Annotated in this window: 56 protein-coding genes (1 of these 56 only partly in view); 44 read left to right on the top strand and 12 right to left on the bottom strand. The window is 67.1% G+C overall.

What is annotated here, in order from left to right; genetic code table 11:
- Window positions 1–40: 40 nt before the first annotated feature.
- The 11 genes from AVW09_RS03200 (at window position 41) to AVW09_RS03150 (ending at window position 14,224) form a co-directional block, all read left to right on the top strand.
- The gene (locus AVW09_RS03200) at window positions 41–1,006 is read left to right on the top strand and encodes an AAA family ATPase (RefSeq protein WP_022878289.1); all 966 of its coding nucleotides are present in this window, start codon (window positions 41–43) and stop codon (window positions 1,004–1,006) included.
- A 44-nt stretch (window positions 1,007–1,050) separates the two neighbouring features.
- A complete protein-coding gene (locus tag AVW09_RS03195) occupies window positions 1,051–2,427 on the top strand; it encodes a DUF58 domain-containing protein (protein ID WP_231901754.1) in 1,377 nt (458 codons plus the stop codon).
- Window positions 2,424–4,928, top strand: coding sequence for a transglutaminase domain-containing protein (locus tag AVW09_RS03190; RefSeq protein ID WP_231901753.1), 2,505 nt, complete (start codon window positions 2,424–2,426; stop codon window positions 4,926–4,928). The genes AVW09_RS03195 and AVW09_RS03190 overlap by 4 nt, the downstream gene beginning before the upstream one ends.
- Entirely contained in the window at window positions 4,925–6,388 is a 1,464-nt protein-coding gene (locus tag AVW09_RS03185) for a DUF5684 domain-containing protein (RefSeq protein WP_063256628.1), read from the top strand. The genes AVW09_RS03190 and AVW09_RS03185 overlap by 4 nt, the downstream gene beginning before the upstream one ends.
- Window positions 6,385–7,143, top strand: coding sequence for a hypothetical protein (locus tag AVW09_RS03180; RefSeq protein ID WP_063256627.1), 759 nt, complete (start codon window positions 6,385–6,387; stop codon window positions 7,141–7,143). Before AVW09_RS03185 ends, AVW09_RS03180 begins: the two co-directional genes overlap by 4 nt.
- Before the next feature lie 294 nt (window positions 7,144–7,437).
- Window positions 7,438–7,806, top strand: a complete 369-nt coding sequence (gene rpsL, locus AVW09_RS03175) for a 30S ribosomal protein S12 (protein WP_013584051.1) — start codon at window positions 7,438–7,440, stop codon at window positions 7,804–7,806.
- A gap of 5 nt (window positions 7,807–7,811) precedes the next feature.
- Window positions 7,812–8,282 (top strand): 30S ribosomal protein S7, encoded by a 471-nt coding sequence (gene rpsG / locus AVW09_RS03170; RefSeq protein ID WP_022878284.1) that lies wholly within the window; start codon window positions 7,812–7,814, stop codon window positions 8,280–8,282.
- A gap of 87 nt (window positions 8,283–8,369) precedes the next feature.
- Window positions 8,370–10,484: an elongation factor G gene (fusA, locus tag AVW09_RS03165; protein ID WP_063256626.1), complete on the top strand. Its 2,115-nt coding sequence runs from the start codon at window positions 8,370–8,372 to the stop codon at window positions 10,482–10,484.
- Window positions 10,485–10,643: 159 nt separating this feature from the next.
- A complete protein-coding gene (gene tuf, locus AVW09_RS03160; RefSeq protein WP_022878282.1) occupies window positions 10,644–11,837 on the top strand; it encodes an elongation factor Tu in 1,194 nt (397 codons plus the stop codon).
- Window positions 11,838–11,943: 106 nt separating this feature from the next.
- Window positions 11,944–12,228, top strand: a complete 285-nt coding sequence (locus AVW09_RS03155) for a hypothetical protein (RefSeq protein WP_063256625.1) — start codon at window positions 11,944–11,946, stop codon at window positions 12,226–12,228.
- 76 nt (window positions 12,229–12,304) lie between these two features.
- Window positions 12,305–14,224: a DUF4012 domain-containing protein gene (locus AVW09_RS03150; protein ID WP_063256624.1), complete on the top strand. Its 1,920-nt coding sequence runs from the start codon at window positions 12,305–12,307 to the stop codon at window positions 14,222–14,224.
- 30 nt (window positions 14,225–14,254) lie between these two features.
- On the opposite strand, the gene lepB is transcribed toward AVW09_RS03150, so the two are convergent.
- Window positions 14,255–14,974, bottom strand: a complete 720-nt coding sequence (gene lepB, locus AVW09_RS03145; RefSeq protein WP_063256623.1) for a signal peptidase I — start codon at window positions 14,972–14,974, stop codon at window positions 14,255–14,257.
- A complete protein-coding gene (locus AVW09_RS03140) occupies window positions 14,971–15,888 on the bottom strand; it encodes a hypothetical protein (protein ID WP_156495945.1) in 918 nt (305 codons plus the stop codon). The genes lepB and AVW09_RS03140 overlap by 4 nt, the downstream gene beginning before the upstream one ends.
- A 495-nt stretch (window positions 15,889–16,383) precedes the next feature.
- On the opposite strand from AVW09_RS03140, the gene AVW09_RS03135 reads away from it, so the two are divergent.
- From AVW09_RS03135 to AVW09_RS18315, 4 genes are all read left to right on the top strand, one after another.
- Complete coding sequence (locus AVW09_RS03135) at window positions 16,384–21,024, top strand: CBM96 family carbohydrate-binding protein (RefSeq protein ID WP_082822792.1); 4,641 nt, start codon at window positions 16,384–16,386, stop codon at window positions 21,022–21,024.
- Between the two features lie 186 nt (window positions 21,025–21,210).
- Complete coding sequence (locus AVW09_RS03130) at window positions 21,211–21,642, top strand: hypothetical protein (protein WP_063256620.1); 432 nt, start codon at window positions 21,211–21,213, stop codon at window positions 21,640–21,642.
- Window positions 21,639–22,550 (top strand): hypothetical protein, encoded by a 912-nt coding sequence (locus AVW09_RS18175; RefSeq protein WP_063256619.1) that lies wholly within the window; start codon window positions 21,639–21,641, stop codon window positions 22,548–22,550. The genes AVW09_RS03130 and AVW09_RS18175 overlap by 4 nt, the downstream gene beginning before the upstream one ends.
- Window positions 22,547–23,980, top strand: a complete 1,434-nt coding sequence (locus AVW09_RS18315) for a phytoene desaturase family protein (RefSeq protein ID WP_063256618.1) — start codon at window positions 22,547–22,549, stop codon at window positions 23,978–23,980. The genes AVW09_RS18175 and AVW09_RS18315 overlap by 4 nt, the downstream gene beginning before the upstream one ends.
- A gap of 9 nt (window positions 23,981–23,989) precedes the next feature.
- Here AVW09_RS18315 and AVW09_RS03115 read toward each other — a convergent pair whose 3' ends face one another.
- The 9 genes from AVW09_RS03115 to AVW09_RS03075 all read right to left on the bottom strand — a co-directional run bounded on the left by AVW09_RS03115 (window position 23,990) and on the right by AVW09_RS03075 (window position 33,957).
- Window positions 23,990–24,871 carry a glycosyltransferase family 2 protein gene (locus tag AVW09_RS03115; RefSeq protein ID WP_063256617.1) on the bottom strand — a complete coding sequence of 294 codons (882 nt, stop codon included), beginning with the start codon at window positions 24,869–24,871 and terminating at the stop codon, window positions 23,990–23,992.
- Entirely contained in the window at window positions 24,868–25,776 is a 909-nt protein-coding gene (locus AVW09_RS03110; RefSeq protein WP_082822789.1) for a glycosyltransferase family 2 protein, read from the bottom strand. Before AVW09_RS03110 ends, AVW09_RS03115 begins: the two co-directional genes overlap by 4 nt.
- Entirely contained in the window at window positions 25,766–26,851 is a 1,086-nt protein-coding gene (locus tag AVW09_RS17140; RefSeq protein ID WP_197462546.1) for a polysaccharide pyruvyl transferase family protein, read from the bottom strand. The genes AVW09_RS03110 and AVW09_RS17140 overlap by 11 nt, the downstream gene beginning before the upstream one ends.
- A 38-nt stretch (window positions 26,852–26,889) precedes the next feature.
- The gene (locus tag AVW09_RS03100) at window positions 26,890–28,359 is read right to left on the bottom strand and encodes a lipopolysaccharide biosynthesis protein (RefSeq protein ID WP_082822787.1); all 1,470 of its coding nucleotides are present in this window, start codon (window positions 28,357–28,359) and stop codon (window positions 26,890–26,892) included.
- Between the two features lie 60 nt (window positions 28,360–28,419).
- On the bottom strand, window positions 28,420–29,217 hold the full coding sequence (locus AVW09_RS03095; RefSeq protein ID WP_063256613.1) for a WecB/TagA/CpsF family glycosyltransferase: 798 nt from the start codon (window positions 29,215–29,217) through the stop codon (window positions 28,420–28,422).
- Entirely contained in the window at window positions 29,214–30,410 is a 1,197-nt protein-coding gene (locus tag AVW09_RS03090; protein WP_269454545.1) for a glycosyltransferase, read from the bottom strand. Before AVW09_RS03090 ends, AVW09_RS03095 begins: the two co-directional genes overlap by 4 nt.
- 102 nt (window positions 30,411–30,512) lie before the next feature.
- Window positions 30,513–31,655: an O-antigen ligase family protein gene (locus AVW09_RS03085; protein WP_197462545.1), complete on the bottom strand. Its 1,143-nt coding sequence runs from the start codon at window positions 31,653–31,655 to the stop codon at window positions 30,513–30,515.
- A gap of 266 nt (window positions 31,656–31,921) precedes the next feature.
- The gene (locus AVW09_RS03080) at window positions 31,922–32,521 is read right to left on the bottom strand and encodes an arsenate reductase/protein-tyrosine-phosphatase family protein (RefSeq protein ID WP_063256610.1); all 600 of its coding nucleotides are present in this window, start codon (window positions 32,519–32,521) and stop codon (window positions 31,922–31,924) included.
- Window positions 32,518–33,957: a polysaccharide biosynthesis tyrosine autokinase gene (locus AVW09_RS03075; protein WP_063256609.1), complete on the bottom strand. Its 1,440-nt coding sequence runs from the start codon at window positions 33,955–33,957 to the stop codon at window positions 32,518–32,520. The genes AVW09_RS03080 and AVW09_RS03075 overlap by 4 nt, the downstream gene beginning before the upstream one ends.
- A gap of 595 nt (window positions 33,958–34,552) precedes the next feature.
- On the opposite strand from AVW09_RS03075, the gene AVW09_RS03070 reads away from it, so the two are divergent.
- A complete protein-coding gene (locus AVW09_RS03070) occupies window positions 34,553–35,473 on the top strand; it encodes a hypothetical protein (RefSeq protein WP_063256608.1) in 921 nt (306 codons plus the stop codon).
- Between the two features lie 36 nt (window positions 35,474–35,509).
- Here AVW09_RS03070 and AVW09_RS03065 read toward each other — a convergent pair whose 3' ends face one another.
- Window positions 35,510–37,093, bottom strand: coding sequence for a right-handed parallel beta-helix repeat-containing protein (locus AVW09_RS03065; RefSeq protein WP_063256607.1), 1,584 nt, complete (start codon window positions 37,091–37,093; stop codon window positions 35,510–35,512).
- 585 nt (window positions 37,094–37,678) lie between these two features.
- Here AVW09_RS03065 and AVW09_RS03060 point away from each other — a divergent pair.
- The 28 genes from AVW09_RS03060 to rpsM all read left to right on the top strand — a co-directional run.
- Window positions 37,679–37,894 carry an Rv0909 family putative TA system antitoxin gene (locus AVW09_RS03060; protein ID WP_063256636.1) on the top strand — a complete coding sequence of 72 codons (216 nt, stop codon included), beginning with the start codon at window positions 37,679–37,681 and terminating at the stop codon, window positions 37,892–37,894.
- Between the two features lie 440 nt (window positions 37,895–38,334).
- On the top strand, window positions 38,335–38,643 hold the full coding sequence (rpsJ, locus tag AVW09_RS03055) for a 30S ribosomal protein S10 (RefSeq protein ID WP_013584016.1): 309 nt from the start codon (window positions 38,335–38,337) through the stop codon (window positions 38,641–38,643).
- 8 nt (window positions 38,644–38,651) lie between these two features.
- A complete protein-coding gene (gene rplC, locus AVW09_RS03050; protein ID WP_022878261.1) occupies window positions 38,652–39,311 on the top strand; it encodes a 50S ribosomal protein L3 in 660 nt (219 codons plus the stop codon).
- 4 nt (window positions 39,312–39,315) lie between these two features.
- The gene (gene rplD, locus AVW09_RS03045; RefSeq protein WP_063256606.1) at window positions 39,316–39,978 is read left to right on the top strand and encodes a 50S ribosomal protein L4; all 663 of its coding nucleotides are present in this window, start codon (window positions 39,316–39,318) and stop codon (window positions 39,976–39,978) included.
- Window positions 39,975–40,274 carry a 50S ribosomal protein L23 gene (gene rplW, locus AVW09_RS03040; protein ID WP_022878259.1) on the top strand — a complete coding sequence of 100 codons (300 nt, stop codon included), beginning with the start codon at window positions 39,975–39,977 and terminating at the stop codon, window positions 40,272–40,274. Before rplD ends, rplW begins: the two co-directional genes overlap by 4 nt.
- Before the next feature lie 24 nt (window positions 40,275–40,298).
- Window positions 40,299–41,138 carry a 50S ribosomal protein L2 gene (rplB, locus tag AVW09_RS03035; protein ID WP_063256605.1) on the top strand — a complete coding sequence of 280 codons (840 nt, stop codon included), beginning with the start codon at window positions 40,299–40,301 and terminating at the stop codon, window positions 41,136–41,138.
- 12 nt (window positions 41,139–41,150) lie between these two features.
- A complete protein-coding gene (rpsS, locus tag AVW09_RS03030) occupies window positions 41,151–41,432 on the top strand; it encodes a 30S ribosomal protein S19 (RefSeq protein ID WP_022878257.1) in 282 nt (93 codons plus the stop codon).
- A gap of 25 nt (window positions 41,433–41,457) precedes the next feature.
- The gene (gene rplV / locus AVW09_RS03025; RefSeq protein WP_063256604.1) at window positions 41,458–41,856 is read left to right on the top strand and encodes a 50S ribosomal protein L22; all 399 of its coding nucleotides are present in this window, start codon (window positions 41,458–41,460) and stop codon (window positions 41,854–41,856) included.
- Window positions 41,856–42,614: a 30S ribosomal protein S3 gene (gene rpsC / locus AVW09_RS03020; protein WP_058230882.1), complete on the top strand. Its 759-nt coding sequence runs from the start codon at window positions 41,856–41,858 to the stop codon at window positions 42,612–42,614. Before rplV ends, rpsC begins: the two co-directional genes overlap by 1 nt.
- Window positions 42,614–43,033, top strand: a complete 420-nt coding sequence (rplP, locus tag AVW09_RS03015) for a 50S ribosomal protein L16 (RefSeq protein WP_022877836.1) — start codon at window positions 42,614–42,616, stop codon at window positions 43,031–43,033. The genes rpsC and rplP overlap by 1 nt, the downstream gene beginning before the upstream one ends.
- Complete coding sequence (rpmC, locus tag AVW09_RS18310) at window positions 43,033–43,344, top strand: 50S ribosomal protein L29 (protein ID WP_013584007.1); 312 nt, start codon at window positions 43,033–43,035, stop codon at window positions 43,342–43,344. The genes rplP and rpmC overlap by 1 nt, the downstream gene beginning before the upstream one ends.
- A complete protein-coding gene (rpsQ, locus tag AVW09_RS03005; protein WP_022877835.1) occupies window positions 43,344–43,676 on the top strand; it encodes a 30S ribosomal protein S17 in 333 nt (110 codons plus the stop codon). The genes rpmC and rpsQ overlap by 1 nt, the downstream gene beginning before the upstream one ends.
- A 34-nt stretch (window positions 43,677–43,710) precedes the next feature.
- Window positions 43,711–44,079 (top strand): 50S ribosomal protein L14, encoded by a 369-nt coding sequence (gene rplN / locus AVW09_RS03000; RefSeq protein ID WP_013584005.1) that lies wholly within the window; start codon window positions 43,711–43,713, stop codon window positions 44,077–44,079.
- Window positions 44,080–44,081: 2 nt separating this feature from the next.
- Complete coding sequence (gene rplX / locus AVW09_RS02995; RefSeq protein WP_063256603.1) at window positions 44,082–44,441, top strand: 50S ribosomal protein L24; 360 nt, start codon at window positions 44,082–44,084, stop codon at window positions 44,439–44,441.
- A gap of 2 nt (window positions 44,442–44,443) precedes the next feature.
- The gene (gene rplE, locus AVW09_RS02990; RefSeq protein WP_063256602.1) at window positions 44,444–45,034 is read left to right on the top strand and encodes a 50S ribosomal protein L5; all 591 of its coding nucleotides are present in this window, start codon (window positions 44,444–44,446) and stop codon (window positions 45,032–45,034) included.
- 100 nt (window positions 45,035–45,134) lie between these two features.
- A complete protein-coding gene (gene rpsH, locus AVW09_RS02985; protein WP_022877832.1) occupies window positions 45,135–45,533 on the top strand; it encodes a 30S ribosomal protein S8 in 399 nt (132 codons plus the stop codon).
- A 6-nt stretch (window positions 45,534–45,539) separates the two neighbouring features.
- The gene (gene rplF, locus AVW09_RS02980; RefSeq protein ID WP_063256601.1) at window positions 45,540–46,076 is read left to right on the top strand and encodes a 50S ribosomal protein L6; all 537 of its coding nucleotides are present in this window, start codon (window positions 45,540–45,542) and stop codon (window positions 46,074–46,076) included.
- Window positions 46,077–46,078: 2 nt separating this feature from the next.
- Entirely contained in the window at window positions 46,079–46,438 is a 360-nt protein-coding gene (gene rplR, locus AVW09_RS02975; RefSeq protein WP_022877830.1) for a 50S ribosomal protein L18, read from the top strand.
- Window positions 46,435–47,115, top strand: a complete 681-nt coding sequence (gene rpsE / locus AVW09_RS02970; RefSeq protein WP_022877829.1) for a 30S ribosomal protein S5 — start codon at window positions 46,435–46,437, stop codon at window positions 47,113–47,115. Before rplR ends, rpsE begins: the two co-directional genes overlap by 4 nt.
- Window positions 47,115–47,300, top strand: coding sequence for a 50S ribosomal protein L30 (rpmD, locus tag AVW09_RS02965; RefSeq protein ID WP_013583998.1), 186 nt, complete (start codon window positions 47,115–47,117; stop codon window positions 47,298–47,300). Before rpsE ends, rpmD begins: the two co-directional genes overlap by 1 nt.
- Entirely contained in the window at window positions 47,300–47,836 is a 537-nt protein-coding gene (gene rplO, locus AVW09_RS02960) for a 50S ribosomal protein L15 (protein ID WP_022877828.1), read from the top strand. The genes rpmD and rplO overlap by 1 nt, the downstream gene beginning before the upstream one ends.
- Before the next feature lie 109 nt (window positions 47,837–47,945).
- Window positions 47,946–49,268, top strand: coding sequence for a preprotein translocase subunit SecY (gene secY, locus AVW09_RS02955; RefSeq protein ID WP_063256600.1), 1,323 nt, complete (start codon window positions 47,946–47,948; stop codon window positions 49,266–49,268).
- Window positions 49,265–49,855 carry an adenylate kinase gene (locus tag AVW09_RS02950; RefSeq protein WP_063256599.1) on the top strand — a complete coding sequence of 197 codons (591 nt, stop codon included), beginning with the start codon at window positions 49,265–49,267 and terminating at the stop codon, window positions 49,853–49,855. Before secY ends, AVW09_RS02950 begins: the two co-directional genes overlap by 4 nt.
- 1 nt (window position 49,856) lies before the next feature.
- On the top strand, window positions 49,857–50,699 hold the full coding sequence (map, locus tag AVW09_RS02945) for a type I methionyl aminopeptidase (RefSeq protein WP_063256598.1): 843 nt from the start codon (window positions 49,857–49,859) through the stop codon (window positions 50,697–50,699).
- Window positions 50,696–51,397 carry a DsbA family protein gene (locus AVW09_RS02940; protein ID WP_156495944.1) on the top strand — a complete coding sequence of 234 codons (702 nt, stop codon included), beginning with the start codon at window positions 50,696–50,698 and terminating at the stop codon, window positions 51,395–51,397. Before map ends, AVW09_RS02940 begins: the two co-directional genes overlap by 4 nt.
- A 138-nt stretch (window positions 51,398–51,535) precedes the next feature.
- Complete coding sequence (gene infA / locus AVW09_RS02935) at window positions 51,536–51,757, top strand: translation initiation factor IF-1 (protein ID WP_013583992.1); 222 nt, start codon at window positions 51,536–51,538, stop codon at window positions 51,755–51,757.
- Between the two features lie 64 nt (window positions 51,758–51,821).
- A complete protein-coding gene (gene rpmJ / locus AVW09_RS02930; protein WP_005050492.1) occupies window positions 51,822–51,938 on the top strand; it encodes a 50S ribosomal protein L36 in 117 nt (38 codons plus the stop codon).
- 154 nt (window positions 51,939–52,092) lie between these two features.
- Window positions 52,093–52,194, top strand: partial view of a 30S ribosomal protein S13 gene (gene rpsM / locus AVW09_RS02925; RefSeq protein WP_063256596.1) — the start only. The gene runs 273 nt beyond the window's last position; 102 of the gene's 375 nt are visible here — the first part of the coding sequence; it begins with the start codon at window positions 52,093–52,095; its stop codon lies off the right edge, out of view.

The raw sequence follows: 52,194 nt of genomic DNA, 5'->3' as shown, positions 1-52,194 counted from the left end.
CCCTGACCCCCCCATCCCCCCGATAGGAAGACCCACCGCCATGACGATCACCCAGGAACAGGCGACCTGGTACGCCCAGACCTTCGCGCAGATCGCCGACAACGTCGAGCGCGCCGTGCTCGGCAAGCGGCACGTCGTGGAGCTCGTCCTGACCGCGATGCTCAGCGACGGGCACGTGCTCCTCGAGGACGTCCCGGGCACCGGCAAGACGTCGCTCGCCCGGGCGATCGCGCAGTCGGTGCAGGGCACGAACACCCGCATCCAGTTCACCCCCGACCTGCTCCCCGGCGACATCACGGGCATCACGGTGTACGACCAGAAGACCGGGACGTTCGAGTTCCACGCGGGGCCGATCTTCGCCAACATCGTCCTCGCCGACGAGATCAACCGCGCGAGCCCGAAGACGCAGTCGGCACTCCTCGAAGTCATGGAGGAGGGCCGCGTCACCATCGACGGCGTCTCCCGCGAGGTCGGCGTGCCGTTCCTGGTCCTCGCAACGCAGAACCCCGTGGAGCAGGCCGGCACCTACCGACTCCCCGAGGCGCAGCTCGACCGCTTCCTCCTGCGCACCTCGCTCGGCTACCCCGATCACGCCGCCACGGTCCGCATCCTCGACGGTGCCGCCGTATCCACCGCGGACCTCCGTCCGATCATCACGCCCCAGGCACTCGTGGGCATGGCCGACCTCGCCGCGACGGTGTACGTCGACGCGCTCGTCCTCGACTACATCGCCCGGATCGTGGATGCCACCCGCTCGGCCGACGAGGTCCGTCTCGGCGTCAGCATCCGCGGTGCGCTCGCGCTCACCCGGGCGACCCGGGCCCGCGCGGCGGCCCAGGGGCGGACGTATGCCACCCCCGACGACGTGAAGGCGCTCGCCGTGCCCGTGCTGTCGCACCGCCTCATCCTGCATCCCGAGGCCGAGTTCGACGGCGTGACGCAGGAGGCCGTCGTCGGGCAGGTGCTGCTCGACACCGTACCGCCCACGCAGCGCGAGAGCGCCTGAACCATGCGCGTCCCCCCGGTCCTCCCCGCGCGAAGGGTGCCGCCGTGCCCGACGTGAACATCACCGAGTCGCGGCTGACCCGCACGTCCGCCGGCACGATGGGCACGGGCTCGCGCACGTCGATCACCTCGACGTCGACGCGGCGCACCCGCCGGCTGGTGCGCGCCGCGGTGCGCGCGTCCGAGGTGTGGCGGACGATCGGGGATGCCGGCGAGACGACGGTCCGCTGGGCCGGGCGCACGATCCGACCGGCGGGAGCGGTCGTGGCCGTCGCCGCGACGGCGGGACTGGCGCTGGGGCTCGTCTTCGGGTGGGTCGAGTGGATGGTCGCGGGTGCGGTGGCGCTGCTGCTGCTGATCATGAGCATCCCGTTCCTCTTCGGCGCCCGTGCGTACGACGTCGACCTAACGCTCACCCACGAACGCGTGGTCGCCGGCCACGGTGTGACGGGTGAGATCGCGGTCCGCAACGACAGCGGCCGGCCCGTCCTCCCCGGTCGCCTCGACATCCCCGTCGGTCAGGGTCTCGTGGAGTTCGGCGTCCCCCTGCTGCGCCCCGGCCACGGCGTCACCGAGCCGCTCGAGATCCCGCCGCTGCCGCGGGGTGTCGTGCGGATCGGTCCCGTGACGACGGTGCGCAGCGACCCGGTCGGTCTGCTGCGTCGCGAGCACGCGTTCGACGACGTCCACGACCTGTACGTGCACCCGCGCACGGTCGCTCTCCCGTCGACGAGCGCGGGACTCATCCGCGACCTCGAGGGCAACGCCACGCGGCGTCTCGTCGACGCGGACATGTCGTTCCACGCGATCCGCGAGTACGTGCCGGGCGACTCGCGCCGGCAGGTGCACTGGAAGTCGACCGCGAAGACGGGCCGACTGATGGTGCGGCAGTACGAGGAGTCGCGGCGCTCGCGCATGGCCGTGGTGCTCGCGGCGGCGACGCAGGAGTACGCGGATGCCGACGAGTACGAGCTTGCCGTCTCGGCCGCCGCGTCACTGGGCCTTCGCGCCGTCCGCGACGCCCGCGACATCGACGTCGTGACCGGTTCGGAGATCCCGCGCGTCGTGAAGGGCCGTCTCCGCGCGATCCGGCACGTCCCGGCCGTGACCCCGCGCGCGATGCTCGACGGCTTCTCCGCGCTCGCGAACCACGAGAACACCATGCCGGTCGAGGACGTCTGCCGGCTGGCGTCCGAGGCGAACGAGAGGCTGTCGATCGCGTTCGTCGTCGTCGGCTCGGTCGTCTCGATCGGCCGCCTGCGCCAGGCGGCGCTCGCGTTCGACGCGGACACGGCCGTCGCCGCGGTGGTGTGCGACGAGCGCGCCCACCCGCGCATGCAGAGCGTCGCGGGCCTCACGGTCCTCACGATCGGCACGCTCGACGACCTCGCCGGGCTCCTGGTGCGGGGAGCGACCTCGTGAGCGCCCCGGCCTCGACCCGGCCCCGGCGGGCGGCCGACCCCGCCCTGCGTTCGCGCGCGATCGCGGCCGGGCTGTACACGGGCGTGAGCGCACTGCTCGCCGCGGTCGCGGCCTGGCCCGTGTACGCGTCGCCGGCGTTCGTCGCGCTCGTGGCCGTCGCGGTGCCGGTGGCGGCGGGTGCGGTGGTGCTGGCGCGATGGCGCCGGTGGGGTGGATGGATCACGGCCGCCGTCGTGGCCGGGGCCTTCACGGTGCTCGCGGTGCCGCTCGCCGTGCCCTCGCGTTCGGGCGCGCCCCTGGACATCCTGCGGGGTCTGGGGGAGGCGTTCTCCGGGGTCCTCCTCGCCTGGAAGGACCTGGTCACCGTCGACCTCCCGGTCGGCGACTACCGCAATCTCCTCGTCCCGGCCCTCCTGGTCTTCCTGATCGGGACAGCGGTCACCCTCGCGCTGGCGCTGCGGGCGGACCGGTGGGCGCCCGCCGCGGTCGTCAGCGGTCTGGCGATGAGCGGTTTCGGACTGTTCTTCGGCCGCACATCGACGAGCGCTCCCTGGACGCTGGGTCCGCTGTCGCTCGCAGCCCCCGTCGAGACGGCGATCGGCACCGCCGCGGTGCTCTCCGCGGTGCTGTGGCTGGCGTGGCGCACGAGGGACGAACGCACTCGGGCCCTGCGGCGCGCGAGCGAGAGCGGCGCCGTCGCCCTTCCGCGTCGCCGCTCCCGGACCGACCGACGGCGCACCGCCCTCGGCGCGGGCATGGTCGTGGTGGCCGTGGTCGCGGCGGTGGCGGTCGTGCCGTGGGCGACGAAGGATGCCGACCGGCGCGTGCTGCGGTCGGCCGCGGGGCCCGAACGGCAGATCGCCGAGGCCGTGAGCCCGCTGTCCGAGTACCGGGCGATGTTCTCCGACGCGCGCGCGGAGGACGTGCTGTTCCGCGTCGACGCGGGCGCCGCGGCCCCTGAGCGCATCCGCGTCGCGACCCTCGACACCTACGACGGCGAGGTGTTCCGGTCCTCCGGTTCGCGCCGGGGCACCTTCGTGCGCGTGCCGTCGACCCTCCCCGCGGTCGAGGGGCGCGAAGTGCGGGCCGACATCCGCATCGGCGACCTCGGCGGGATCTGGATGCCGACCGCCGGGCGCCTCGTCTCGGCGACGTTCGAAGGCGACCGGCAGAACGCCCTGGCCGACAGCTTCTACTACAGCACCGACGGCGAGGCCGGGGTGCAGATCGCCGGGGGCGGCCTGGCCCCCGGCGACGGCTACGAACTCACGGCGATCGAGCCGGTCGAGGACGACCCCGCGACCCTGACCGCTCCCGGGGACGACGGAGGCCTCTCCGGTGGGGACAGTCTCCGCCGGTGGGTGGACGAGCACGCGACCGGTACCTCGGGGGCGGATCTCGTCGCCCTCATCCGGCTGCTGCGCGAGCGCGGCTACCTCAGCCACGGGCTCGCCCCGGCGACGGGGGCCGCGGCGCCGGCGTGGACGAAGGATCTCCCGGGCTACCAGCTCCAGCCGAGCGCCTCGGGGCATTCCCTCGCGCGCATCGACACGATGTTCCAGCGCCTGCTCGAGCGCGAGGACGATCCGCGCGCCCAGACGACGAACAACTACGTCGCGGCGGTGGGCGACGACGAGCAGTTCGCGGTCGCCGCCGCCCTCGTCGCCCACCAGCTCGGCTATCCCGCCCGGGTAGTGGTCGGCACGCGACTCCGATCCAGTGATCCCGGCGTCGCCACGTGCCAGGCGGGGGAGTGCCGCGCGCGCGACCTCAGCGCGTGGACCGAGGTGCAGGGCTCCGACGGTCGGTGGACGGCGATCGACGTCACCCCGCAGTGGGAGCTCTCGCCGAGCCTCGAGGTCACGCAGCAGCGCGACCCCGAGAACGTCACCGAAGTGCGGCCCGACACCGTGGACGAGGTGGTTCCGCCCGACCCGGTGCAGGAGGACAACGCCCTCACCGACGACGACACGCACGACGACGGCCTGGACCTCGCGTGGCTGTGGCCGATCCTGCGTGTCGCGGGCGTCTCGCTCCTCGTCGTGCTGATCCTGTTCGGGCCGTTCCTCGCGATCGTCGTGGCGAAGGCGCTGCGCAGACGGGGACGCCGACGCGACCCCGACCCGCGCGGGGCGATCGCCGGCGGGTGGGACGAGTACGTCGACGCGGGAGTGGATGCCGGCCGCGAACCGCCCCGATCGTCCACGCGCCGCGAGCTCGCCGAGGCCTACGACACTCCGTCGGGGCTGCAGCTCGCCGACGACGCCGACCGCGCGGTGTTCTCGTCTCGCACGGTCACCGCCGACGAGGCATCCGAGTTCTGGCGCATCGTCGATGAGGAGCGTCGCACGCTCACGCGTCAGCGCGGGTGGTGGCGGCGCGTGCGCGCCGCCGTATCGTTGAGATCGTTCCTGCGGTTCTTCGCCCCGCGCCCCACGCGCCGACGGCCGCCGCACCGCGACGAGAGGGGAAAGCGCCAGCGTCGGCGCGAGACGACATGAACGATTCCACGGAAGTCCTCCTGGGGGCGCTGTCCCTCGTCCTCTTCGTGATCCTGTACGTCTGGCACGCCCTGGCGCTCGCCGCGGTGTTCGCCAAGGCGGGCGAGGCGAGCTGGAAGGGGTGGGTGCCGGTCGTCAACCTCGCGACAGTTCTGAAGCTCGGGGGATTCTCGCCGTGGCTCGTGCTCATCGCGCTCGTCCCCGTGTTCGGCGCGATCGCGTACGCGGTGGTCTCGATCGTCGCGATCCACCGCGTGAACCTCGCCTTCGGGCGAGGCGCCGGGATGACCGTGCTCGGCGCGTTCCTCCCCGTGGTCTGGGCGAGCATCCTCGGTTTCGGCCGCGCGCGCTGGCAGGGTGAGGCGGCGCCCGGTGTGCGCCGTTCCGGGGTGGACGAGAACTCCGCCCCTGTTCGCCGCGGTCAGGACTTCGCGGGCCCGTACGTCCCGCTCGTCGGCGGGTGGACCCCCGAGCCCTCGAAAGCGGAGACCGGCGCCTCGGCCGCCGAGGACCGGGGGAGGGATGCCGAGCCCCCCGCGCCCGTGTCCGAACCGCTCGTGCTCCCGTTCGCGGCACCCTCGTCGTCCCTGGCGGATGCCGTCCCCACCCCGTCGGATTGGGCTCCGCCGGCCGCCGGTGGGGCCGCGGAATTCCCTCCCCCCGCGCGGGGCGAAGACGATGCCGCGTGGAACCCCGGAGCGTTGTCGCCGGCTTCCCCGATGCGTCGTCGCTCGGAGGCGTCGGCGGAGCCGACTCCCCTCGTCGCCGCTCCCGCGCCCCCTGTCCCCGAGGAGCCCGAGCTCGACCCCTGGCGGGCGCCCGTCCATCCCGACGCGGCATCGGAGGCCTCCACCCCGCTTCCGGACGCGCCCCTGACGCGTCCCGCCCCAGCCACGGTTCCCGTTTCGGCCGTCCCCGCCTTCCCCGCGCGGACCGACGATCCGGGGGAGGAGTTCCCCGAGCTGTCCGAGGCCGTATCCGCCGTCGCCGAGGCGCCGCAGGCGGGGGCACCGCGCTCCGCGCGCAGCTCGGTGTCGGCGTTGTACACGCAGCCGGAGTTCCCCGCCGAACCCGAGGACGCCGAGCTCGACGCGCTCGACCGCACGGTCGTGACCCGCCGCCGCCGCATCCCCTGGGCGATCGTGCCGCCGAACGGCATCCCGGTCGACCTGACCTCGGACGTCGTGATCCTCGGACGCCGTCCGGCTCCGGATGCCGCGCACCCCGACGCCCAGCTCGTCGCGATCGCCGACGAGACGCGGACGGTGTCGAAGACCCACGCCCGCCTGCAGCTGCGGGGCGAGAAGTGGTTCGTGACCGACCTCGATTCGACGAACGGTGTGCTGTTCGCGACGCTCATGGGCACCGAGGTCGAGGCGCCCCCGGGGGAGGAGATCGAGGCGGGCGAGCGCTTCTTCCTCGGCGACGCGGAGGTGCGTCTCACGCGGAGGGAAGCGTGAGCGGCCCCTACGACGTTCCGGACGATCCCGACGACGTCACGCTGTGGGCGGGTCGGCTCCGTGCCTGGCCGACCCCGCCGGCGGCAGCGCCCGGCACCGGGGAGGACGAGGTCGACGAGGACACCGCGATCTCCGCGCGTCCGGTGGCCGACGACACCGTCCGGGTCAGCCGCCCGGCACCCGCGGATGACACGGTGCACGCGCCGCGCCGCGCGTCGGTGCCGGCGCCCGCGGACGACACGGTGCGGGTGGACCGCCCGGCACCGCCCGACGACACGGTCCAGGTGAGCCGGGGCGCGCCCGCGCCGTCCGACGACACGGTCCGCGTGCCCCGCGAGCGGTCGGCGCCGGAGCCCTCCGCGCCTCCCGTCGACGACACCACGGCGCCCGGCCGCCGCCGAGGCGGGGATGCCGCACCGACCGAGACCTCGACCGCGGACACCGCGGCGGGAACGCGCCGTGCCCGCCGCAGCGCAGAGATCCCGACCACCGAACTCCCCTCCGGAGACCCTGCGCCCCGGCCGCGCGAAGCTCGGGTGCCGGCGGGCGACCACGAGGTCTACCGTCCCCGGGCCGACGAGGCGGTCCGTGCGATCCGCGCGGCGCCGCCCGCTCGTCCGAACGACGCCCCGGATGCCGCGGATGTCCTGCCGCAGACTCCCCGCCGGACCCGGACCCGGGCGATCGTGCTCGCGGTGACGGTCGTCGTCCTGGTCGTGGCGGCGGCCCTCGCGCTGTTCCTGCTGATGGGCTGAGCATCGATCGGCGCACGTTTGCCCGCACCCTCCGGGGCGCGTATCATTGAGCGGGTGTGCGTTCACGCGCGCCGTGCGTCATGCCCCCGGGCTGTGGCACGGAACAACGCTCGCACCATCTCAGGGAACGGCCTGCGAACAGGCCACCCCCACGGCATATCCACCACACTCGCGCCCGATCATTCTGGCGCGCGGTGGATCACACGTGAGCCCGACACGTCACGAATCGCAAGATCCGCGCCGAGTCGGGGGAGACACGACGCTGTCACCGTGCAGCACAAACAAGGAGAGAACGTGCCAACCATTCAGCAGTTGGTTCGCAAGGGCCGCTCGCCGAAGGTCTCGAAGACCAAGGCTCCCGCGCTGAAGTCGAACCCCCAGCAGGCCGGCGTGTGCACCCGCGTGTACACCACGACCCCCAAGAAGCCGAACTCGGCGATGCGCAAGGTCGCCCGCGTGAAGCTGCGCAACGGTACCGAGGTCACCGCCTACATCCCCGGCGAGGGCCACAACCTGCAGGAGCACTCGCTCGTGCTCGTCCGCGGTGGTCGTGTGAAGGACCTCCCCGGTGTCCGTTACAAGATCGTCCGCGGTGCGCTCGACACCCAGGCTGTCAAGAACCGTAAGCAGGCTCGCAGCCGCTACGGCGCGAAGAAGGGCTGAGAACCATGCCTCGTAAGGGTCCCGCCCCGAAGCGTCCCGTCGTCAACGACCCGGTGTACGGCGCTCCCGTCGTCACCCAGCTCGTCAACAAGATCCTCGTCGACGGCAAGAAGTCGCTGGCCGAGTCGATCGTCTACGACGCCCTCCGTGGCGTCGAGGCGAAGAACAGCCAGGACGCCGTCGCCACCCTCAAGAAGGCGCTCGACAACGTGCGCCCCACCCTCGAGGTCAAGAGCCGCCGCGTCGGTGGCTCGACCTACCAGGTTCCGGTCGAGGTCAAGCCGCACCGCGCGAACACCCTCGCGCTGCGCTGGCTCGTGAGCTACGCGAAGGGTCGTCGTGAGAAGACGATGACCGAGCGTCTGCAGAACGAGATCCTCGACGCCTCGAACGGCCTCGGTGCCGCGGTCAAGCGCCGCGAGGACACCCACAAGATGGCCGAGTCGAACCGCGCCTTCGCGCACTACCGCTGGTAACACCCGCGGAGGGTCCGCGACCGAACCCCGGTCGTGGACCCTCCGATGGGCCCGGCATCAACCTCCCAACAGGTAAGGAAGACACCCGTGGCACAAGACGTGCTCACCGACCTCCACAAGGTCCGCAACATCGGCATCATGGCGCACATCGATGCCGGCAAGACGACGACGACCGAGCGCATCCTGTTCTACACGGGCGTCAACCACAAGATCGGTGAGACGCACGACGGTGCCGCGACCACCGACTGGATGGAGCAGGAGCAGGAGCGTGGCATCACGATCACCTCCGCCGCCGTCACCTGCTTCTGGGACAAGAACCAGATCAACATCATCGACACCCCCGGACACGTCGACTTCACGGTCGAGGTCGAGCGCTCGCTGCGTGTGCTCGACGGCGCCGTCGCCGTCTTCGACGGCAAGGAGGGCGTCGAGCCCCAGTCCGAGACGGTGTGGCGTCAGGCCGACAAGTACGACGTCCCCCGCATCTGCTTCGTCAACAAGATGGACAAGCTGGGCGCCGACTTCTACTTCACGGTCGACACGATCGTGAACCGCCTCAAGGCCAAGCCGCTGGTCATCCAGCTCCCCATCGGTGCCGAGAACGACTTCCTCGGTGTCATCGACCTCGTCGAGATGCGTGCCCTGGTGTGGCCCGGCGACGCCAAGGGTGACGTGACCATGGGCGCCAAGTACGAGATCCAGGAGATCCCGGCCGACCTCGCCGACAAGGCCGCCGAGTACCGCGAGAAGCTGCTCGAGACCGTCGCCGAGTCCGACGAGGCGCTGCTCGAGAAGTACTTCGGTGGCGAAGAGCTCACGGTCGCCGAGATCAAGGGCGCGATCCGCAAGCTGACGATCGCCTCCGAGCTCTACCCGGTGCTCTGTGGTTCCGCGTTCAAGAACCGCGGCGTCCAGCCGATGCTCGACGCGGTCGTCGACTACCTCCCCTCGCCCCTGGACGTGCCGGCCATCGAGGCCCACGACCCGAAGGACGAAGAGATCGTCATCGAGCGCCACGCCGACCGCGAGGAGCCCTTCGCGGCCCTGGCGTTCAAGATCGTGACGCACCCCTTCTTCGGCCGCCTGACCTACATCCGCGTCTACTCGGGTCACCTCGACTCGGGCGCGCAGGTCGTCAACGCGACCAAGGGCAAGAAGGAGCGCATCGGAAAGATCTTCCAGATGCACGCCAACAAGGAGATGCCCGTCGACTCCGTGACCGCCGGTCACATCTACGCGGTCATCGGCCTCAAGGACACCACCACCGGTGACACCCTGAGCGACCCGGCCAACCAGGTCGTCCTCGAGTCGATGACGTTCCCGGAGCCGGTCATCGAGGTCGCCATCGAGCCCAAGACCAAGGCCGACCAGGAGAAGCTGGGTGTCGCCATCCAGAAGCTCGCCGAGGAAGACCCGACGTTCCGCGTCGAGCAGAACGCCGAGACCGGTCAGACCGTCATCAAGGGCATGGGCGAGCTGCACCTCGACATCCTCGTGGACCGCATGAAGCGCGAGTTCAAGGTCGAGGCCAACGTCGGCAAGCCCCAGGTGGCGTACCGCGAGACCATCCGCAAGGCGGTCGAGCGTCACGACTACACCCACAAGAAGCAGACCGGTGGTTCGGGTCAGTTCGCGAAGATCCAGTTCGCGCTCGAGCCCCTCGAGGTCACGGCCGACAAGACCTACGAGTTCGAGAACAAGGTCACCGGTGGTCGTATCCCGCGCGAGTACATCTCGCCGACCGACCAGGGCTTCCAGGACGCCATGAACGTCGGCGTGCTCGCCGGCTACCCCATGGTGGGTGTCAAGGCGATCCTGCTCGACGGTGCCTCGCACGACGTCGACTCGTCCGAAATGGCGTTCAAGATCGCCGGTTCGATGGGTTTCAAGGAGGCCGTCCGCAAGGCGAACCCCACGCTCCTCGAGCCGATCATGGCCGTCGAGGTCCGTACTCCCGAGGAGTACATGGGCGACGTCATCGGCGACCTGAACTCGCGTCGTGGCCAGATCCAGTCGATGGAGGACGCCGCCGGCGTCAAGGTCGTCCGCGCCAACGTCCCGCTGTCCGAGATGTTCGGCTACATCGGTGACCTGCGCTCGAAGACCTCGGGTCGCGCCGTCTACTCGATGGAGTTCGACAGCTACGCCGACGTGCCGAAGGCCGTCGCGGACGAGATCATCCAGAAGAACAAGGGCGAGTAACACCGCTCTCGTGGATGCCGGGAGCCCACGCTCCGGCCGGGCTCCCGGCATCCGCTCAAACTCAATACCGACTCTCTAGTAACCTGAGAACCATCCCCGTAGAGAACCGGTCGCAATCCAGCGCCCGTCACTCTGCATGAACGTCCTGAGGAGGACCCAGTGGCTAAGGCCAAGTTCGAGCGGACCAAGCCGCACGTGAACATCGGAACGATCGGTCACGTCGACCACGGCAAGACCACGCTCACCGCTGCCATCTCGAAGGTGCTCGCCGACAAGTACCCGTCGGCCACCAACGTCCAGCGTGACTTCGCGTCGATCGACTCGGCGCCGGAAGAGCGCCAGCGCGGTATCACCATCAACATCTCGCACGTCGAGTACGAGACCCCGAAGCGTCACTACGCTCACGTCGACGCGCCCGGTCACGCCGACTACATCAAGAACATGATCACCGGTGCCGCTCAGATGGACGGCGCGATCCTCGTGGTCGCGGCGACCGACGGCCCGATGGCCCAGACGCGTGAGCACGTTCTGCTCGCCAAGCAGGTCGGCGTCCCCTACCTGCTCGTCGCGCTGAACAAGGCCGACATGGTCGACGACGAGGAGATCCTGGAGCTCGTCGAGCTCGAGGTCCGCGAGCTCCTCTCCTCGCAGGACTTCGACGGCGACAACGCCCCCGTCGTCCGCGTCTCGGGCCTCAAGGCTCTCGAGGGCGACGAGCAGTGGGTCGAGTCGATCGTCGAGCTCATGAACGCCGTCGACGAGTCCATCCCCGACCCGGTGCGTGACAAGGACAAGCCGTTCCTCATGCCCATCGAGGACGTCTTCACCATCACCGGTCGTGGAACGGTCGTCACGGGTCGCGCCGAGCGCGGCACGCTCGCGATCAACTCCGAGGTCGAGATCGTCGGCATCCGCCCGACGCAGAAGACCACGGTCACGGGTATCGAGATGTTCCACAAGCAGCTCGACGAGGCCTGGGCCGGCGAGAACTGTGGTCTGCTCCTCCGCGGCACCAAGCGCGACGATGTCGAGCGCGGCCAGGTCGTCGTCAAGCCCGGTTCGGTCACCCCGCACACCAACTTCGAGGGCACGGCGTACATCCTGTCCAAGGAGGAGGGCGGCCGTCACAACCCGTTCTTCACGAACTACCGCCCGCAGTTCTACTTCCGTACCACGGACGTGACCGGCGTCATCACGCTGCCCGAGGGCACCGAGATGGTCATGCCCGGTGACACCACCGAGATGTCGGTCGAGCTCATCCAGCCGATCGCCATGGAAGAGGGCCTCGGCTACGCGATCCGTGAGGGTGGCCGCACCGTCGGTGCCGGTACCGTCACCAAGATCCTCAAGTAAGTCCTCTTCGGACTGACCGGCAAGGGCCGGGCCTTCGGGCCCGGCCCTTCGTCGTTCCCGGTCTCCGCGAGCGGGCCGGTCTGTACCGCCCGGTAGAGTCGCTCGGGTGAAGCCGCTCGCCCGCATCCTCGGCATCCTGTCCCTCCTGTGCGCGGTGGCGGCGGTGGCCGTTCCGGGGGTCGGCGCATTCCTGCTCCTGCGGGCCGACTCCTCGGCGATCATCGACAGAGCCGCCGTGGTCGGTTTGGGGGTGGCGGCTGTGGGCCTCGTGCTCGCGGTGGCCGGGTACCTGGTCGGGCGGCGCGGGGGCGCGACAGCGATGCCGATCATCGGAGGGCTGAGCTCCCTCCTCGTGGGCGCCGGGTTCGCGATCGCGCCGCTCTTCGTCTGAATCTCTGACCCGCGGTTTCCGCGGCTGGGTACCCTTGGCAGGAGCTGCTCAGGCGGTCTGACCTAGGATTCACCCCATGGGTGACAGTCTTCGCCGCCACAACCGAGACCGTGCGTCGAACGGGCGGAACGACGAGGATGCCGCTCTCCGAGGTGACGAGGAGACCGGCACTGCCCTCATCAACCCGGCGGACACGCCGACGCCCCGTCGGCGCCGCGCCTGGCCGTGGGTCGTGGGCGGAGTCCTCGGCGTGATCGGAGGAGCCGCCGCGGTGGCGGGCATCCTCGCCGCGACGCTGGCCGTTCAGGCCGTCGAGGTCCGAGACGACCTTCTCGCGTCGAAGGCGACACTCGGGCGTCTCGGCTCGTTGGTCGAGGCGAAGGACGAGGCGGGACTGCAGGCTGCGGCGGACGACGTCAGCGCCCGTACCTCCCGTGCCGCCGCCACGGTCCAGGGTCCGCTCTGGCAAGCCGCGGCCGACATTCCCGTCGTCGGGGCGAACATCGACGCCGTCTCCCGCGTGACCCGTGCGGTGGACATCCTCGTGCGGGAGGCGCTGCCGCCGGGAATCCAGATGATCAGCGACCTCGACATCAAGAAGCTCGCGCTGGAGGGCGGCGGATTCGACCTGCAGCCGTTCCAGCAGGCGCAGAGCTCCATCCCCGTGGTCTCGCAGGCCTTCACCGATGCCAAGGCCGAGACCGACGGCATCCGTTCGGATCAGTTGCTGGACGTCGTGGCGGGACCGGTCGGGGAGATCCGCGACGTCATCGACCGCACGGCACCGACCCTGGACATCGTCAACCGCTACCTGCCGACTCTGTTGGACATGGCCGGCGGCAACGGGAGCAAGACATACCTCATCATCTTCCAGAACAACGCCGAGATCCGCGCCACGGGGGGAAACCCGGCGGCGAGCATCATCATGAAGGTCGATCAGGGCAAATTCGATCTGCTCGACCAGGCGAGCTCGGCGACCTTCTACGAGGAGGGAACGGCCGGGCAGCAGTTCAGTGATATCCCGGCGGAGACCCTCGGGCTCTACCCTTCGACCTTCGCCCGGTACTCGCAGGACTACACGATGACCCCGAGCTTCCCGACGACCGTCCAGCTCTTCCAGGACCTCTGGACCCGTACGAGCGGCGAACGGTTCGACGGCGTGATCTCGATCGATCCCGTCGTGCTGTCGCACATGCTCGCGGTCGCCGGGCCGGTGGACGTCGCGGGCGAGCAGATCACGAGCGACAATGCGGTGAAGCTGCTGTTGAGTGACGCGTACGAGCGCTTCCCTTCCGGGCGGGATTCGGATGCCTTCTTCTCCGAAGTCTCGCGCACCGTGTTCACGCATTTGACAGCCGGGAAGTGGGATCCGTCGAAGATGCTCGATGCCCTGACGCAGTCGGCGAATGAGCAGCGTCTCTTCTTGTCGTTCACGGACGAGCAAGCGCAGCAGATGGTGCGCGAGCTCGGCATTGACGGGGCGCTGCGCGTGGACAACGTCACGACCACACAGGTGGGCACGTATCTCAACGACTATTCGGTCGGGAAGCTCGAATACCATTTGTCCCAGTCCGTCTCGGCGACGTGCGATGCCACTGCGCGCACGATCACGACGACGACGACCCTCACGAACTCGATCCCGAACAGCATCCAAAGTAGATACACGCTGGGAGAGCGGAACGGGAACTTCGGACTCCCGCGCACCGCGATGATGCTCGACGTGCTGTTCTTCGCCCCGCCGGGCGGCCAAGTGATCGCCACCGACCCCGCGACGAGCGAAGAGTCGGGCTTCGACCGGTCCGGCTCACAGGACGGCAACTCCGCGCTCAGCCGCCTCGTCGTGGTCCCGCAGGGTGGGACGCGGACCGTTTCGTCCACGGTCCAGCTCCCGCAGGGGCCGCTCGGTCCGCTGGAGTTGCGGCACACGCCCACGGCATCCGAGACCCCGGTGACGATTGACTCGTCCTGCGATTCGCTTTTCTCGGCCTCACAGTGACGTCCGCCGTGGTCCCCGTGTCGGGAGGATTCAGCCGCCATCCGTGAAGAGGCGGGCCCGGTCGAACGGCCAGATGACCGTGACGACTTTCCCCACGATGTCCGCACGCGGAACGAAGCGCGCACAGTCCACCATCGCCGGGAGAGTCCCGCGACAGCCGACCACAGAATCGGCGGAATTGGCACGATTGTCGCCCAGAACCAGGTATTCCCCGCTCGGAACCGTCACGGGGCCGAAGCAGCGGGGAGATTGCGGCGCCGTCGTGCAGTCGTTCACCCCGGGGGTGAACGGCAGATCGTGAACGACGTAGTCCTCATCGAGGATTCTGTCGTCGACCTCGACATGCCCCTCGGCTGAGCAGCATCGGACGGTCGACCCCGGAACCCCGATGATCCGCTTTACCAGGGCGTCTTGGTTGCTCGGTCCGAATCCGACGATGTCACCCACCCAGCCGACCGCGGTGCGCAGCACCCCGCGCTCGGGGCGGGCCCCCCAGCTCTCGGGTCGGGCGAACACCGCGATATCGCCGACGCCGGGATCGGAGACGGCGTAGGCGACGCGGCTGGCCAGGATCCGGTCACCCGACTCGAGGGTGGGAGACATCGACTCCGACGGAACCTGGAACGGCTTGATCACCGTGGCCTGGACGAGGGAGAGAAGGACGATCGCCAGGACGAGGTGCGTGAACGGTGATCGACGGATCCTCCTCCAGCGGCTGGGGCGAGAGGACGCGGCCGTCCCCGTGCTCATGCGCGCTCGACCAGGTCGTGCTCGGCGAGCTCGACGAGCGTCTGCTCGATCAGGGCACGGGGGTCGTCGTCCCCCGGGTCGCCGAACGCGGCGATCGCGGCTGCCGTGATCGTCTCGACCGACGCGCCCTCGAGGCACTTCGTCCACACCAGGCACCCGCGATGGTCGAGCGCGGTGACGACGCCGTCGCGCAGGAGGCAGGCGCGCCCCTCCACCAGGATCGCGTCGTCGACCTCCGCGCAACGCCAGGGCCCCGTCCGATCGGGTGGGGGCGCCGACCGCCAGGTCTGCGGGGCGACCGGGAGCGCCGCGAGCATGTCTTCGACGATGTCGGGAAGGTCCGCGGCGTCTCGGTAGACGAGACGCGTCACCCGACCGATCCGATCGACGATCCGCGCGATGTAGTGCAAGGGGGAGGGGAGCTCGGGGAGGTAGCTGATCTGCGGGGTCATCTCGCAGATCGCGTCGATGAGATTCACCGCGACGGGGCCGGGCTCGTCGGCATCCGGATTGCGCTCGAGAAGAGTGATCCCGGCCAGACGAAGTGGCGCGCCGGAGAGCGGGAGCAGGCCGAGGTCGCTCGGCGCGATCTGCTCCTTGACGGATTTCCCCCCGACGATCACGGACAGGGGTTTGCGGTACGGCCACACGGTGAGCGCCTCATCGACGGCGACGCTCTCATCACTTACGTAGCCGAAGCGCATCCCCAGGTGCCGCGCCGCCGTGGTCTTTCCTCGGCCGGACGGCCCGACGAGGGCCAGCACGCGTCCGTCGGGTGCTGCAACGCCGGCGGCGTGGAGGAGCAGGCGCGTACCCCGGACAGCGTCGAGGGCAGCGAGGGTGACCTGCGTGGAGAGGTCGGAAAGGGCACGTGCGGGATGGTTCCATGACGCCAGCGGTAGCAGAACGGGCATGCCCGTCCCTGAAACGCCCGCATGGGTCGACGCAGCGTCACGCCACGCGGCTATCGCCTCCGCTTCTGAAGTTCGGGCTTCAGGAGGAAGCAGTACTTCGAGTTCTGCCCCCAGCGCCTCCAATCTTACCGAGGACGCTTCGACGTCGTGTGGCATGCGCGACGTCGTATCGGCGGTCTGCTGGTGCACCTTGTGTCCCTCTGTTCTGTAGGCGAGCGCTCAGACTAGGGCCCCGCCGCGTCACATCTCCGAGGGACATCCATTGGAGACCGGCGGATGAGGCGGCAGGAAGGTCGGACGCTCCACGCACGATCGGCCACCTGGGGACAGACATCCACTGTGAAACATTCCCGAAACAAACATGCTCGGTACGCGATACGCAAATGCGTTTCGCATTCGGGATAGGGCGTGTGTTGGAGCCAGTCCTTCTCTAGTATCGAAATGCAGTCGGGCGGCGGCATTGATGTCGCTGCCTCTACGGAGAAGTGAGTCGAGATGCATATTGCCGCGACAAAGAAGAGGTGGATACCGTCGTCCATCCTCGCAACCGTTGCGCTGATCGGTTCCTTGCTGGTCCCCATCATTCACGTCGACGGCCAAGCCATGGCCGCGGACCTCACGAATATCTCCGCAAGAGTGACGTCCAGCCACCCGAGGCTGATGGCTGATTCGGCGAGATTTACTGCCCTTCGCACGCAGGTCACGACGGATGCCTTCAGCACGAAGACGTACGCGTCCGTCGTTCAGTCTGCCGACGCATTGTTGTCCAAACCCGTCCTCACGTACGTCAAACCCGATGGAATCCGAATGCTCGACACGAGCCGGGCGCTCGTGGATCGGTCCTACACGTTGGGGCTCGCCTGGCAGATCAGCGGCGACTCCAAGTATGCGGAGAGGCTGTGGATGGACCTCGATGCCGTCACTCGCTTCGCGGATTGGAATCCGGACCACTTTCTCGACACAGCCGAAATGACCCACGGGGTCGCTGTCGGCTACGACTGGCTCTACTCCTACTGGTCGAGTGGTCGTCGAGCGCAGCTGTCCACGGCGATCGCGAATCTCGGTCTCACTCCGGCCGTCGCGGTGTACGACGCTCCGGCTGACAGTTCAGGGCCCTACGCTCACGGCGGCAACTGGGCTCAGGGGTCGAACAACTGGAATATCGTCGTGAACGCGGGGATGGCGGTGGGTGCGCTCGCGATCGCCCAGGACAAGCCGGCCTTGGCCGACAAGGTGCTGGCGTCCGCCATCGCGAGCATTCCGAAAGGGATTGCGACATACGCGGGCGGGGGCGGGTGGCCCGAGGGCCTCAGTTACTGGGACTACGCCACGCGGTACGTGGTCATCCTGATCCAAAGCCTTCAGGGCTCGACGGGAGACGATTTCGGTCTGGCCGGACAGTCCGGTCTCAGCGATACGGGATACTTCCCCATTTATATGACGAGCCCCGTGGGCCGGCGATTCAACTTCGGGGACAGTGAGGAGGGAACGTCCCGCACGCCGACGCTGGCCGGCCTGGGGCAGATTTACAACAATCCGTCTTTCACCTACGCGGGTATCAACGAGGCACGCGGCGGTAACGAGGCGTACCGCCTTCTCTGGAACACGCCCGGTCGTCCGGCCCTGTCTCCGAGCGCCGCGAACCTTCCGCTGGATCGGAACTTCGAGAACTCCGCCGTCGCAACGTTCCGGTCGTCTTGGAACGACACGAACGCGACCTATCTCGGCTTCCGGACCGGGAGCCGACCGGACGCCGCACATCAGCAGCTCGATGCCGGGAGCTTCTTCCTCGAGGCCCTCGGGCAGAACTGGGCCACCGAACTGGGCAAGGACGACTACGGATTGGCGGGCTACTTCGACTCCGGTGTCGATGGAGACCGCTGGAACTACTATCGACTCAGCGCTGAGGGACAGAACAGCCTCATAATCAACCCCTATCGCGCTAATCCCACGAAAGTCGTGGCGACGCCGCCGGCTCGATATGAATCGAACGCCGTGTCAGGACTTTCCGTGGCGGACCTTTCGGCGCTCTACCCGGACGACGTCACCTCGTGGAAACGAGGAGTCAAACTCTTCGACGGGCGCCAGGAGGCCCTCGTCCAGGACGAGATCACTTCGAGTCGGCCCTTCGAGGGGCTGTGGTCGATGCACACGCGCGCAGCCATCACCGTCGCAGCGGACGGACGCTCGGCGACCTTGACGCTGAATGGGAAGCAGCTGCTCGCCCGCATCTTGTCGGACAACACGGCGGCTACTTTCACGGATGCGCCCGCCCTGCCGCTGCCCTCCTCGCCGCATCCCGTTCAGCAGACAGCGAACGACGGCGTAAGAAAGCTGCAGATCCAGTTTTCGTCGAACGGCGACACGACGCTCGCGGTCCAGTTCTCCCCCATCCTGGCCGCGCCTGCCCCCACCCTGACGTCGCTCCAGAACTGGCAGCTTGAGCCAGAAGGCGCCTCGCGGGCCACGGGCCTCCGAGTGAACGGTCTTGACGTTCCCGGATTCTCGCCTTCGGTGTTCTTCTACACCTCCCGCTGGGACCCGGCGTCCGCAGTTCCGTCCGTCGCGGCGTATAAGACCGGTGCCACAGTCACAACGAGCCTGCCCGCGAGTGTTCCCGGCATCGCGACCACCACGATCACCGAGCCAGGCAAATCGCCCTCCACCTATCGTGTCTACATAGACCGCGGCCCTATCGCGATCAAGTCGGCGTCCGCCACCAGAACCACAGCCGGGACCCCAGCTCTCACGTTCGACGGTGATCCAGCGACGTACTGGTCGACGTGGCTGGACAACTCCATCACCTACACGCTTCCTCAGGCGCGTTCGATCAAGTCGGTCGTGATCGACTGGCGCGCCAACTCCTCCAAACACACGAAGTTCGAACTCGACACGAGCTACAACGGGTCGACATGGACGAACAGATATGACGGCGCCTACGACGGCTCGTCGGGATCCCAGCTCATCGTGCCGGCCACGAGCGCTTGGTCCAGTTACGTCCGGATCACGGGACACGGGGACCAGGCATCCGATCCGCGCACCTCTATCGGTGAGATCACCCTCTACTCGTACAACGCCGCCCCACCAAGCGTCACGCCAGACCCGGCGCGGCTCGGCTCCATCGCGGTCAGCGGTGTTCCCAGCGCGATGTCGGCGGCGCAGACCGCCACGCTGGCCTTCACCGCTTCGTCCGCGAAGGGCGGCTCCATCCCCGTGTCGAGCCTGAGCTCCGTTCGTTACGTCACGGGCGATCCCGCCGTCGCGACGATCTCGGGATCCGGCGTGGTCACTGCAACGGGCGGGGGAGAGACCACGGTGGGCGTCATCGCCACCATGGGGCGCATCACCCAGACGGCGTTCGCCCGCATCAAAGTCTCCGACCCGCTCCGTGTCCGGATCTACGCCAACGCGGACACCTATGTCCGAGGGGGAACGACGGAGGGAACCAACTACGGCAAGGACTCCCAGTTGGCGGTCAAACCCGCCAGCCCCGGCATGAAGGACGAGTCGTACACGCGGCTGGCCTACCTCGGATTCGATCTGTCGTCCATCGCGGGCAAGAAGGTGGCAACGGCGTCGCTCAATCTGAACGCCGCCGTGACGGAGCCCTCGGGCAACGCTGTCCGGTTGGACGCGCACGCTGTGGAAGGAGCCTGGACCGAGAGCGGTCTGACGTATTCGAACCGCCCCGCCTTCGGCGCGACCGTGGGAAGCATGGCACTGGACACGGTCTTCGCCACACGTTCCGGCGACCTGACGGACTACGTTGCCGCCAAGGCGTTGGCATCCTCGCCAACTCTCTCGCTGGGTCTGACGCAGGACACGCCGTTTCTCACCGGTGCGCCGCTGATCGCTCAGGTCAAGAGCCGCGAATCGTCTACGCCGCCGTACATCGACGTCGTGCTCGAGCCCACAGCGCTGGCCATCTCTCGAGCGGATGCGACGTACACGACGTCGGGATCTCCGGCCGACACGTACGACGGCAACCCCGCGACGTACTGGTCGACGTGGAACGTGAACTCGATCAAGTACACCTTCGCGCAGGCGCAGGCCGTGAAGTCCGCGAAGATCACGTGGCGGGCGAACTCGTCCCAGCGGACGAAGTTCGAGTTGCAGACCTCGGCCAACGGAACGACGTGGACGACGCAGTTCGACGGTCTCTACGAGGGACCGTCGGGCGAGCAAACGCTCGTCATGGCAAATGCTCCGGCCGCCAAGTACGTCAGGATCGTAGGGCGTGGAGACCAGGCCTCGCAGCCGCGAACGTCAATCGCCGAGGTGCAATTCTTCTCGACGGATGTCACCGCGGACGCCCCGACCAGGCTCCCGCTACACATCAGCGCTGCGGCGATCACCGGCCTGCCCGACACCTTGTCGCTCGATGATTCGGCCCAGATCGCGTATACGGCCACCAGCACGACCGGCGTCACAATGGATCCCAGTTCCCTCACCGCGAGTTTCGCCTCGAGCAACCCCAGCGTCCTCAGCGTGAATGCGGCGGGCGTCGTCACACCGCTCACCGTGGGCACGTCGACGGTGGACATCGTGGTCACGGCCAACGGTGCCTCCGTGAAGCAGACCGTCAACGTGACCGTGACCGATCCGCTGAAGCTCCGCATCTACGCCAATGCCGACGCCTATGTGCGCGGCGGTGCGACTGCCGGGACGAACTACGGAACAGATTCCCGGTTGTCCATCAAGCCGGCGAGCCCCGGGATGACAGACGAGTCCTATACGCGGATCGCGTACATGTGCTTCGACCTGAGCCAGATCAAGGGAAAGAAGGTTGCTTCCGCGACCCTGTCCGTGAACACCGCCATCACCGAGTCGACGGGGGACAGTGTGCGTCTGGATGCGCATGCGGTGGATGCGGCGTGGAATGAGAGCACACTCACCTACGCCAACCGCCCCGCCATGGGTGCCAACGTGGGCAACACATTGGTCGACCGCACCTTCGATTATCGGACTCTCGATCTCACCGGTTACCTCGCCTCCAAGGCGTCCGCGTCGGCCGACTCGGCATCGATCGCGTTCACGCAGGACGTTCCGTTCGTGAGCGGCAAGCCGCTCATCGTCCAGGTGCGGAGCCGCGAATCCACGGTGCCGCCGTACATCGACATCGTCCTGACGAAGTAGGAGTGGCGCGCTCCGCGGCCAGGCCCAGGCCATGGGCATGAATTCGATAATCGGAAATCTTGTCAACCATCGGGCGTCATCTGGCAGTGCTACCGTACAGATCTCGCCGGGATTCTTGGGGGCACTGTGACACCGCGAAATTCCACGTCGGAGAGACTGGGCTCTCGTCGGAAGAGCCTCATTGTCGTGGCGATATTCGCCGTGTTCTTGGTTGCGCAGGGCGTGTACTCCTTCCGTGTCTCGCCCGAGCCATACCCGGTCATCAGGATGCCGGGATTCCAGACGGCGTCCACCCCTCAAGGCATCCGCACGGTGTCCTTCGTCGAGGGCACCGTCGATTTCGCCGACGGCACGTCTGCCGAGGTCAACCCCGCGGCGGTCATGGACAGCCTTCGATTCTCCACGGCGCGACCGAGTCTGGACTACGTGTTCGGGCCTTCCGCATCGCACGACTGGTCGCCGGAGCTCCTAGAGTGGCTGCGGACGCGCGTCCAGGCCGTGACGGGTCGAACGGACGCCTCTGAGATCCGGTTCTGTTGGCAGAGCGCCGCGGTTGACATCCACGACGCCAGCGTCACCGATGACGGCGCGTGCGAGTGGACGGAGGTGAAGCTGTGATCGCCGGGCTGGAGGCCATCGTGGCCCGGGCCGTGGATGGCTATCGCGCGGACGGGCGGTTCCTTGCGGCTCTGAGAATCGCGTACGGACTCTGGGTGATCGTCCTTCCGGTCGACCTCCTCTGGATCGCCTCCGTGCCCCAGGACTTCTTGCACCCCCGCCCGGGCGTGTTCAGCTTCATCGACTCGATTCCCTCGCTGGGGTTTCTCGTAGCGCTGTCGGTCGTCAGATTCATCCTCGCGCTGCTTCTCGCCGCCGGCGTCTTCACCGTCCCGGTCTCGTTGCTCCTGACCCTGACACTCATGACGGCGTCGGGGATCAGTTACTCATTCTCCAAGGTCGACCACTTCATTCTTTTCGAGCTGGTCCCGGTCTTCCTCGCCTTCGCGGGGTGGGGTCGGCGCTGGTCGGTGGACGCTCTGATAGCTCGGCGACGCGGGGCAGTGAATGACTCCACACGGGGCCTGCCAATCCTTCTTTTTGCAATGACGATCGGCTGGGCGATGCTGTCTGCCGCCGTTCCGAAAGCACTAGGTGGATGGTTCGACCCCTCGCGTCAGGCCACGCGGGGCTACATCGCCACCGACGTGGCTACGGGGGACAAGCTGGGACCGCTCGGGGCGTGGCTGCTCCCCTTCGACTTCGACCCGTTCTGGAAGCTGATGGACTACGCGACTCTCGCCGCCGAAGGTCTGTTGATCGTTTTCGTCTTTACGCCGCTTCTCTTCCGCTGCTGGCTGCTCCTCCTGGCCTGCTTCCATGTGGGGGTCTATCTCACTCTTGGCATCTCGTTCTTGGACTACACGTTGGTCTACGCCGTGTTCTTCGCCCCTGTTGTCATGTGGGTGGTACGACGCGTGCGGCGAGGCGCGCCTCGTCCCGAGCGGGGAAGCGTAGAGCTGACGTGAAGGTCAGCGTTATCGGCAGCGGCCCCAACGGTCTCGCTGCCGCGGTTGTGATGGCGCGTGCGGGCCACGACGTCACGGTCTACGAAGGAAGCGACAAAGCGGGCGGTGGTCTGCGGACCGACGACTTCACGGAGTTCGACGGGCGATTCGACGTCTGCTCGGCGGTGCATCCGATGGCGTTGGCATCCACGTTCTTTCGCGCGTTCGATCTGGGAAGCCGGATACCCTTCGTGCAGTCGGACATCTCCTTCGCTCACGCCCTCCCCGGCCGTGCAGCTGTCGCGTATCAAGACCTCGAGCGGACCAGTAGCGAACTCGGTCGTACTGGTCCGGCATGGTCCGCGATCATGAAACCACTGCTCCGCCAGATCGACGCGGTTCGGGCCATGAGCGGACTCGAGCTGCGCCCGCACCCTTCGACCGTCGCCGGAGCACTCGCTCTGGGTGTCGCCGCGATGGGATTCTCAGCGCTGCGCGATGAAGCGCGCGCGCTCGCCGCCGGAGTAGTCGCCCATGGTGCCGCGCCGTTCTCCTCGATCGCGGCGAGATTCGTCGGCGCCGTGCTTGCCGCGGAAGGCCACGCGGCAGGCTGGCCCATCCCCGTGGGCGGTTCTGGCGCAATCGCGGACGCGCTGGTGAAGGACATCCAGGCACACGGCGGGCGGGTCGAACTCGGACGCACGGTCGCCGATCTCCGCGAGGTGTGGTCCCCGGGGGACACGGCTATGTTCGACACCGGGCCCCGGGGGTTCGCCGACATCGCATTGAACGCCTTGCCCGCGCGATACGAGTCCGCGCTTCGCAGCTACCGTTACGGAAACGCGGCGTCGAAGGTGGATTTCGTTCTTTCCGGACCCATACCGTGGACCGACGAACGGCTGCGCGATGCGCTGACGGTTCATCTCGGAGGGTGGGAGAGAGAGGTCTCCGGGGCGGAACGCGCGGCGCTGCGAGGCGCCGTACCCGAGCGCCCCTATGTTCTGCTCTCTCAACCGACGCGTCGAGATCGTACCCGGCTTCCCCCCGGGTCGACCGACGAGATCGTGTGGGCGTACGCCCACGTGCCGAACGGCTCGACGGAGGACGCTGCGGAGAGGATCATCGACCGGATCGAGTCGTTCGCTCCGGGTTTCCGGGATCTCATCGTCCACCGTGAATCCCGCCCGGCACCCTTCTTCGCTCAGCTGAATCCGAATTTCCACGGCGGAGACATTCTCGGTGGACGAGTGGACGTCCCGCAGCTTCTGACCAGGCCGACGAAGTCGGTGCGATCCTGGCGCACCCCCATCCCCGGCGTGTACCTGTGTTCCGCGGCGACGCCGCCGGGTGCGGGTGTCCACGGAATGGCCGGATGGCATGCCGCGCGCCTCGCGCTTGCCCGTGTCGGTCAGGGCGTGCCGGATCTCGGACCCGTCGCTCGCGCCGACTAGGCCGAGCGGTTACGCCTCGCCCTGGTGCCACATCCGCCACTCGCGGCGTTCCCGGACGAAGTCCGCGATGCTGTAGTTGGCGAGAGCCCCGAGCAGGTGGATGGACCTGTCCCTGAACGTCGTGGCAGACGCGCGACGGATCCGATGGATGGTGAGGCGGAGCTTGCGGAGGTCGCGGCGCGAGAGGTGTTCCCGGTGTTTGGCGATGTAGAGCTCGGTACCACGCGCCCGGCGCTCGTTCTTGGTGGTCAGCTGGCCGAGCCCGTGCTTGCGCTGTCGAACGAGGAGTTCGGGCACGACCGCGTACTGGTAGCCGGCTAGCAGGAATCGGAAGAAGAAGTCGGTGTCGTTCTTCACGGGGAGTTCGGCGTCGAAGCCCCCGATGTCGCGGAACGCTGCTCGGCTGACGATCATGTTGCTTCCGGTCGTCCCCAGACTCGCCGCAGCGACGTCGGATGCCTTGAGGCCCTCCTCGATCCGGGGGCCGATGTGCGACTCCGCCGCAGAGAAGATCTCGCGGTTCACGGCGACGAGGTCGACGGGATGCGTGGCCAGGACGGCGGCCACGGCTTCCAGCAGATTCGGCTTCCACAGATCGTCGTCGTCGAGGAACCCGATGAAGTCGGCGGTCGCCTCGTTGCCGCCCCGATTGCGTGACGCGGATGCCCCGTTCCCGGCCGCGGGGTCGTGGATGAACGTCACGTCAGTGAAGTCGAATTCCGAGGCGAGCTCCCGGCAGATCTCCTCGGCGCCGGGGTCCTGGATATCCGAGACCACGATCACCTGGTGGGGCCGGACGGACTGACCCAGGATCGAGGCGAGGGACTCGCGCAAGAAGTCGTGTCTGTTGTGCGTGGGAATCACGCACGCGAAGGTGGGTGCCGTAGTCATTTTCCGCTCCTGCCCCGCCGATATTCGACGACATCGATGCTCAAGACGTTTCCGATCATTCCCACTCCGTGAGCGAGCATGTTCCAGCTTCTCGCCATCGGCTGGCGATGGACGAGGTAATCGATCGCGATGTACGGCGCGCCCACGGCCACACGGGCCAGGCCGCCGACGAACGCCTTCACCCGACCTCGGTACCGCGCGTTGATGTTGCCAATGCGCACAGCCCGCCGGAACAGCCACTTCGCGTTCGCCCGCGCAGGCAGGATGTGCTCTTGCACGACGGCATCCGAGCACCACAGCACGCGGAGGTCGGACCCCGCGCGCAGGCTGCGGAAGAACTCCGTATCGCTGCCGCCCTTCATCGAGAGCGCCTCACTGAATCGGATTCCGGTCGGACGCCAGGCCGACAATCGCATCAGGGTGTTGTTCGTGGCGACGGAGTCGGGGATGCTGCCGCTTTCGCGAGACTGGCGCCGCCAGAACCCACCCCGCAGAATCCACCGGGGTACGGCGTCGTCGATGAGGGGTTCCACGGGGCCCGTGACCACGTCTGCGCCCGTGGCGTCCGCATACGTGAGCAGCGCCGACAGCCACCCCGGCGACGGGATCTCGTCATCGTCGATGAAGATCACCGCCTCGTCGTCGTCGGTCAGAGCGTCCAACCCCCGGTTGCGCGCCGCCGCGATTCCCGGGGTGTGCTCGGCCGCATAATCGACAGAATCGAATTGGGCGACCACTTCACGCGCGGATTCCGCCGGGTCGTTGTCCACCACCACGATCCGTACCGCACCCGCAACCCCCGTCGCCTGCTGGACACACTCGCTCAGCAGCGAACGGAGCAGTGCTGGCCGACGGAACGTTGCGATCGAGATGACCGTTTTCTGAAGGCGCGGCTCAGTCGACATCACGTGCCTCCCCACTCGTCACCCTCGGGTCGAGCAGGGCATTCATCGACCTCGATAGCTCGGCCAGCTCGGCGCGCGCGGCGTCCACCCGCTCGAGGACATCCTTCTGCCGGCTCGAAAGGGACACGGCTGTCGCCACGGCGGACTCGACATCGGTGGCATCCGCTTGGAAGCCGTCGAGATCTACGACAGCCATCGTTCGCGGGATCTTGGCCGAGGCGACGTTGGGGAGGTAGAGCGGTACCGCGCCTTCCGTGGCAGCGAAGATCAACACGTGGAGCCTGTCGCTGACCACCATCCGAGCCTGACGGTACCTCCCTCGCAGGTCGGTCTCGGCGGTGAAGTGATCGCCGCCCTGCCAGGGATGCAGCTCGGCATCCAACCGTCGTGCCAACTCCTCGCCGCGATCCTCATCGCGCTCGACCTGGGAGACGACGCGCACCTGCAGCCCGAGCTCCCGCGCGATCGCCGTGACGGCATCGGTCCAGGCGGACGCGGGCGAGGAGGTATCCCCGCGCATGGATACCAAGAGGTACGGCCGGTCCTCGTTCGAGAGCTCCGACGTGGCCGAGCCGAGAGCGAACGCCCAGTCGGGCCGGACCACGCCGGCGCGCGCATACGCCCTGCTCGGCTCATCTCGCCAGGTTGCGATCTGGCAGGCGCGAATCAAGGAGGTCAGCATGGGGGAGTGCTTCCCGTTCGGTTGTCGCACCCCGAGTCCCGTGGAGATGGCGACACCACCGGTCAGGCGGATGAGAGCGATGAGGACGCGGTCGACGCGATTGATTCGACGTCGACGGCGATTCAACTGGATCTCTCCCGCGTTGGACACGAATGCCGCTCGTCCGCGCACTGCCCGGCGAAACGCGGTGGCCTGCCATTCGCGTCGGCTCCGGTAGAGGATGTCGGTGTCCCGCAACCCGAGTGCGTTCACATACGCGTCGGAGGCAGCGCCGACCAGTACGTGGCGAACCGAAGAGGGCGCCAACCCTTCGAGCATCGCCCGCCTCAGGGCCGGGTCGCCGACGTTGTCGTCCTGGCCGTGTGCTGCGACAAAAACCTCAGGAGATCTCACGCGCTTCCCGTCTTTCGTGGAACATGATCGATTCGGCATCAGCCATTTCGTCTCCCGCCGACAGCGCGTCGGGCGAAGTCGATGAGTTTGGAGAAGTCATCTCGGACGCGGGAGGAAATCGCGTAGGCGACCCCTACCCAGGCCAGAGCGGCGAGCACCCCGGCCACGACGGTGAGCAGGTTGCCCCAGCCGAGGGACTCGATGAGCAGACGTGCGCCGAATGCCGCGGCGGCCATGGGCACGGCGATGAGACCCAGTGCGCGCAGAGCGTCGGCGTACAGCACCCCGAGATTCAGCTTCGTCACGCGGCGCACCCACGCGAGCGAGGACAGCCAGAAGAGCGCGTAGCCGATGGACACCGCGATAGCCACTCCGGTCGGGCCGAACGGCACGCCACAGGCGATGACCCCGACCAGCAGCGGCTGCGCGACGAGGTAGAAGCGGAATTGTGCGCCGGCCAGTCCTCGTGACATGTAGATCCAGTACACGACCTGCACGAGCGACCGGAAGATCCCACTCAAGGCAAGAATGCTCAGGAGTGGTCCGGCGGGCGCCCATTGATCTCCGAGGACCACGACGATCAACGGAGTTCCGAGCGCGAAGAGGATCGCGAAGATCGAAGACGTCACGTAGAGCGCGACGAGTTGTGCGCGCCGCAGGTGCGAGACGTATCGGTCCTCCTCGTCGGCGATGCGGGCGAGCACCGGGACCGCCACGCGCGACATCGGAGTGTTGATCTGCGTGAGGGGCAGGACGACCAGGTTGTAGGCGCGGTCGTAGTAGCCGAGAGCCGTCGATCCCCATACCTTCCCGATCAGGAGGCTGTCGATGTTCCTGGTCAGGTAGGAAATGATCTGGGTACCGGCGAAGCTCGCTCCGAAGGAGATGAGCCCGTCCATGGGCACGCGCCGAGGGAGTCCTGGCCGCCACCTGGTCAAAACCACCGAGGTGATCAGCGTAGCCGCGGCGACGATCAGCTGCTGTGCGACCAGAGCCCAGAAGTTGGCGTAGAGCACGGCTATCACGATCGCTCCGAGCACGCCGAGTCCGTACGGGAGCAGGTCCGCCACCGCGAGCGCGAAGAATCGGAGATCCCGGTTGATCCGCACCTTGAACTGCGTCGAAAGACCACCGAAGACAAAGGTCAGGGACAGCGTCTGCGCGATGACCACGACATCGCTCTGACCGTAGAACGCGGCCAAGGGATAGGAGGCGGCGAAGGTGATGATGCCCAGCGAGAGGCCGACCCCCGTGTTGATCCAGAACAGGTTCGACTGTTGCTCCTGGCTGAGCGATTTGGCTTGCAGGGCGGCCATCGAGAGGCCGAAGTCGCGGAAGATCTCGCCTACGCCGACGACGGCGAGCACCATGACGACCAGACCGTAATCGGTCGGATTGAGCAAGCGTGCAAGGATGACCGTCGAGCCGAGCATGAGCACGACCTTGACCATCTGAGAGGCGATCGTGATGCCGCCACCGCGTGCAGCCGCGGATGCGAGGGAACTCATGGATGGATCTCCCTCAGGGCGAAATCAACATGTGCGGGTGCTGTCGGTGACAAGGTTCCTTCAAGCATCTGTTCCGGGCGTGCTGTGGGCGGATGCCGTCGTGGCGGGGCGCGGTCGTCGAGACAGCCGCCCGACGAGGAGCAGGGGCTCCACGAGATATCGCCCGGCGAGTCTGCGCGGCGAGTGGGCCAACCGGAAGAGCCACTCGATTCCTAGAGCGCCCATCCAGCGGGGGGCAAGACGCTGCGTACCGGCGAAGTAGTCGAAGCATCCGCCGACGTTCGCGATGACCGCGTCCCTGTTGAGATGGTGCAGGTGGTCGAGGATCCAGGACTCCTGGCGTGGCATGCCCAGCCCCACGAGAACGAGCTGAGCTTGTTCCAGCGCGGACTGGAGATCTCCCTCGGCCGCCTCGGACCGCTCGCGGAACTCGTACCCGTCGAACGCTCGCCACGCCAGTCGGCTGGCGCGCTCAACGACATGAGTGCGCATCCCCTCCGCCGTCGCGGGAGTTCCACCGACGGCCACGACGCGTAGATCCGGGTCCCGCCGGATCAGCTGCTCCAACCAGTCGGTACTGCCCACGCGCTCGCGGCTGGTGGGGCGGGAGCCCGACGAAGCCGAGAGACGCGCCAGCTGGAGGATGGGCCACCCGTCGATGAGGACGACGTCGCTCGCCCGTGTCATAGTCGCGACCGGACCCTCCTCCAGAGTCAGGTACAGCGCGTGGAGATTCAGGTTGCCGAGGATGTGCGCATGATCGGACGGTGCCTTGTCCGCGACGATCCAGTCGCACACCTCGGCCGCGGTGATGGGTGTCACGGTGCCCAGTCCGCGGGGCAGCTCTACGCTCTTCACGCACGCCCCCGGAGCTGCGCCACGCGCTTCAACAGCGGAGTGATCCGCGCCGTCCAACTGTGTGCGTCGGCTACGCGCCCCTGATCGGCTGCGGCAATCGCCAGCAGAGAGGGCATTTTGCGGGCAGCGAGGGCGAGCGCGTCGTCGAGGGCGCCGTCCGCCTCGCCGAAGACTTCCACCGCATATCCGGATGCATGAAGACGATCGGTCGTTTCGTGACGGGATGCGATGACCGGCCGTCCCGCAGCGAGGTACTCCCACAGCTTGAGGGGGGAGAAATACACGCCGGCCGAGCTGCCGTGGCCCGCGTAGCAGACGTCCACTGTGGCCAGGAACTCGGGCACCTCGTCCGGGTGCACACGGCCGAGGAACGTCACCCTGTCGGAGATGCCGTGATCGCGGGCCTGCTGCTGCAGGGCCGCGTATTCGGGGCCCTCGCCGGCGATGCGGACCTTCCATGGTGTATCGCTCCGCTTGACCGCGTTGAGCAGTTCATCGACACGCTGCCACGAATACAGAGTTCCGAGGAAGCCGATTGTGGGGTCGGTGTGCGGCTGCGCCGAGGCCGTGCCGTGGCTGCTCGCGTTGACGCCGTTCTCGACGACGATGATGCGGTCGGGGTCGATGCCGTATGCCGCGGAGATAGCCGACTTCAGGTTCTCGGTAACGGCGACGATGAGGTCGGCCCGTCGCAGAGTGCGGCGCTCGAAGAAAGTGGCGACACGTCGGCTGGACGTCGCTCGCCGGTCGGACGTCGACTCCAGAGCCAGAAGCGCGTTCACCTCGAGCACCCAGGTGGCGCCCCGTCGCTGGACGACGCTCCCCAACTCCTGCATCAGGGCGTAGCGCTCATAGGCGAGCTCAGGGTTCTTCGCAGGCGTTCGCAGAAGTCGGCTCAGTCGGCGACGCGAGCGCACTCGGTACAGAAGGCGAACGAGGTCCGCACCCGCAACACGGATCGGTGACGCCGTCATGCGGGCTTCGCTCCCCGACGCGTGGAACGACGATGGGACGTCGTCGCCGACCACGAAGGGCGTGACGGTAGCACCGCTCTCGCGGAACGCGTCGATCACACCGAGAATGTGGGACCGCGGACCGAGGCTCTCGGTGGTCGGCTTGGTTGAGAGTCGAGGAGCCCCCGACAGGTACAGAATCGGGGAAACGAGAGGCTTGGGCAGCGCGGAGTCAGTCAAGAATGTCTCTCTCTGGGCAGGTGGTGATCGCCGTGATTGGGGGGAGCTTCCTCGCTTGCGGTTCAAAATACCAGCGCAATGTTACGTCGAGGTGAAGGCGGATTATCGAGTCGGTCCCGATGACGTCGTCAGATCATTATTCGTCAGCTCCTGGCGCCTGATGGCCCGACTGGAGAACAGTGCGACGAAGAGAAAAAGTGTGACGGCACCGCTGTAGGCGTAGGACGGGATGAGATACATCACGAAGCCCGCGGCGGCTGCCACGAGGGTGATCGTGAAGGTCCCTGCTGCGACGTCGATACCGTTCGCCCGGCTTTGCGAATAGGCACGAGCGAGCACCTTTCCCAAGAGCACGACCAGTGCGACGAGTCCGACCAAGCCGAAATCCGCCGCCGTCTGGATATATGTCTGATGGAAGTGCGGAACATCCCACGAGCGGAATTCCGGGATCGTCTGCGCGAAAGCCGCGGCCTCCGGTGTCGCGAAATACGCGCCGTAACCCCATCCGAGGATCGGGCGCTGTGCCCAGACCTCGATGCCCCAATTCCAAAGGATCGTTCGACCCGTCAGGGTCACGTCGCGCCCGAGGAAGTCGAGGACATCAGTCCACGACCACCACATCAGAAGGCCCCCGAGCGCCGCTGTCACCAAGAGCGAGGCCAACCACGATCGGGTCCTCGTGCCGCGAGCGAGGGCACGCCTGGTGAGAATAAAGATCGTGACGGCCACAGGGAGCAGAACCAGGGCAGTCGAGGAACTGGTGACGAGGATGACGAGCAGCAGAATGCCGAGACCCACGACCCGTCCCACGCTGTGGCGCCGCGTCGCCAGAAGGGCGACCATGCCCGTGACCGCATAGAAACCGGCGACGATCTTGTGGGGGAAAAGTCCCTTGAACGGTGCGCCGCCGAGAACGTTGGCTCGGTTGGCGGCATCGACGTAGATGGCCTGATCGACACGGAGCGCGTACAGGATCAGTCCGATGAGCGACAATGCGATCGTGACGCGGGCGAACATCTGCAGAACTTCCCGCATGCTCAGGTCGATCGAGACCAGGTAGGCAACGCATAGTACCCCGATGAGAGTCGAGCCGTACCCCAGCGAAACCGCGGGTACTTCCGACCAGAGGGGTGAGACCAAGAGATACGTGCTGAAGGCGACGACGATCAGGAATGACCCGAACTGGTTCCGCATCGCGCCCAGGATCATCAGGAACGCCAATGAGTTCACGACGAGCCAGGTCACGACGACCGCGTCGGTCGAACTCACTCCGAAATACCGAGCGGGGGTGGCAACAAGCGGAGGCGCCATCATGACCAACGCCAAATAGACGTGGTAGTACAAGATGCGCAACTGCGCCGAAGGCGAACGCAACGGGGGCCGCTTCGACGTTGTTTTGGTTCCGGGATTCGCGGCTAGCCGAGACATGACAACGACTTCGAGGAGAATCCGAGAAGGGCTGTCACCGTTGCATCCTATCCTCAGTGCGCGCGGGGGAACGAGATGCGGTCTCAGGGAGCAGCGAGCGTGCCAGCGGCGACCAGATACTCCGACACCTTCTCGGCGGCTGGAACAATCTCAGCGAGCGACCGCCGATACACCTCGTCGGACTGCTGGTAGGGATCCACGACGTCGAAGTCCGCTGCATCGTCCGGCGGGGGGATCGTCCCTCGAAGAGAAGCGGCCAGAGCGACGGCTGCTCTCATCCCATCCTCCGCGCTACGTGCGTGGGCGGATCGGACTGCCTCCGAAAGGTCCGGCTCGGCCGCCTCCGCAAGCCGCGCAAACTCCCTGAGCGTGAACGAGCGCCGCATGGCCGATGGTGCCATCTCGACGAGCTGTCGTCTGTGGTCGCGCGCCATGCCGAGGATCAGGTCGGATCGGCGGATCATCCCTTCGTCGACCTGTTCGGCGACGTGGGCGGAGACGTCGAGGCCGCATTCCGCGGCGATCCGGCGTGCAGGTTCGGGCGCGCCTTCCCCCACGAGTGCCCACACCCCCGCGCTGCGAACGGAAACATCGAACTCCCGCATCTGCCGCGCGATCAGCTGCTCCGCGAGGGGGGAGCGGCAGACGTTGCCCGTGCAGACGGACAGGACGCTGAACGTCATGTGTCGTCCTGCTGTCGCTGCGAACGTCGCCGGCTCCGTCCTTCGCGAGGCTTCTCCTCACGAGACACCTCGTCGGTGGGGGCGGCGTACGAGTAGGCGCCGTAGCTGTAGCTGTCAGGTCCCTTCGCGGGCAGCATCGTCACGATGACCCCGAAGAGTCGACTTCCGATCGCCTCGAGCTTCTCCACTGCGGCCGCCAATGCGGGCTTCTTGGTGCTCCCGGATGCCGCGACGATCAAGACGCCACTGGTGAATCGCGACACGACCGCCGCGTCGGTGACGAGCAGGAGCGGCGGGGAATCGATGAGGACATAGTCGAAGGCTTCAGCAAGAGCGTCCAGAGTGCGCTGCATCGCTTGGCTGCCAAGAAGCTCGGACGGGTTCGGAGGCGTGCGCCCCGATGTCAGGACGAAGAGCTTCCCCGTGCCCCACTGCTGGAGCACATCTACGAGTTCCGCGCGTCCGATCAGGACATCCGTCAGCCCGACGCCTCCCTCCAGTCCCATGTACTCGGCGATGCGGGGAAGACGCAGATCGCCGTCGACCAGGGCGACGCGTGCTCCGGTCTCCGCAAGCGCGATGGCGAGGTTGGAGGTGGTCGTCGACTTTCCCTCGCCCGGACCGGCGCTAGTGACGACGAAGGAGCGCGAGGAGCCGTCCACATCGATGAACTGCAAGTTCGTGCGGAGGCTTCTGAAAGACTCGGCGCGGGGGTTTCGCGGGTCGGCGTGGACGATCAGGGGACGTTTGCGCGCGTCCGGATCGAGCGCGATGCCGCCGAGTACGGGCGCCTCCGTTGCCGCTTCGATGTCGTGCAGCGAGTGGATGCGTGTGTCGAGGATGGAGCGCAAGACGGCGAACGCCACCCCGAGTCCCAGGCCGAGGACGATCCCGAGAAGGATGTTGACCGTGGTGTGCGGCGAGGACGGGGCGGTGGGGACGAGAGCCGGCTCGATGGTCTCGATCCGAACGAGGCTTGCCGCGTCGCCCACCGGCTTCTCCAGGCCATTCACCACGACGTCAGCAAAGTTCGTGCCGACCGAATTCGCGATCGCCGCGGCGGTCTCCGCATTCGTGTTGGAAACGTTGATAGAGATGATCACGGAGTTCGTCGGAGACGAGGCTTCGACCGACTTCGCCAGTTGCTGAGCCGTGGTGTCGAGGTTCAGGTCGTTGATGACCCGGTCGAGCACTACCGCACTGTCCACGACGTCGACGAAGCTGACGACGGCTTGGCGGGCGAAGTTGGTGCCCTGTGCGAGCTCACTGACGCCGGATGTGTCCGACCGAACCGACACGTACAATTGCGTGTTGGCCTCGTAGGTGGGTGTCTGCAGCAAGGAGTACCCGTAGGCCCCCGCCCCTCCGAGGATCGTTAATGCGACGATCAGAATCCAGTTTCGGTGCAGGATCCGGAGATAGGTGCTCAGTTCCACGCTCATCCATTCGCCAGTTGATGGGCGCCGTCAGACGGCGGATGACGAAATTGCAGAAGTATCCTTTTCCCAGCCATCCGCGCCACCGTGGCGCCCTTTCATCAGCCTACGACATTCGAAGTGCCGTGCCTGAACGGTACAGGGGGAGACAATGAGCGACCTGGAGAGCCTTTTCGGGGCTTCCGGCCGAATGAGCCCACGCCGACCGGGGCCGAGGAGCGAACAGTCGAACGCAGATCAGCCCGTACCTCGCGTCGTGACGAGGGCTCACGCGCAGGACGCGCGGGTACGGGACATTCAGCGTCTGGTGGGGTCGGTCCGCGACGAGGCGGCTGTCCCTCCCGCCGACCTGTCTCAGCTCGTAGGGGCCCCGCAGGTGGCCCGACGCGAGGCGTCGGCCGATCTCTCGCGCGTGGTGGGGCCGAGGGCATCCACCGGCGAGGTTGAACGCTCGCGACGCCCCGGACGCGACTCGGTCGGCCTTGCGGCATTGGTCGGATCGGCCGGGGCTCGACCGGACCAGCTCTCGTGGTCGGCTCCGGAAACGGCGCGCGCCGGAAAGCGGCCGATGTTCTCCCGCCGACGTGCCGGAGCTGTGAACATCGTCAGCGTCGCGGTCTCGATCTTGGCTGTCCTGGTGCTCGTGGCGGCAGCGTCCGTCGCTCTTATCCAACGCGCGACCGCGAATCCGGCCGATGACGCCATGGCCAGCCTCCGCGAGCGGGAGGCGGAGCTGACCAACGAGATCGACCAGCTCAGAACCGCGATGGATCTGTATTCCGTGTCACTGGAGTCCGCTCGCGCCTCGACCGTGGCTGCGCGCGATGTGCTCCCTCGCGTAGGGGAACGTCTTTCACCCGGTTCGATGAACGATGCTCAATCCGCGCAGGCGGCCGTGGAGCGGCTAGCCGCGCAGCCCGCATCGGTATCGCTTCCCGCCTACAGTCGCGGGTCGATCAATGAACGCTCCCTCGTCGACGTCGGGCACGCGCTGGATAAGGTTCGCGAGATCGAGAACTCCCTCCCCGACATGATGGCGGCCGTACGGGACGCTCGCGCGGATCTCATGGCCGCGTTGACCACCTTTCGTGGTTCGCTCGTCCCTGTCGGGAAGGCTCTGCAGACGACCGCCGCCGAACGAGTAGCCGACGCCTCCGCGGCAGATGAGTCGTTCCGCGCCGCCGTCGCTGCGGCGAGCGGAGAACTGGGCAATGTGCAAGCGGCCGGCGGCGATGGTCTCGCCGAGATGTCCGCTGTGGTCGCCGCTCTCGGCGCCTTGGATGTCGAGAACCAGCGGGTGCTCGACGAACGGCGCAGTGGCACTGAAGGTACGTCCCGAGGAACGACGGTGCCCCGATCGACGTCCCCGTCAATTCCGCGCGTACCTTCCCCGACGCCGTCGGCCGCGGCGTCGCCGACCCCCGCACCCCAGGCGACGACTCCGCCGGACCCGCAGCCCCTGCCCTCGGAATCTGCATCGGCCTCCGCGTCGGCCTCCCCCTCAGCAAGCGCCTGACGTCACCTTCGTCCGCGCCGGGATCTGCGGTGCGGCTCAGGCCGTGCGGCTCTGCTCACACCACGAGTCATCCAGGCAAACCAGAGTGATCGCCCCGCCGGCCCTCGGTGCGAAGCCCGTCGTCAGCCGTAGGCTCGGGTCGGCGCCGCTCAACCCCGCGCCGTCGGACGTGAAGATCAAGGTAACCGTGCGGCCGGGGCGTCCTGGGCGGACGCTCGAGATTTCGGCCGCTCCGGCGACCTTGATGACCTCTCCCCAGGGCGGGAGGTTGAGCGACGTTGCGGCAACGACGGTGGGCACGGTGTCCTCCCCCAGATCCGTCGCGCTAATCCTGAGGAAAGGCGAAGCGCTCTGCACGGCACGACCGCTGAGCTGGTCCTCGGCGCGGAGCACACCTCCGGAGATGACAGAGGAGCCCGCCTCGCCCGACTCCACGTAGGCGAACGTCTGACTCATTCGCCTGCCGCGCGCGGGGATGTTCGGTGTGGCGGAATCTGGGGGAACGTTAACCGCGTCCAGCTCCGTCTCGTCGTCCCAGGCGTTGCATCCCGTGATGCTCCAGTGGTCTCCGCCCTCATTGCGGATGGCGGCGGCGCTCCGATCGGTGGGGGAGGCGGAGTCACCGACATTGTTTCGGCCGTTGCGCGCGAAGGTAGAGCCCGTGACCGTGAGGCGCTGTGCTCCCACGCCGACCAGACCCGACCCCCCGTTCTCCCAAATGCGGGATCCGCTCACGACGCACCCGTCACCGCCGCCCCGTTCGAACCGGAAGCCGTCGCCGTGATTCTTCTCCGCCTGGCACCCCGCGAAGATGTGGGATCGCGTGACGACGAGGAACCCGTTCTGATCGGTGGGATCGTCAGCATGCACGCCGGATTGCCACACGTGAACGTTCGACAGATTCTGAGACGACGATTCCAGGAGAACCCCGGAAAGCCCGGAGCGACCGACGTCGACGTTGGACCATAAGCCGTCCGTCGACCCGGTGGTTTCCTTGCCGGTCGCACCGTGCACGCGGATTCCGTAGCCACGCGCGTCCCGGACGACGACGTTCTGAACAATGTGCGCGAGAGCGCGCCCTTCCTTGCCGATGGCCAAGGCCGTGCCCGGCGAGTTCGACAGGAGGCAATTGCTGACCCGCGTGTACCCGCGATTGAGAACGAGGAGATCGGAAGCGCCGACGGCGTCGGTTCCATCCAGCTGAAGGTCTTCCACCGCGGAGAAGAGCGCATCGAGTGAGACCAGGGGCTCTGAACTCGTTTCCCCCTCGACGAAAGTGATGCGACTTGCGCCCGGGCCGTCGCCGCGGATCAGCGTCGAGTGGCCGTCGGGGACCCTGAGTGTCCCCGCGCTCACGCGGTATACCCCGGATGGGAAGTACAAGGTCGACGAGCTCTCCAGTGACGAGGCTCGATCGAGCGCGATCTTCACCGCAAGTGTGTCATCGGCCGAACCGTCGCCCCGCGCCCCGTGGTCCTTGACATTGATCACGGGTGACACGCGACTGGCATCGCCGGGCTCAGCGGGGCTCGGGCGAATCGCTGCGACCGCACCGACGGTGGCGACCCCGGTCATCAGGATGAGGTCGCGCCGGCTCGGCGATAGCTCAGATTTGTCCACACTCGGACATTAATCGTCGCGCGTTACCAGAAGCGTTCCCTTGGCTGAGTCCCGGCATTCTCCTGGCTACCTGAAACAGAACGACAGGAGAACGGCCGGCACCGGAATCTGGCGGCACCGAGATCGACCACCAGCACCGACCGCTGCCCGTCCATGCTCGCCATGGCTCTGAGCCGAGTGGTCGGTAGACGAGGCTTCGCGCGAAGCTAGGGGTGGAATCCAGGCTCAGGCTATGACGCCACCGAAGTCGGCCTGCCAGCATGTCCACAATCAGCCCGCCGAATCGCCGCGGTGCGGGTGGCCACCGCGCAGGGAGCACGGTTGGACGGGAGCTCGTCTTTCTTTACGGGGGTCAGCTCCTCAACGGTGCCGTCAGCCGAGTACCTGCCCCCCAACGTGGCACTTCGGCCGACGTTGGGGAACACTCTCGGTTCTGCCCGAGCGGGCGCCGTGAATTTCGACACGATCGACAGCTCGGTCACGAGCTGACCGCTACCCCGGCCCTTCCGTCCGTTTCCGTTCCCAGGGAAAATGGACAACCGGCCGCCGGTGGAGCGGACGCAGGGTGGCGAAGGAGAGACCGACATGGGCGTGGACGACATCATCAACAAGGGCAAGCAGCTTCTCGAGGAGAACCGCGACAAGATCGAGGAGGCGCTGAAGAGCGAGCAGGCCGAGGAGGTCAGCGACAAGCTCCTCGACGGCGCTGCTGACGCGATCAAGAAGGTCGTGCCGGCGGAGCACCACGCCAAGGTCGACGAGGTCCGGGAGAACATCGACAAGAACGTCGGCAACGCCTGAACCGTCGCATTCTTCTCACGGCGCCGCTCCCGGGAATCCGGGGCGGCGCCGTCCTGTTGCAGCGGAGGGCTGAGGATATGCCGCGCGCGACACGCCCGGGTTTGCGACACGCCCGAGTGGCCCGTAGACTATCCAGGTTCCACATTCCGGCGTGCGCTCGGCGCGCGCCAGGATCACTGCCAGGGCAGTGCACAGGCGGCGCGTGAGCGCAGGGTCCTGGGCCGCGGGCAGCAGAACACACACCGAAACCCCTTCCTCCTTCACGGGAGCCGCACGCGTGCGTGTGAGGGGCGGGCCGGATGCCATGGCATCCGGTTTGACAGCTGAACAGCGGTGCAGCATCTCTCGCGCGAGCGAGGGGAAGTGCCAGGGCGCGAGAGCGCCACCGTGCGTCCGATGCCCTTGGTCGGGTAAGACGCGAGAAAGAGAGTGAGCAGACAATGGCGGGACAGAAGATCCGCATTCGCCTGAAGTCGTACGACCACGCCGGACTGGACTCGTCCGCGCGCAAGATCGTCGACACCGTGACCCGTGCCGGCGCCACCGTGGTGGGCCCGGTCCCCCTGCCGACCGAGAAGAACGTCGTGTGCGTCATCCGGTCGCCCCACAAGTACAAGGACAGCCGCGAGCACTTCGAGATGCGCACCCACAAGCGCCTCATCGACATCATCGACCCGACGCCCAAGGCCGTCGACTCGCTGATGCGCCTCGACCTCCCGGCCGATGTCAACATCGAGATCAAGCTCTGAGGTTCGACATGGCTGACATCAACTCCAAGATCTCCAAGGGCCTCCTCGGCACCAAGCTCGGTATGACCCAGGTGTGGGACGAGAACGGCAAGCTCGTTCCTGTCACCGTCATCGAGGTCGCCCCGAACGTCGTGACCCAGCTCCGCTCGGTCGAGAAGGACGGCTACAACGCCGTTCAGATCGGCTACGGCCAGATCGACCCCCGCAAGGTGAACAAGCCCCTGACGGCCCACTTCGAGGCCGCGGGCGTCACCCCGCGTCGTCACCTCACCGAGGTTCGCACCGCGGATGCCGCTGACTACTCGCTCGGTCAGGAGCTCACCGTGGACGGCCTGTTCGAGGCCGGCCAGCTGGTCGACGTCGTCGGCACCAGCAAGGGCAAGGGCACCGCCGGTGTCATGAAGCGTCACAACTTCAAGGGTGTCTCCGCTTCGCACGGTGCACACCGCAACCACCGCAAGCCCGGTTCGATCGGCGCCTCGTCGACCCCGAGCCGCGTCTTCAAGGGCATGCGCATGGCCGGCCGTATGGGTGGCGAGCGCGTGACCGTCCTCAACCTCACGGTGCACGCCGTCGACGCCGAGAAGGGTCTGCTGCTCGTCAAGGGCGCCGTCCCCGGTGCGCGTGGCCGCATCGTCTACGTCCGCAACGCAGTGAAGGGTGCCTGATCTCATGGCTGACTCGACTCTCGCGCTCGACGTTCGCAAGTCCGACGGCAAGAAGGCCGGCTCCGTGGAGCTGCCCGCCGCGATCTTCGACGTCAAGACGAACATCCCGCTGATCCACCAGGTCGTCGTCGCCCAGCGCGCCGCCGCCCGTCAGGGCACGCACTCGACCAAGCGTCGTGGCGAGGTCTCCGGTGCCGGTCGCAAGCCCTTCAAGCAGAAGGGCACGGGTAACGCCCGTCAGGGCTCGATCCGCGCGCCGCACATGACCGGTGGTGGCATCGTCCACGGTCCGAAGCCGCGCGACTACGGCCAGCGCACCCCCAAGAAGATGATCGCCGCTGCCCTCCTGGGTGCGCTGAGCGACCGTGCTCGTGGTGAGCGTCTCCACGTCGTGGAGTCCTTCGGCATCGAGGGTGCCCCGTCGACCAAGGCCGCTGCCGCGGTCCTGACCGCTTTCGGCGCCGTCAAGAACGTCCTCGTGGTCATCGACCGCGACGACGAGCTGACGATCAAGAGCGTGCGCAACCTCGCGTACGTCCACGTGCTGCCCTTCGGCCAGCTCAACGCCTACGACGTGCTCGTCTCCGACGACATCGTCTTCACCAAGGCCGCCTACGACGCGTTCGTCGCGTCGAAGTCCGGCGCCACCGAGGAGGTCTCGGCATGACCGCCGTCAACAAGGACCCGCGCGACATCATCCTGAAGCCGGTCGTCTCGGAGAAGAGCTACTCGCTCATCGACGAGGGCAAGTACACGTTCCTGGTGGACCCCCGTGCCTCCAAGACCGAGATCAAGCTCGCGATCGAGAAGATCTTCGGCGTCAAGGTGGCCTCGGTCAACACGATCAACCGCGTGGGCAAGGCCCGTCGCACCCGCTTCGGCATCGGCAAGCGCAAGGACACCAAGCGCGCGATCGTCAGCCTCAAGTCGGGCACCATCGACATCTTCACGGCAGTCGGCTGACGGTCGGGATAGAGGACAAGAACAATGGCTATTCGCAAGTACAAGCCCACGACGCCCGGTCGCCGCGGCTCGTCGGTGGCCGACTTCGCCGAGATCACCCGATCGACGCCCGAGAAGTCGCTGCTGCGCCCGCTGTCGAAGACCGGTGGCCGCAACAACCAGGGCCGCATCACGACGCGCCACATCGGTGGCGGTCACAAGCGCCAGTACCGTCTGATCGACTTCCGTCGTAACGACAAGGACGGCATCGACGCCAAGGTCGCTCACATCGAGTACGACCCCAACCGCACCGCGCGCATCGCGCTCCTGCACTACAAGGACGGCGAGAAGCGTTACATCCTCGCCCCCAACAAGCTGCAGCAGGGCGACGTCGTCGAGTCCGGTGCCGGCGCCGACATCAAGCCCGGCAACAACCTGCCGCTGCGCAACATCCCCACCGGTACCGTGATCCACGCGATCGAGCTGCGCCCCGGCGGCGGAGCGAAGATGGCCCGTTCGGCCGGCGCCTCGGTGCGTCTGGTCGCGAAGGACGGTCCCTACGCTCAGCTGCGTCTGCCCTCGGGCGAGATCCGCAACGTCGACGTGCGCTGCCGCGCCACGATCGGCGAGGTCGGCAACGCCGAGCAGTCGAACATCAACTGGGGCAAGGCCGGCCGCAAGCGCTGGAAGGGTGTCCGTCCCACCGTCCGTGGTGTCGCCATGAACCCGGTCGACCACCCGCACGGTGGTGGTGAGGGCAAGACGTCCGGTGGTCGTCACCCCGTCTCGCCGTGGGGTAAGGCCGAGGGCCGCACCCGCCACGCGAACAAGGAAAGCGACAAGCTGATCGTCCGCCGTCGCACCGCCGGCAAGAAGCGTAAGTAGGAGTAGAGGAAGATGCCTCGCAGCCTTAAGAAGGGCCCCTTCGTCGACGAGCACCTGCTTCGCAAGGTCGTCTCGCAGAACGAAGCCGGCACCAAGAACGTCATCAAGACCTGGTCGCGCCGTTCGATGATCATCCCCGCCATGCTGGGACACACCATCGCCGTGCACGACGGTCGCAAGCACATCCCCGTGTTCGTGACCGAGACCATGGTCGGCCACAAGCTGGGCGAGTTCTCGCCCACCCGCACCTTCCGCGGCCACGTGAAGGACGACAAGAAGGGCCGCCGCCGCTGACGCGGGGGCGTAAGAGGAGAGAGAAATGGTGGAGTCCATCGCACGCGTGCGACACATCCGCGTGACCCCTCAGAAGGCTCGTCGTGTCGTCGCTCTCATCAAGGGAAAGCAGGCCGAGGAGGCCCTCGCGATCCTGAAGTTCGCGCCCCAGAGCGCGAGCGAGCCGATCTACAAGCTCGTCGCCTCGGCGATCGCGAACGCTCGCGTCACCGCCGACAAGACGAACGAGTACCTGGATGACGCAGACCTGTACGTGAAGAACGCGTACGTCGACGAGGGCACGACGCTCAAGCGTTTCCAGCCCCGCGCACAGGGTCGCGCCTTCCAGATCAAGAAGCGCACGAGCCACATCACGGTCGTGCTCGCGACGCCGGAAGACGCTGCTGCGGCCCCGGCTCGCGCCAACAAGAAGGCGAGCAAGTAATGGGACAGAAGGTCAACCCGTACGGCTTCCGCCTCGGCATCACCACCGACCACGTGTCGCGGTGGTTCTCCGACTCGACGAAGCCCGGACAGCGCTACGCCGACTACCTCGCCGAGGACATCAAGATCCGTCGCCTGCTGACCACCTCGCTCGACCGCGCGGGCGTCAGCAACATCGAGATCGAGCGCACGCGTGACCGCGTCCGCGTCGACATCCACACCGCCCGCCCGGGCATCGTGATCGGTCGCCGTGGCGCCGAGGCCGAGCGCATCCGCGCCGACCTCGAGAAGCTCACCGGCAAGCAGATCCAGCTCAACATCCTCGAGGTCAAGAACCCCGAGGCCGACGCTCAGCTCGTCGCGCAGGGCGTCGCCGAGCAGCTCTCCGCCCGCGTGGCCTTCCGCCGCGCGATGCGCAAGGGTCTGCAGGGTGCGCAGCGCGCCGGTGCCAAGGGCGTCCGCATCCAGGTGTCGGGCCGTCTCGGCGGCGCCGAGATGAGCCGATCGGAGTTCTACCGCGAAGGCCGTGTGCCCCTGCACACGCTCCGCGCGAACATCGACTACGGCTTCTACGAGGCGAAGACGACCTTCGGTCGCATCGGCGTGAAGGTCTGGATCTACAAGGGCGACCTCACCAACAAGGAGCTCGCTCGCGAGCAGGCCAACGCGCCGAAGTCGCGCGGTCGTGACGACCGCGGTGGCGACCGTCGTCGTGGCCCGCGCAATGAGGCCCCCGTGGCAGAAGGAGCGTCGGCGTAATGCTCATCCCCCGCAAGGTCAAGTACCGCAAGCAGCACCACCCCGGCCGCTCGGGCCAGGCCACCGGTGGCACCCAGGTGTCGTTCGGTGAGTTCGGCATCCAGGCGCTGACCCCCGCTTACGTGACCAACCGTCAGATCGAGTCCGCTCGTATCGCCATGACGCGTCACATCAAGCGTGGTGGAAAGGTGTGGATCAACATCTACCCCGACCGTCCGCTCACCAAGAAGCCGGCCGAAACCCGCATGGGTTCCGGTAAGGGTTCCCCCGAGTGGTGGGTCGCGAACGTCAAGCCGGGCCGTGTCCTCTTCGAGGTCGCGGGCGTGAACGAGCAGCTCGCTCGCGAGGCGCTCACCCGAGCAATCCACAAGCTGCCGCTCAAGGCACGCATCATCAAGCGCGAGGAGGGCGACGCGTAATGGCGATCGGCACCAAGCAGCTCGCCCCGAGCGAGCTCGACACGTTCGAAGACCAGCGCCTCGTCGAGGAGCTGCGCAAGGCCAAGGAAGAGCTGTTCAACCTGCGCTTCCAGTCGGCCACCGGCCAGCTCGAGAGCCACGGCCGCATCCGTGCGGTCAAGCGCGACATCGCGCGGCTGTACACGGTGATCCGCGAGCGCGAGCTCGGCATCCGCGCCACGCCGGCCCCGGTCGAGGCGACGAAGGCGAAGAAGAGCAAGGCGAAGAAGGCGGATGCCGCTGACGACGCCGCGAAGGAAGAGGCGGAGTAATGGCTACCGCGAAGAAGGCAGAGGCCGAGGCGCAGGTCGCCGGTCACGAGCACGCCGCCAATGACGTGCGCGACGAGAACGCCCGCGGTTACCGCAAGGCGCGTCGTGGCTACGTCGTCAGCGACAAGATGGACAAGACGATCGTCGTCGAGGTCGAGGACCGCGTGAAGCACCCGCTCTACGGCAAGGTCATCCGTCGCACGTCGAAGGTCAAGGCCCACGACGAGACGAACTCGGCCGGCATCGGCGACCTGGTCGTCATCAACGAGACCCGTCCGCTCAGCGCCACCAAGCGCTGGCGCCTGGTCGAGATCCTCGAGAAGGCCAAGTAAGCCTCGCGGCTGCTTGGAACCCAAGGAGTAACAAGTGATTCAGAACGAATCCCGGCTGAAGGTCGCCGACAACACCGGCGCCAAGGAGCTGCTGACCATTCGCGTGCTCGGCGGCTCGAACCGCCGATACGCGGGCCTGGGCGACGTCATCGTCGCCACGGTCAAGGACGCGATCCCCGGTGGAAACGTCAAGAAGGGCGACGTGGTCAAGGCCGTCGTCGTCCGCGTGGTCAAGCAGACCCGTCGTCCCGACGGCTCGTACATCAAGTTCGACGAGAACGCCGCCGTGATCCTGAAGAACGACGGGGAGCCCCGCGGCACCCGCATCTTCGGACCGGTCGGTCGTGAGCTTCGCGACAAGAAGTTCATGAAGATCGTCTCGCTCGCCCCGGAGGTCATCTGATCATGGCGAAGATCAAGAAGGGCGACCTGGTTCAGGTCATCTCGGGCGCCAAGCCCGAGCGCGGCGGAGACCGTGGCAAGCAGGGTAAGGTCCTCGAGGTCCTCACCGAGCAGAACCGCGTGATCGTCGAGGGCGTGAACTACGTCACCAAGCACAACCGCGTCGGCCAGTCCCAGCGCGGCACCAAGACCGGTGGCATCGAGACCTTCGAGGCCCCGATCCACATCTCGAACGTCGCGCTCGTCGACCCTTCGACCAAGAAGCCGACCCGTGTCGGTCACCGCGTCGAGGAGCAGGTGAAGGACGGCGTGAAGCGCACCGTCCGCGTGCGCTACGCGAAGAAGTCAGGCAAGGACCTCTGAATATGAGCACCGACACTGCCGCGGTGGCTGGCAAGATCCAGCCCCGCCTGAAGCAGAAGTACAACACCGAGATCAAGAAGGCCCTGCAGGAAGAGTTCGGCTACGCGAACGTCATGCAGATCCCCGGCTTGGTCAAGGTCGTCGTGAACACCGGTGTCGGCGAGGCCGCTCGCGACAGCAAGGTAATCGATGGCGCGGTCGACGACCTCACCAAGATCACCGGTCAGAAGCCCATCGTCACCAAGGCCCGGAAGTCCATCGCGCAGTTCAAGCTGCGCGAGGGCCAGGCCATCGGTGCGCACGTCACCCTCCGTGGCGACCGTGCGTGGGAGTTCCTGGACCGCCTCGTCAACCTCGCACTGCCCCGTATCCGCGACTTCCGCGGTCTCTCGGCCCAGCAGTTCGACGGCAACGGCAACTACACCTTCGGTCTCCAGGAGCAGTCCGTGTTCCACGAGATCGATCAGGACCGCATCGACCGCGTGCGTGGTTTCGACATCACCATCGTCACCACCGCGAAGACCGATGACGAGGGCCGCTCGCTGCTCCGCCAGCTCGGCTTCCCGTTCCAGTCGTCGGACGCTCAGGCCTGAGCATCCGCCGACCCGGGCCCCCGGCATCCCGGGGGCCTCTCATCGAAGGTCGGCTGTCGTGTAACGGCAGTCGAAACCTCATGATCGAAAGAAGCAACACATGACGATGACAGACCCGGTCGCAGACATGCTGACCCGTCTGCGCAACGCGAACTCGGCGCACCACGACTCCGTGTCGCTCCCGAGCTCGAAGCTCAAGACGCACATCGCCGAAATCCTCAAGCAGGAGGGTTACATCGCCGAGTGGTCCGTTTCGGACGCCCGCGTCGGCCAGACCCTCACCCTGACGCTGAAGTACGGCCCGAACCGCGAGCGGTCGATCGCCGGCATCAAGCGCGTCTCGAAGCCCGGCCTCCGCGTGTACGCGAAGTCCACCGAGGTCCCCACGGTCCTCGGCGGTCTGGGCGTCGCCATCCTGTCCACCTCCTCCGGTCTCCTCACCGACCGTCAGGCCGAGCAGAAGGGCGTCGGCGGGGAAGTCCTCGCCTACGTGTGGTGATCTGACATGTCGCGTATCGGACGTCTTCCCATCGACATCCCCGCCGGAGTCACCGTCTCGGTGAACGGCCGGGAGGTCGCCGTCAAGGGCCCCAAGGGCGAGCTCACGCTCACCGTGGCATCCCCCCTCGAGGTGTCGGTCGAGGAGAACCAGGTTCTCGTCACCCGCCCCGACGACGAGCGCGAGTCGCGGTCGCTCCACGGCCTGACCCGCACGCTCATCAACAACAACATCATCGGTGTCACCCAGGGCTACTCCAAGGGCCTCGAGGTCGTCGGTACGGGTTACCGCGTGGCGCAGAAGGGCAGCTCGGTCGAGTTCGCCCTCGGCTTCTCGCACCCCGTCCTGATCGACCCGCCCGCGGGCATCACCCTCACGGTCGAAGGCAACAACAAGCTCACCGTGAGCGGCATCGACAAGCAGGCCGTCGGCGAGGCCGCCGCCAACATCCGCAAGATCCGCAAGCCCGAGCCCTACAAGGGCAAGGGTGTGCGGTACGCGGGCGAGGTTGTGCGCCGCAAGGCCGGAAAGAGTGGTAAGTAGCCATGGCTATCAAGACAAAGTCCGCCGCCCGCGCGCGTCGCCACGCTCGTCTGCGCAAGAAGGTCGTGGGTACGGAGCTCCGTCCCCGTCTCGTCGTGACGCGTTCGGCCCGCCACGTCTTCGTCCAGCTGGTCGACGACAGCAAGGGCCACACCGTGGCCTCGGCCTCGACCCTCGAGGTCGACCTGCGTTCGTTCGACGGTGACAAGACCGCCAAGGCCCGCAAGGTGGGCGAACTCGTCGCCGAGCGCGCCAAGGCCGCCGGCTTCTCGGACGTCGTGTTCGACCGCGGTGGCAACCGTTACGCCGGTCGTGTCGCCGCGATCGCCGAAGGCGCCCGCGAAGGAGGGCTGAACCTGTGAGTGACAACAAGGAGACCGAAGTGACCGAGCAGACTGCACCGACTGAGGGTGCGGCTGGGTCCCAGGCACCCGCCGAGCGTGAGCGCGAGCCCCGCCGCGGTGGTCGCGAGCGCAACGCCAACCAGCGTGACCGTGGGTCGCGCGACCGCAACGAGAGCCAGTTCCTCGAGCGCGTCGTGACGATCAACCGCGTCTCGAAGGTCGTCAAGGGTGGTCGTCGCTTCAGCTTCACGGCGCTCGTCGTCGTCGGCGACGGCAACGGCGTCGTGGGTGTCGGTTACGGCAAGGCCCGCGAAGTGCCCCTCGCCATCTCGAAGGGTGTCGAGGAAGCCAAGCGCAACTTCTTCCGCGTTCCGCGCTCCGGCTCGACCATTCCGCACCCCGTCCAGGGTGAGGCTGCCGCCGGTGTGGTGCTCCTGCGCCCCGCCGCCGCCGGTACCGGTGTTATCGCCGGTGGTCCCGTCCGCGCCGTCCTCGAGTGCGCCGGCATCCACGACGTCCTCTCGAAGTCGCTCGGCTCGTCGAACACGATCAACATCGTGCACGCGACCGTCGAGGCTCTGAAGTCGCTCGAGGAGCCCCGCGCCGTGGCCGCCCGCCGCGGTCTGGAGTTCGACCAGGTCGCCCCGGCCCGCCTCGTGCGCGCCGAGGCCGCCGCTCAGAAGGTAGGTGCCTGATGGCCGAGCGTCTGAAGGTCACGCAGATCAAGTCCAAGGTGAGCGAGAAGCAGAACCAGCGTGACACGCTGCGCTCGCTCGGTCTGAAGCGGATCGGCGACTCGGTCGTCCGTCCGGACGACGCGCAGACGCGCGGCTACGTCAAGACCGTCGCCCACCTCGTCAAGGTTGAGGAGATCGACTAATGGCTGACAAGAAGGACGAGACCGCCACGGTCGACGCCCCGAAGAAGGCTCCGGCCCGTAAGACGGCCGCCAAGAAGGATGCCGCTCCCGCGGCGCGCCCCGGCGTGCTCAAGGTCCACCACCTCCGTCCCGTCCCGGGCGCCCACACCGCGAAGACCCGTGTCGGTCGCGGTGAGGGCTCGAAGGGTAAGACGGCCGGTCGCGGTACCAAGGGAACCAAGGCCCGCTACCAGGTCAAGGTCGGCTTCGAGGGTGGGCAGATGCCGCTGCACATGCGCACCCCGAAGCTCCGCGGCTTCAAGAACCCGTTCCGGGTCGAGTACCAGGTCGTGAACCTGGACAAGCTCGCCGAGCTCTACCCCCAGGGTGGCGACGTGACCGTCGTCGACCTGGTGGCCAAGGGCGCCGTGCGCAAGAACGAGAAGGTCAAGGTGCTCGGCACCGGCGACATCTCGGTCGCGCTCAACGTGACGGTCGACAAGGTCTCCGGCTCTGCTGAGCAGAAGATCGTCGCCGCCGGCGGCTCGATCAACTGACGTATCACCCGGGGAGGGGCCGGCGGCCGTGTGGCCGTCGGCCCCTTCTGGGTTAGTCTGAGTCCGAGTGCGCCTCGTCGCGCGCCGAGATCGTTCTGGAGGAATCCCCTTGTTCAGCGCCATCGCGCGGGTTTTTCGCACGCCCGACCTGAGGCGGAAGATCGCCTTCACGCTGGGCATCATCGCCATCTACCGGCTGGGTGCCCACGTGCCGACGCCTTTCGTCGACTTCCCGAACGTCCAGAGCTGTCTCGCATCGTCGGGAAGCACCGAGGGGCTGCTCTCGCTGGTCAACCTGTTCTCGGGCGGCGCGCTCCTCCAGCTGTCGATCTTCGCGCTGGGCGTCATGCCGTACATCACGGCGACGATCATCGTGCAGCTCCTGCGCGTGGTCATCCCGCACTTCGAGACGCTGTACAAGGAGGGCCAGGCCGGCCAGGCCAAGCTCACGCAGTACACGCGCTACCTGACGATCGCGCTCGCGCTGCTGCAGTCCACGACCCTCGTGACCGTTGCCCGGTCGGGCCAGTTGCTCGGCACGGGCGGTGCGCCGGAGTGCCAGCAGCTGCTCACCAACGACATCTGGTGGGCCCAGCTGCTCATGATCATCACCATGACCGCCGGTACCGGCCTGGTCATGTGGTTCGCCGAGCTCGTCACCGAGCGCGGTGTCGGCAACGGCATGTCGATCCTCATCTTCACCTCGGTCGCCGCGACGTTCCCGGCCGCGATGTTCGCGATCCTGAACACCCGCGGCGTCGAGGTCTTCCTCCTGGTCCTCGCGGTCGGCATCGTCGTCGTCGCGCTCGTCGTGTTCGTCGAGCAGTCGCAGCGTCGCATCCCGGTGCAGTACGCCAAGCGCATGGTGGGGCGCCGCACCTACGGCGGGACGAACACGTACATCCCGATCAAGGTCAACATGGCCGGTGTCGTGCCGGTGATCTTCGCGTCGTCCCTGCTGTACATCCCCGCGCTCATCGCGCAGTTCAACCAGCCGCAGGCGGGCCAGGAGCCGGCTGCATGGGTGACCTGGATCTCGCAGTACCTGACGCGCGGTGACCACCCGCTGTACATGCTGGTGTACTTCCTGCTGATCGTCGGCTTCACGTACTTCTACGTCGCGATCACGTTCAACCCGGTCGACGTCGCCGACAACATGAAGAAGTACGGCGGCTTCATCCCCGGCATCCGGGCGGGCCGTCCGACCGCCGAGTACCTCGATTACGTGCTGACGCGCATCACGCTGCCCGGCTCCATCTACCTCGGCCTCATCGCTCTGCTGCCGCTCGTGGCGCTGGCGACGGTCGGTGCCAACCAGAACTTCCCGTTCGGCGGCGCGTCGATCCTCATCATCGTCGGCGTCGGCCTCGAGACGGTGAAGCAGATCGACGCGCAACTCCAGCAGCGTCACTACGAGGGGCTTCTGCGATGACCGCACGTCTTCTGATCGTCGGACCCCAGGGTTCGGGCAAGGGAACGCAGGGCGTCCGTGTCGGTGCGGCCCTCGGGATCCCGGTGGTCTCCACCGGCGACGTGTTCCGCTCGAACGTCGCCGAGGGGACCGAACTCGGCCTCCAGGTGAAGTCGATCATCGACGCGGGGAGCCTGGTCCCGGACGAGCTGACGAGCGCTGTCGTCCGCGACCGCCTCTCGCAGGCGGACGCCGCGGAGGGCTTCCTCCTCGACGGCTACCCGCGCAACCTCGCGCAGGTCCTGCACCTCGATGAATTCCTCGAGGGCCGTGGCGAGCAGCTCGATGCCGTCATCGCGCTGGTCGTGCCGCGCGAGGAGTCGCTGTCGCGTCTGACCGCCCGTGCGGCTGAGCAGGGTCGCGCCGATGACACCGAGGAGGCGATCGCGACGCGCCTGGGCATCTACGAGCGCGAGACGGCGCCCATCCTCGACGTCTACGGCACGCGCGGCGTCGTCGACGAGATCGACGGCGTCGGCGACCTCGATGAGATCACCGCGCGCATCTTCGCCGCACTCGAGGCGCGCGGCCTGCGTCCGGCGCGCTGACGTGGTCCTGCGCTCCTCGATCTACAAGAAGCCCGCACAGCTGCGGGCAATGGTGGAACCCGGCCTGATCACGGCGGCCGCCCTGGAAGCCGTGCGGGCGCTGATCGCGCCCGGGATCACGACGCTCGAGCTCGACGCCGCGGCATCCCGTGTCATCACTGAGCGAGGCGCGAAGTCGAACTTCCAGATGGTGCGCGGCTATCGGCACACCATCTGCGCATCGGTGAACGACGAGGTCGTGCACGGCATCCCGAAAGATCGGCCGCTCCGGGCGGGCGACCTGCTGTCGATCGACGCCGGCGCAGAGCTCCGCGGATGGAACGGCGACTCCGCCTTCACGATGATCGTGCCCGGTGACGCACCGGAGGAGCTGGTCGCTCCACGCCGACGGCTGTCCGAGGTGACGGAGGGGTCGCTCTGGGCGGGAATCGCCGCTCTGAGCCAGGCGTCCCACCTCGGCGAGGTGAGCGCCGCGATCGAGGCCTACATCGAGGACAACGCACCCGCCGGCGGCTACGGCATCCTGCGCGACTACGTCGGTCACGGCATCGGCCGCAAGATGCACGAGGCGCCCAGCGTGTTCAACTACCGCGTGCCCGAGCGCGGCGCGGAAGTGCGCCCCGGACTCGCCGTCGCGATCGAGCCGATGGTGGTCATCGGCGACCAGGAGACCCAGGTCGAGGACGACGGGTGGACCGTCACCACCGTGGACGGCACCGAGGGCTCCCACTGGGAACATAGTGTCGCCGTGCATGATGGGGGTGTCTGGGTCCTCACCGCTCCCGACGGCGGTGCGGAGAAGCTGGCACCCTTCGGAGTGGTGCCGAAGGAGATCGACGCATGATGATGGCCGCCGCGCGGAAGTCCACCAACTGGTTCGCGATCGGGGTGACCGCGGCTGCCGTCGTGGTCGTGCTGATCATCGGCGGGGTCGTCTGGTTCGCCAACAGCCAAGCGACGTCGACGGGTACGGTCCCGCAGTCCTCCGCCGTGAACGGTGACACGGGCGCGATCGCCGTGGGGTCCGGGAGCGACACGGTGGACACCTACATCGACTTCATGTGCCCCATCTGCAACTCGTTCGAGCAGTCCTACGGTCCCACGCTGCAGCAGCTGGTCGACGACGGCAAGATCACGCTCAACATCCACCCGATCTCGATCCTGGACGCGCAGTCGCAGGGCACGCAGTACTCCACCCGCGCGGCGAACGCGGCGTACTGCGTGGCGGTCGACGACCCCGCGAACATCCCGGCCTTCGTGAAGGCGATGTATGCGCAGCAGCCGAAGGAAGGCACCGCCGGCCTCGACGACACCACTCTCGCCTCGATCGCGAAGGATGCCGGAGCCTCGGATGCCGTGACCTCGTGCATCACCGGCGGCACGTACACGAAGTACGTCACCGCGTTGACGAAGAAGACGCCGTCGCAGACCGGTTCCGGCATCGCGACGCCGACGATCGCGATCAACGGCAAGGTCTTGGTCAACCAGACCGACCTCACGGGTGACCCGCAGAAGGACATCGTCGGTCGACTCAACGGCTGAACCGAGGCGGCGAGTTGCCGCATCGCGTTCTACCACGTATGCTTGATCTTTGGTGCGTTGCGCCTTTATTGGCGTGTCGCAGCACCGAATCCCCATCCACCGCAGACCGGCCGGTCTGCAATGAGCGTGAGCGAGTTTATGGCGAAGAAAGACGGTGTCATCGAGATCGAGGGCACGGTGTCGGAAGCACTGCCCAATGCGATGTTCCGTGTCGAACTGACCAACGGTCACAAGGTGCTCGCCACCATCTCGGGCAAGATGCGGCAGAACTACATCCGCATCATCCCCGAGGACCGCGTCGTCGTCGAGCTGAGCCCCTACGACCTCACGCGCGGTCGTATCGTCTACCGCTACCGCTGAGTCCGGCCGAGAAGTAACGATCCGCTCCGGCGGAATCGAAGACAGCGAACAGGAAACACCCCCAATGAAGGTCAACCCCTCCGTCAAGCCCATCTGCGACCACTGCAAGGTGATCCGTCGCCACGGGCGCGTCATGGTGATCTGCAAGAGCAACCCGCGTCACAAGCAGCGCCAGGGCTGAGTCCGCGCGGACGCGGTCCGCACGAGCTCGACGAACGACTTCCAACTGAACACACAACGGCAGGATCAGAACCCGCGATGCGGGGGACACCTCGGGGCGGAGGCCCGGGCACCGATCCTGCTCCACACCTCCACGACACTCTGAGGAGAGCCGCATGGCACGTCTCGCCGGCGTCGACATCCCGCGCGACAAGCGCGTGGTGATCGCACTTACCTACATCTACGGCGTGGGCCGCACCCGCTCCACCGAGATCCTC

Origin of the sequence: Microbacterium sp. T32, assembly GCF_001619615.1 — a bacterium.
In the GTDB taxonomy this organism is placed as follows: Bacteria; Actinomycetota; Actinomycetes; order Actinomycetales; family Microbacteriaceae; genus Microbacterium.
This window is presented reverse-complemented; position numbering and strand designations above follow the sequence as displayed.

What these genes read in the sequence shown, in the direction of transcription:
- AVW09_RS03135 (WP_082822792.1), top strand. Translation starts at nt 16,384, where the DNA reads ATGCATATTGCCGCGACAAAGAAGAGGTGGATACCGTCGTCCATCCTC.
- rpmD (WP_013583998.1), top strand. Translation starts at nt 47,115, where the DNA reads ATGGCCGAGCGTCTGAAGGTCACGCAGATCAAGTCCAAGGTGAGCGAG.
- AVW09_RS02950 (WP_063256599.1), top strand. Translation starts at nt 49,265, where the DNA reads ATGACCGCACGTCTTCTGATCGTCGGACCCCAGGGTTCGGGCAAGGGA.
- rplX (WP_063256603.1), top strand. Translation starts at nt 44,082, where the DNA reads ATGGCGAAGATCAAGAAGGGCGACCTGGTTCAGGTCATCTCGGGCGCC.
- rpsC (WP_058230882.1), top strand. Translation starts at nt 41,856, where the DNA reads ATGGGACAGAAGGTCAACCCGTACGGCTTCCGCCTCGGCATCACCACC.
- rplW (WP_022878259.1), top strand. Translation starts at nt 39,975, where the DNA reads ATGACCGCCGTCAACAAGGACCCGCGCGACATCATCCTGAAGCCGGTC.
- rplE (WP_063256602.1), top strand. Translation starts at nt 44,444, where the DNA reads ATGAGCACCGACACTGCCGCGGTGGCTGGCAAGATCCAGCCCCGCCTG.
- AVW09_RS03110 (WP_082822789.1), bottom strand. Translation starts at nt 25,776, where the DNA reads ATGTCGACTGAGCCGCGCCTTCAGAAAACGGTCATCTCGATCGCAACG.
- rpsS (WP_022878257.1), top strand. Translation starts at nt 41,151, where the DNA reads ATGCCTCGCAGCCTTAAGAAGGGCCCCTTCGTCGACGAGCACCTGCTT.
- AVW09_RS03150 (WP_063256624.1), top strand. Translation starts at nt 12,305, where the DNA reads ATGGGTGACAGTCTTCGCCGCCACAACCGAGACCGTGCGTCGAACGGG.
- rplD (WP_063256606.1), top strand. Translation starts at nt 39,316, where the DNA reads ATGGCTGACTCGACTCTCGCGCTCGACGTTCGCAAGTCCGACGGCAAG.
- rpmC (WP_013584007.1), top strand. Translation starts at nt 43,033, where the DNA reads ATGGCGATCGGCACCAAGCAGCTCGCCCCGAGCGAGCTCGACACGTTC.
- rplC (WP_022878261.1), top strand. Translation starts at nt 38,652, where the DNA reads ATGGCTGACATCAACTCCAAGATCTCCAAGGGCCTCCTCGGCACCAAG.
- AVW09_RS03080 (WP_063256610.1), bottom strand. Translation starts at nt 32,521, where the DNA reads ATGACGTTCAGCGTCCTGTCCGTCTGCACGGGCAACGTCTGCCGCTCC.
- rplF (WP_063256601.1), top strand. Translation starts at nt 45,540, where the DNA reads ATGTCGCGTATCGGACGTCTTCCCATCGACATCCCCGCCGGAGTCACC.
- infA (WP_013583992.1), top strand. Translation starts at nt 51,536, where the DNA reads ATGGCGAAGAAAGACGGTGTCATCGAGATCGAGGGCACGGTGTCGGAA.
- AVW09_RS03115 (WP_063256617.1), bottom strand. Translation starts at nt 24,871, where the DNA reads ATGACTACGGCACCCACCTTCGCGTGCGTGATTCCCACGCACAACAGA.
- AVW09_RS03140 (WP_156495945.1), bottom strand. Translation starts at nt 15,888, where the DNA reads ATGCCCGTTCTGCTACCGCTGGCGTCATGGAACCATCCCGCACGTGCC.
- rpmJ (WP_005050492.1), top strand. Translation starts at nt 51,822, where the DNA reads ATGAAGGTCAACCCCTCCGTCAAGCCCATCTGCGACCACTGCAAGGTG.
- AVW09_RS03200 (WP_022878289.1), top strand. Translation starts at nt 41, where the DNA reads ATGACGATCACCCAGGAACAGGCGACCTGGTACGCCCAGACCTTCGCG.
- rpsG (WP_022878284.1), top strand. Translation starts at nt 7,812, where the DNA reads ATGCCTCGTAAGGGTCCCGCCCCGAAGCGTCCCGTCGTCAACGACCCG.
- AVW09_RS03100 (WP_082822787.1), bottom strand. Translation starts at nt 28,359, where the DNA reads ATGAGTTCCCTCGCATCCGCGGCTGCACGCGGTGGCGGCATCACGATC.
- AVW09_RS03060 (WP_063256636.1), top strand. Translation starts at nt 37,679, where the DNA reads ATGGGCGTGGACGACATCATCAACAAGGGCAAGCAGCTTCTCGAGGAG.
- rplB (WP_063256605.1), top strand. Translation starts at nt 40,299, where the DNA reads ATGGCTATTCGCAAGTACAAGCCCACGACGCCCGGTCGCCGCGGCTCG.
- rpsJ (WP_013584016.1), top strand. Translation starts at nt 38,335, where the DNA reads ATGGCGGGACAGAAGATCCGCATTCGCCTGAAGTCGTACGACCACGCC.
- rplP (WP_022877836.1), top strand. Translation starts at nt 42,614, where the DNA reads ATGCTCATCCCCCGCAAGGTCAAGTACCGCAAGCAGCACCACCCCGGC.
- AVW09_RS02940 (WP_156495944.1), top strand. Translation starts at nt 50,696, where the DNA reads ATGATGATGGCCGCCGCGCGGAAGTCCACCAACTGGTTCGCGATCGGG.
- rplO (WP_022877828.1), top strand. Translation starts at nt 47,300, where the DNA reads ATGGCTGACAAGAAGGACGAGACCGCCACGGTCGACGCCCCGAAGAAG.
- lepB (WP_063256623.1), bottom strand. Translation starts at nt 14,974, where the DNA reads ATGAGCACGGGGACGGCCGCGTCCTCTCGCCCCAGCCGCTGGAGGAGG.
- AVW09_RS03185 (WP_063256628.1), top strand. Translation starts at nt 4,925, where the DNA reads ATGAACGATTCCACGGAAGTCCTCCTGGGGGCGCTGTCCCTCGTCCTC.
- rplV (WP_063256604.1), top strand. Translation starts at nt 41,458, where the DNA reads ATGGTGGAGTCCATCGCACGCGTGCGACACATCCGCGTGACCCCTCAG.
- rplR (WP_022877830.1), top strand. Translation starts at nt 46,079, where the DNA reads ATGGCTATCAAGACAAAGTCCGCCGCCCGCGCGCGTCGCCACGCTCGT.
- rpsQ (WP_022877835.1), top strand. Translation starts at nt 43,344, where the DNA reads ATGGCTACCGCGAAGAAGGCAGAGGCCGAGGCGCAGGTCGCCGGTCAC.
- rpsH (WP_022877832.1), top strand. Translation starts at nt 45,135, where the DNA reads ATGACGATGACAGACCCGGTCGCAGACATGCTGACCCGTCTGCGCAAC.